Source organism: Castellaniella defragrans 65Phen, from assembly GCF_000612685.1.
Taxonomy (GTDB): Bacteria; Pseudomonadota; Gammaproteobacteria; order Burkholderiales; family Burkholderiaceae_B; genus Castellaniella; species Castellaniella defragrans.
Window position 1 is genome coordinate 3,655,001 of record NZ_HG916765.1, and the last position, 54,828, is coordinate 3,709,828.

Genomic DNA, 54,828 nt, shown 5'->3' on the forward strand with positions numbered 1-54,828 from the left:
AGGATCAAACTCTTCAGTTCAATTCCTGTAATCGTATTTCCTCAACCATCGAGATGGTCGGTTCATACGTCGCTATGCTCAAAGAAAGACGAAGTCTGGTTAATTAAACCTTACTTCTTCATTTCTGTAGTATGAGCACTTGGTACATCGGTTGTGCTTCTCCGGGCCCGAAGCGGTTCGTGAGAACCTCATCGATCCGGTCAGCGCCGCTTGTCATCAAGCGCCCACACTTATCGGCTGTTAAGTTTTTAAAGAGCAATTCTGCGTTAAGCAGAGAAACGAGATTATGAAGAACTTTTTACGTCGTGTCAAGTGGCTGTGTTTCGCACATTTGTCAGATCGCTTTTGCGAACCGGCCCGAACTTCGTTCAAACCGCACTCAAAACCACCTGGCATCCACCTGACCGACAAGACCTTCACGCCTCGCTGTCGAGCCCGAAATTAAAACACATCAGCGTTTCAATGTCAAGCCTGACTGGCCCCGGCTGCGGATCGAAACCCCGCCGGTCTTCGCTGCCGACTGCCGTCTTCGGATCGGGCCAAACGCCTGCAAATCCGAACACTTCCGCCTGCGCCCGAGCCCTGCAACGCTTCGGTAAAACCGATTCATCTAGGGGTTAACCCGAGTGCCTGGCGGCGAAGAAACGAGACTATAGCACGCTTTTTAAAGCGGGTGCAAATCCCGCTTCCAATGCCCTACTGAAGTGCCGGTACCGGGCCGGCCAGGCGCCTGCAGAAACCCATCAGCGCCAGCGAACCCAGGACCAGGACGGCAGACAGCCAGGGCAGGCCCGCCAGGCTTATTGTCTGGGTCGCCATGCCACCCAGCGCCGTGCCCAGGGCGATGCCCAGCTGCATGCCCGACTGGTTGAGCCCGACCAGGACACCCCGCGCTTCCGGCACCAGGGCCGCGGCGCGGATCTGTTGCGCGGGTCCCGCTGCCCACGCCGTGGCGGACCACATCATCAGGGCAGCGGCGACTCCATACAACGAGCCGGACGGCCATAGCCAGGCAGCCAGCGGCAGGGTCAGCAGGCAGGCTGCCTGCAGGAGCTTCGATGCCACCAGCGTCGCGTGGTATCCGTGCCGGTCGGTACGGCTGCCGCCGAACCGCGAACCCACCAGGCTGGCCAGCCCGAACGCCAGGAGCAGCGGACTGATCGACGCGCCATCGAGATGCTGCACACCGATCAGGTAGGGCGTCAGGAAACTATAAGTCATGACATACCCCGCCATCCAGAGCACCGTCACCATCAGCCCGGCCAGGACGGCGGGACGACGGAGAAAGGCAAGCTGCGCGCGCAGCGGGATGGAAGCCGCAGGACTTAGGGCGGGCAGCACGAAACGGTGGCTCAGCGCCACGACCAGGCTCAGCAGCCCGACCAGGGGAAAGACGGCATGCCAGCCGAACCGCAGCGCGATTTCCCGCCCGACCGGGACGGCCACGATCAGGGATGCGGTAAATCCCATGATGACCGTGGCGATGGCCCGCCCCTGCCGTTGCGAGCCGGCCAGCGAGGCGGCCGTGGACAGGGCGGTGACCACGGCGGTCCCGCCCGAGAGCGCCTGGAGGATGCGCACCGGAACGAAGGTCCAGAAATCCTGGACCAGCAGCGTGGCGATGCTGGCCAACGCGTACAAGAGCATTGCGGTGATCATGACCTTGCGCCGGCCGATATGGCTGGTCAGCGCCACCACGATCGGCACGCACAGGCCATACACGAAAGCATAGAGCGTGATCAGCTGGCCGGCCAGTGCCACCGGGGCGCCCAGCCCGGGGGCCACCAGATCCAGGATGCCTGCCAGGATGTATTCGTTGGCGCCAGCCACGAACGTCGTCATGGCGAGCAGGAGAATCTGGTACTGAAGAGGCACTTTCATGATTTCATATCTACGATTTGGGATTTGTCGATATATAAAGGCGCCATGCGGACCCCATTGCAGCCGCCCGGCGCTAGAGTTCCCGGACGATGGCGGCAGCCACTTCGGTCACGGATTGCTCGTTTCTCTTGTAGAGCGTGTACTTTCCGACCCGCGACACGGAGACCAGGCCCGCATCGCGCAGAATCGACATATAGGTGGATGCCGTGGACTGGTTGACGCCCAGGAGATCGGCGATCTGCAGCACGCAGACCCCGTCGGCGACGGGATCGATTCCGGCCGCCGGCTTGAAATGCCGGCGCGGATCCCGCATTGCCGAAAGCACGGTGCGCCGGTGCGGGTTATCCAGCGCCTTCAGCGCCAGGTCGAGGTCCAGGTTCATGCGGCCATACTAACCGACGTATTGCAAATCGTCAAATCGTTCAGCATGCACCGGACAGCCCCCGGGGGACTGTCCGGTGCCCTGCCCTAGCCCGGAAATTTCGTCAGGCGGGTAAAAAGGAATAGGCGATTCCTGCCCGAGGGCTTATGGTTATTGGGTCTCACGCCATACAACCAAAAAGAACCGCCTATGCCAAATCGTACCACTGAAGAACTGGACTTTGGACGCCTTGGACGGCGCCATTTACAGGCCAATTTCCAAGGCGGCGATCTCAGCTCCGACGGCGGGCTGATGCTGCTGCGAAGAATTGATGCGCGCACGGGCCTGTCGCGCATGGCGGCCAAGGCCTTGACCGAGCGCCGGGCCGCTGGCCGCATTCATCACCGCCTGCGCGATCTGCTGGCCCAGCGCCTGTACGGCCTGTGCTGCGGCTACGAAGACCTGAACGACCACGATACGCTGCGCGGGGATCTGCTGATGCAAACGGCTGTTGGGCGAGATCGTGCCCTGGCCAGTTCACCCACGCTCAGCCGCCTGGAGACGGGGGCGACCCGCGCCGATGCGTGGGCGCTGCATGGGGTGCTGGTTGAACACTTCATCGCCAGCTTCGCCACCGCGCCCAGGCAACTGATTCTGGATGTGGATGCCTCGGATATCCCGCTGCACGGCGAGCAGGAGCTCAAGCAGTTCCACGCCTACTACGACCACCACTGCTATCTGCCGCTGTACGTGTTCTGCGGCCAGTCGATGCTGGCCTGCCTGCTGCGCCCCAGCCGCATTGACGGGGCCAGGCACGCGGCGGCGGTGCTGCGCCTGCTGGTGAACCGGCTGCGTCAGGCATGGCCCGAGGTCAGGATCATCATCCGTGGGGACTCGGGGTTCTGCCGTCAGCCGCTGATCCGCTGGTGCGAACGCAGCGGCGTGCAATACATCATCGGCCTGGCACGCAATAAACGGCTTCAGGCGCGCGTTGCGCAGGCCGAGGAAATCCTCAAGGACGGCTACGAGCGCACCGGGCGCAAGCAGCGCCTGGTCAGTGAGTTCACCTACGCGGCCGGGTCGTGGGATCGGCCCCGGCGCGTGCTCACCCGCCTGGAGTACGGTGCCCAGGGCGTGAACCCGCGCTTCGTGGTCACCAACATCCGGGACTGCGATGCCATGCAACTGTACGATCAGCTGTACTGCGCCCGGGGCGAAGCCGAGAACCGCATCAAGGAAGCGCAACTCGATCTGTTCGGTACGCGCGCCAGTTGCCACCGGTTCGCCGCCAACCAGTTCCGGCTGCTGCTGGCGGCCCTGGCCTATACGCTGATGCAGCGGCTGCGCGAGACGGCGCTACGAGGCACCGAACTGGAGCGCGCCAGCGCCGCCACCATCCGGGTGCGCCTGCTGAAGGTCGGTGCGGCCATCGTGCGCAATACCCGGCGGGTCCGCATCCTGCTGGCCTCGCATCATCCGCTGCGCCACGTCTACGCGCACGCCGCGCGCGCCATGGCCCCGTAGCGCCGAGAAAGTGCTGTCCCCGGCACGCGATAAAGCAACGGGGGTAGGGACCATTGCGCCTGCGGTACTGAAAAACAGCTTCCCGCGCCGCCGATCCCCTCCGCCGCGTCGCCGAGGCAGCCGGACTACCGGGAAATCACTTAAACAGGCTTGCTGACGAAATGTCCGGGCTAGCCTTCCAGTTTCCGGATGGCGGCGGCGACGCCTGCGCCGTAGGCGGGATCGGCCTGGGTGCAGTGCTCGATGTGCAGGGCCTGCACATCGGGGGTGACGCCGGCGATGGCGCGGGCGGTGTTGTCGAACAGGGCCTGCTGCTGTTCGGGCGTCATCAGGCGGAAGAGCGCGCCCGGCTGCGAGAAGTAGTCCGTGTCCTCGCGGTGGTTCCAGTGGTCGGCCGCGCCTTCCAGGCTGAGCGGCGGCTCGCGGTAGTCGGGCTGCTCGGCCCATTCGCCGGCGCGGTTGGGTTCGTTGCCCGTCAGGCCGCCGTGGTTGCCGTCCACCCGCATGGCGCCGTCGCGGTGGTAGCTGTGGAAGGGACAGCGCGGCGCGTTGACCGGGATCTGGTGATGGTTGACCCCCAGGCGGTAGCGCTGAGCGTCGCCATAGGAGAACAGGCGGGCCTGCAGCATGCGGTCCGGCGAAAAGCCGATGCCGGGGACGACGTTGGCCGGGGTGAAGGCGGCCTGCTCGACTTCGGCGAAGAAGTTTTCCGGATTGCGGTTCAGTTCCAGGACGCCGACCTCGATCATGGGATAGTCGCCGTGCGGCCAGACCTTGGTCAGGTCGAAGGGGTTCAGGTGGTAGCTGCCGGCCTCCTTTTCGGGCATGACCTGCACGTACATCGTCCAGCGCGGGAAGTCGCGCCGGGCGATGCTGTCGTACAGGTCGCGCTGCGAGCTTTCGCGGTCGCGGCCGATGAGTTCGGCGGCCTGGGCGTCGGTCAGGTTGCGGATGCCCTGCTGCGACTTGAAGTGGAATTTCACCCAGAAGCGCTCGTTGGCGGCGTTGATGAAGCTGAAGGTATGGCTGCCGAACAGGTGCATGTGGCGGAAGTCGGACGGAATGCCGCGATCGCTCATGACGATGGTGACCTGGTGCAGGGCCTCGGGCAGGCCGGTCCAGAATTCCCAGTTGTTCTGGGCGCTGCGCATGCCGGTGCCCGGGTCGCGCTTGACGGCGTGGTTCAGGTCGGGGAATTTCAGCGGATCGCGGAAGAAGAATACGGGGGTGTTGTTGCCCACCAGGTCCCAGTTGCCCTGTTCGGTGTAGAACTTCATGGCGATGCCGCGGATGTCGCGCTCGGCGTCGGCGGCACCGCGCTCGCCGGCCACCGTGGAGAAGCGGGCGAACATCGGGGTCTGCTTGCCGATCTCGGAGAACAGGGCGGCGCGCGTGTAGCGGGTGATGTCTTGGGTGACGGTGAAGGTGCCGTAGGCGCCCGCGCCCTTGGCGTGCATACGGCGCTCGGGGATCACTTCGCGGTCGAAGTGGGCCAGCTTTTCGAGCAGCCAGACGTCCTGCAGCAGGGCCGGGCCGCGCGGGCCGGCGGTGAGGATATTCTGGTTGTCGACGACGGGGGCACCGGCGGCGGTGGTCAGCTTTTTCATGAACATCTCCTGGGCAAGGGCGCCGCCGAAAGGGCCGCGCCGGGTCGGGGAACCGGGGGAGCCCGCAGCGTCGGGCTCGTCATGAAAGGCAGTCTACCGAGACCGGCAGAATAAATAAAATTGAATATTGCTCTTGGTTTGATAGGGGCCATCTATTGAACAGAAACCGCGGCCGCCCGGCGCCGAGAAGGGAGTCCGCTCAGGTCGGCAGCTCGGTCGTTTCCTTGATGGACTGCAGCGCGAAGCTGCTGCGGATATCGACGACGGCCGGATGCCGCATCAGGGTGTCCATGGCGAACCGGGAAAAGGCCGCCAGGTCATGGACCTGGACCCGCAGCAGGTAGTCCATGTCGCCCGACATGGCATAGCACTGGACGACTTCCGACCAGCTCTGGACGTCGCGGGCGAAGGCGGACATGGCGCCGTGCTCGGCGCGGTGCGACTTGTCCAGCCGGACGAAGACGTAGGCGAGCAGCCCCAGGCCGAGTTTTTCCGGATCCGCCAGGGCGACGTAGCGGCGGATGTAGCCCTGGTCCTCCAGGCGCTTGACGCGCCGCAGGCAGGGGCTGGGCGACAGGGCCACCCGCTGGGCCAGATCCTGATTGCTGATCCGGCCGTCGCGCTGCAGATGGGTCAGGATCAGGCGATCTGTCCTGTCCAGGTCGTCGATAGGCATCATATTGTCTCAACCACGGATTATTGGAAGAATGATTGCGTCATGGTAGGGAATCGTACCGCATGTTTGCAATCTTCCCCTACGCTGTTTTCCCTAGAATTTCAGAAAAGAGCATGTTCACAGGAGACACTCATGACCGAATCCTTCGCCCCCTGGGACAATCCGCTGGGCACCGCGGGCTTTGAATTCGTGGAATACACGGCGGAGGACCCGGCCGCGCTGGGCCGCGTGTTCGAGGCCCTGGGCTTCCGGGCCATCGCCCGGCACCGCAAGAAGGCCGTCACGCTGTACCGCCAGGGCGGGATCAATTTCCTGGTCAACGCGGAGCCCGATTCCTTCGCGCAGCGCTTCGCGCGCCAGCATGGTCCGTCGATCTGCGCCATCGGCCTGCGCGTGCAGGACGCGGCCCGCGCCTACAAGCTGGCCCTGGAGCGCGGCGCCTGGGGCTTCGATTCGCACAGCGGCCCGATGGAACTGAACATTCCCGCCATCAAGGGCATCGGCGATTCCCTCATCTACTTGGTGGACCGCTGGCGCGGCAAGTACGGCCACGGCGGGATCGGCGACATCGGCATCTACGACGTGGATTTCGAGCCGCTGGACCACGCCACCGCGCGGGACGACCTGCGCCACGAGGGCGCGGGCCTGCTCGCCATCGACCACCTGACCCACAACGTGCACCGCGGCCGGATGGGGGAATGGGCCGAATTCTACGAGCGCATCTTCAATTTCCGCGAGATCCGCTATTTCGACATCGAGGGCCAGCTCACCGGGGTGAAGTCCAAGGCCATGACCTCGCCCTGCGGGCTGATCCGCATCCCCATCAACGAGGAAGGCGGCGAGACTCCCGGCCAGATCCAGGAATACCTGGACCAGTACCGGGGCGAAGGCATCCAGCACATCGCCCTGTCCACCGGCGACATCTACCGCACGGTGGAACGGCTGAGCGGCCAGGTGAAGTTCCTGGACACTCCGGACACCTACTACGAGCTGCTGGACGGGCGCCTGCCGGGCCACGGCGAGGACGTGGAGCGCCTGCGCCGCAACCGCATCCTGCTGGACGGCGCCCCGGGCGGCGGCCTGCTGCTGCAGATCTTCACCGCCAACCAGATCGGGCCGATCTTCTTCGAGATCATCCAGCGCAAGGGCAACGAGGGCTTCGGGGAAGGCAATTTCAAGGCGCTGTTCGAGTCCATCGAGCTGGACCAGATCCGCCGCGGCGTATTGCGGGCCTGAGCGATCGGACTCGAATGTTGAATACGGGGCCTGAACCGCGTGGCCTGAGCGACCGGGTCTGATCTGTCCGGCCGGGGCCGCGGATCCGGCTCGCCGCGCGCCTCGGGGCCGAACCGCGGAGGCGCGCCCCGGACATCGGCCACCCCCTACAATGCCGGGATGCGGCCTGCCCGACGGCGCCGCGACCCTGCCCGGAACCGCTCCCATGCTCCACTACCTGAACACCATCCGGCTGCGCAGCACGCGCATGTTCCTGACGATCACGCGCATCATGCTGCCGGTGATGGTGATCGTCTACATCGCCGACCGCCTGGGCCTGGTGCGCCTGGCCGGCGAGGCCCTGACGCCGGCGATGGCGCTGCTGGGACTGCCGCCCGAGGCCGGGATCATCTGGGCCACCACCGCGCTGACCAACATCTACGGCGGCATGGCCTCGATGGCCGCCCTGTCCGAAAGCATGCACATGACGACGGCCCAGGTCAGCGCGCTGGGGGCGATGATGCTGTTCGCCCACAACATCCCGACCGAGCAGTCCGTGGTGCGGCGCGCCGGCGCCAGCGCGCTGGTCACGGGGGCGCTGCGCATCGCCGTCGCGCTCGTCTACGGCGCCGCCGTCTGCTGGATCTGCCGGGCGCTGGACGTGCTGCAGGAGCCGGTGTCCCTGGCCTGGATGCGCCAGGACGCGGGGCTGACCCAGGGGCCGCCGGACTTCTGGCCCTGGGTGCTGTCCACGCTGCAATCGCTGGCGCTGGTGCTGGCCGTCATCGTCGGACTGGTCGTGCTGCTGGACGTGCTCGAACGCCTGGGGATCACGCGGCTCGTGACCCGGCTGCTGACGCCCGTGCTGCGCCTGTCCGGCCTGGAGGAGCGCGCCGCGCCCCTGACCACGGTGGGCGTGCTGCTGGGGCTGGCCTACGGCGGCGCGCTGATCATCGAAGCCGCCGAACGCGAGAACTACAGCCCGCGCACGCGGCTGCTGGCGCTGTCGTGGCTGTCGCTGTGCCACGCCCTGATCGAGGACACGCTGCTGATCATGGCGCTGGGCGCCAATGTCTGGGTGATCCTGGTGCTGCGCGGGCTGGCGACCCTGGGCGTGCTGGCGGCGCTGGCGGCGCTGACGCGGCCGGGCACCGCCTGGGGCCGCAGGCTGGAGGCCCCGGCACGGCAGGCCCCGGCGCCCTGACTCCGGCTCCGACCCTGACTCCGGCTCCGACCCTGACCCTGGAGCCAGCCCCGGGCCGGCAGGCCAGGCTCACATACAGCGACGCCTTGCTCGCGGCCGGGTGCGGCGAACCTCAGCGCAGCAGGTGCGCGTAGCGCTGGCGGAATTTCGCCAGCTTGGGCGCGATGACGAACCGGCAATAGCCCTGGCCGGGATTGCGCCGGTAGTATTCGCGGTGCAGTTCCTCGGCCGGCCAGAAGGGACCCGCCGGCTCGATCCGGGTGACGATCGGCTCGTCGAAGGCCGCCTGCGCCTCGGCGCGCACGGCCTCGGCCAGGGCCCGCTGGGCCTCGTCCCGGTAAAAGACGACCGAGGCGTACTGCGGCCCGACGTCGTTGCCCTGGCGGTCGGGGGTGGTGGGATCATGCGTGCCGAAGAAGACTTCCAGCAGGGTGCGGTAGCCGACCCGCGCCGGATCGAAGGCGACCTGCACGACCTCGACGTGGCCGGTGTCCTGATGGCAGACCTGCTCGTAGGTGGGATGGTCCACGTGGCCGCCGCAGTAGCCCGGCTGCACGTCCAGCACGCCGTCCAGCGCGCGGAACACGGGCTCCAGGCACCAGAAGCAGCCGCCGCCGAAGATCGCGGTGTCGACCGCGGCGTTCCCTGGGTTTTCCATGCGATTCTCCTCGTTTCGTGCGTGCGGCGGGCTGGCCAACGGCAGGCCGGTCAATCCGCCGCGGGGGCTTCCCGCAGCGACAGGATCCACAGCGCCAGGCGCTGCGCATCGACGTCGGACAGGCGGGGCTGGGCCGGCATGGGGATCGCGCCCCACTGGCCGCGGCTGCCTTCCCGCATGACGCGTGCCAGATGGCCGGACGCCTCGGGTCGGCCCTGGAAGCGCTCGGCGATGGCGCGGAACGGCGGCCCCACACGGCGGGCGTCCACCTGATGGCAGCCCAGGCACTGGCGCTGGCCGGCCAGCGCCAGGCCGTCGGCCGCCGTGCCGCCGGCCGCCCGGGCGCCCGGGGCGCACAGCGCCAGCATGCCCGCCAGTGCGAGCCCGAGCGCCTTGCCACGCCTTCCGGCCCGTTGCTTCGTCCCGCCATCCACCGGCCGCATTCCCATCATCCTCCGATCGCATCCGTTTCCAGGGGCGCCCGCCGCCTTCGATCACGGTATTATCCATGATTGTTTTCCTTCCGGCCGCTTCCATGCCCTACCCCCACATCGACCCCATCGCCCTGCAGATCGGCCCCGTCTCGATCCATTGGTACGGCCTCATGTACCTGGCCGGATTCGGCCTGGCCTGGCTGCTGGGGCGCTGGCGCATCCAGCACCACCCCAGCCCGGCCGGGCTGACGCTGCGCGACCTGGAGGACATCATCTTCTACGGGGTGCTGGGCGTGGTGTTGGGCGGGCGCCTGGGCTACGTGCTGTTCTACAAGTTCGACGACTACCTGGCGCACCCGCTGTCGGTCTTCGAGGTGTGGCAGGGCGGCATGTCCTTCCACGGCGGCCTGATCGGCGTGACGCTGGCGATGCTGTTCTTCGCCCGCCGGCGCGGCCAGCCGCTGCTGGCGATCGGGGATTTCATCGCTCCGCTGATCCCCCTGGGCCTGGCGGCCGGACGGCTGGGCAACTTCATCAACGGCGAGCTGTGGGGCCGCCCCACGGATCTGCCCTGGGGCATGGTCTTTCCGGGGGCGCGGGACGGCGCGCCGCGCCATCCCTCGCAACTGTACGAAATGGGACTGGAGGGCTTCGCCCTGTTCGCCCTGGTGTGGTGGTTCGCCCGCAAGCCCCGCCCGGCGGGCCAGGTGAGCGCCGTGTTCCTGATGGGCTACGGGCTGTTCCGGTTCCTGGTGGAATTCACCCGCGAGCCGGACGATTTCCTGGGACTGCTGGCGGGCGGATTATCCATGGGCCAGCTGCTGTCGCTGCCCATGATCCTGATCGGGCTGGCCCTGTTCATCTGGGCAGCAGGACGATCGTCCCCCGCACCGACACGCTGACCCGTTCGCGTCCGCCTTCGACCGGCGCGGCGGCCTTGTCGGCGGCCATGGCGCTCATCATCATGCGGGGCATGGGCACGGGCGGCATGGCGCCCGCGCCGCCCAGCTCGACGGTGCGGAAGCGGTAGTCGGCGAAACCCAGGGCCTGGGTGAGCGCCTGGGCGCGGGCCTTGAATGCGTCGACGGCCTGGCCCAGGAGCTTCTGTTCTTCGGCCGCGCGCCGTTCGCGCGAGACCGAGAACGCCAGGCCGGCGATCGGCATGCGGTCGCCCAGGCTGGCGGCCAGCTTCGAGACGGCGGGAAAGTCGCGCGATTCCAGCAGGATTTCGGCCTGGCCCCGCCATTCGGCGATCTTGCCGTCGCGCCCGGTCGTGGGCCAGATCCGGTAGGACCCGCTGCGGGCCTCGATGCCCTGGTGTCCCTTGGCCTGCTTCATGACCGAATCCAGGCGCTGATTGAGGGCTTCGGCGACCTCGGTCTGGGACGCGCCGGCCAGTTCCGCCGACAGGGTGATTTCCACGGTGTCCTGGCCGACTTCGGAGGAGGCCTCGGCCGACAGGGTGGCGCGGGGCTCGGCGGGTTCGGCCTCGCGGGCCAGGACGGGCAGGGCCGCCACCGACCCAGCCAGCAGAAGACTCGCCAGAAGATGCTTGCGATTGAGCACGCCTCGATACATTTATCACTCCAAAAAAGACGAAAGCCCGTCGCGGTTCCACGACGAGCTTTCTGGTAATGCCCCGCCTGTGCCGTCTAGGCCGGCATCCCGGAACCGAGGGTTCACGGTGGTCGCCATCAGTCAGACTTCGGGCCGTCCAGTGAAGGCAGCGCTCCCATCTGTCAATCCAGCAACCTATGCCTATAGCATTGGTTCAAGGAATGTATGGCCAGGTCACGAACACGGCAGGGACTTAAACGACCGGATGACCTGGCGCATCCGGAAAGTGACTGATCAAACGGCGGTGCCCAGTACATCGTCGAGCATGCCGTTCATGGATTCGATTTTACCCTTGAAATCCCCCAAGGCAACATTTCCGAGCGGGCCGTCGGGCGCGCGCAGGCTGAGCAGCTCGTTGGCGATCTGGATGGCGGCCATCACGGCGATGCGCTCGCTGCTGGCGACCCGGCCGGCGCCCTTGATGGCCAGCATGCGCTGGTCGACCAGCCGCACGGCGGCCAGCAGGGCGTCCTTTTCTTCGGGGGGGCAGGCCAGCGAATAATCGCGGCCGAGGATGGCGACGTCGACGCGTTCCATGATTCGCGGCTCCTTGGGGGATGGGGACAGGCCCTAGGCCTGCGCGCCGGGCAGGCGCTCGAGGATGAGTTCGATCTGCTGCTGGGCGCCGGTGGCGGCCTCGCGCAGGCGATCGCGCTCGGATTCGACCTGGACCAGGCGGCGCTGCAGGGAATCGGACCGGATCTGGTGGTCGCGCACCTCGGCTTCCAGAGCCGCGCGATGCTGGCCGGATTCCTCGCGCGCGGCCTGCAGCTCGCGGTCGTGGCGCGCGAGCCGTTCGGACATGCGGGCGAATTCCTCGCCTTCGCGCAGCTGCTGGTCTTTCAGGGCCTGGCATTCCTGTTCGAGCTGCCGCACCCTGGCCTGCAGGGCGGTGCGCTCGGATTGCAGGTTCCGCGTCAGCTGGACGACTTGGCGGATGCGCTGGGACAATGCGTCGAGGTCTTGGAGCATGCGGTCAAACCTTCGGGAGTGCCGGCGCGATGCGCCACGAAAAGGATGGGATCATACCTGTTCAGGCCGTGGAGTTTTCGGGGCCGGCGCATCCGCCGGGCGGTCGGCGGAATCGCCGTGCGAGCCGGCGCCCCGGGGCCCCCGGTGGCGCAGGTAGCGGTTTTCGCGGCCGCGGCGAAACAGCAGGCCCGACAGCTCGTTGAGGGCCAGGGAATAGACCTCGCGCTTGAATTCGATGACGGCGTCCAGCGGCACCCAGTAGGCGTTCCAGCGCCAGGCATCGAATTCGGGCGTGTCGGTGGCGCGCAGGCTGACGTCGCTGTCGCGTCCCACCATGCGCAGCAGGAACCAGATCTGTTTCTGGCCCTTGTAGTGGCCGCGCAGTTCGCGGCGCACGTAATGATCGGGCACGGTATATCGCAACCAGTCCCGGGTCCGTCCCAGAATGCGCACATGTTCGGCGCGCAGGCCGGTCTCCTCGTGGAGTTCGCGGTACATCGCCTGCACGGGGGTCTCGCCGTGCTTGATGCCTCCCTGGGGGAACTGCCACGCGTGTTCCCTGATGCGCTTGCCCCAGAAAACCTCGTTTTTCTGGTTCACGAGAATGATGCCGACATTCGGACGGTAGCCTTCGCGATCCAACATGGGGCCACCTCGGTTGTGAATTCAATACAATTACCGTCGATTATACGTACCAACCGGAATCCCTACCATGCGCGCCAGCCAGTACCACCTGAACACCCTGAAGGAAGCCCCCGCGGAGGCCGAGGTCGTCAGCCACCAGTTGATGACCCGGGCGGGCATGATCCGGAAAATCGCCGGCGGCATCTACACCTACATGCCGATGGGGCTGAAGGTGCTGCGCAAGATCGAGGCCATCGTGCGCGAGGAAATGAACCGCGCCGGCGCCATCGAGCTGCTGATGCCGGTGGTGCAGCCGGCGGAACTGTGGCAGGAATCGGGCCGTTGGGAACAATATGGCGCCGAACTGCTGCGCATCAAGGACCGCCACCAGCGCGACTTCGTGCTGCAGCCGACCTCCGAGGAGGTCATCACCGACATCGCCCGCAACGAGATCCACAGCTGGCGCCAGCTGCCGGTGAACTTCTACCACATCCAGACGAAGTTCCGCGACGAGCGCCGGCCGCGCTTCGGCCTGATGCGCGGGCGCGAATTCACCATGAAGGACGCCTATTCCTTCGACCGCGACGAGGCCTCCGCCCAGGCCAGCTACGACGCCATGTACGCCGCCTACCAGCGCATCTTCACGCGCCTGGGCCTGACGTTCCGCGCCGTGGCGGCCGACACCGGCTCGATCGGCGGCACGCGCAGCCACGAATTCCAGGTGATCGCCGACACGGGCGAGGACCTGATCGTCTACAACCCGGATTCGGACTACGCCGCCAACATCGAGCTGGCCGAGGCGCCCTGCCTGCTGGCCGAGCGCGAGCCGGCGCGCGAGGCCCTGGAAAAGCGCGCCACGCCCGAGGCCCCCAAGTGCGAGATCGTGGCCGAACAGCTGGGCCTGCCCCTGTCGCGCACGGTCAAGTCGGTGGTGCTGGCCACCGATCCCGCCGAAGGCCCCGTCCGCCTGTGGCTGCTGCTGATCCGGGGCGACCACGAAACCAACGAGGTCAAGGTCGGCAAGCTCCCCGGCCTGGGCGACGGCTACCGCCTGGCGACCGAGGCCGAGATCGACTCGGTGTTCCACTGCGCCCCCGGCTACCTGGGCCCCGTCGGGGTGGACCGGCAGGCCGTCACCGTGATCGCCGACCGCACGGTCGCCCACATGGGCGATTTCGTCTGCGGCGCCAACGAGGCCGGCTACCACCTGAGCGGCGTGAACTGGGGCCGCGACCTGCCCGAGCCGGATCTGGTCGCCGACCTGCGCAACGTGGTGGCGGGCGATCCCGACCCGCGCGGCGGCACCCTGGCGATCCAGCGCGGCATCGAGGTCGGCCACGTGTTCTTCCTGGGAGACAAGTATTCGCGCGCCCTGAACGCGACCTTCCTGGAAACGGACGGCAAGCCGGCGGTGCTGCAGATGGGCTGCTACGGGATCGGCGTCAGCCGCATCTCGGCCGCCGCCATCGAGCAGAACCACGACGAGCGCGGCATGATCTGGCCGCGCGCCATCGCGCCGTTCGAGGTCGTGCTGTGCCCCATCGGCATCGGCAAGAGCGTGGCCGTGCGCGAGGCCGCCGAATCCCTGTACCAGGCGCTGCTGGCGCAGGGCGTGGACGTGATCCTGGACGACCGCGACGCCCGGCCGGGCATCATGTTCGCCGACTGGGAGCTGATCGGCGTGCCGCTGCGCGTGACGCTGGGCGAGCGCGGCCTGAAGGACGGCATCGTCGAGATCCAGGCGCGCCGCGACGCGCAGGCGCAGCGCATCGCCCCGGCCGACGCCCTGGCGCACGTCCTGGAGCGGCTAAAATCCCTCTAAACCGAGTCGAGCGAAAAACGGGCGCTGTGGATCGGGATGGAATGCAAGGCGCGAACCTCACCGCTTGCAAGCGGTGAGGTGGACAGGCAACGCAGCAGACCGCCCGAATCCGCAGATGCACGCGGCGCCCGTGTCACAAGGCCTCACTAAAAAATGCCTCCGGATCGAACCAATCCCCCCGGCGAGCTGTCCATTCGCGTATATTACGAAGACACCGACGCCGGTGGCGTCGTGTATTACGCCAACTACCTCAAATTCTTCGAACGCGGTCGCACAGAATGGCTGCGCGCGCTCGGAATGGATCAACACACTCTCGCAACACAGGAACGGATGATGTTTGTGGTCAAGCATGCGGACATTGCCTACCGGCAACCGGCCCGCCTGGATGACCGCATCCTGGTCCGGACCTCCGTGACCGGGCTGGGCGCCTCGACCATCCGGTTCGGCCAGCAGGCCCTGCGCGACGACACCCTGCTCGCCAGCGCGGACATCCAGGTCTGCACGGTGCACGCCCTCAGCTTCAAACCCATCCGTCTCTCCCCCTCCATCAGGGATCTACTGGAAAAGGCCCTTCATTAACCATGCAAGCCTCTAGCGATTTGTCGCTGCTGTCCCTCATCGGCAACGCCAGCCTGCCCGTGCAGATCGTGATGCTGATCCTGCTCGGCGCCTCGGTCCTGTCCTGGACCTACATCTTCAGCAAGCGCGCGGCCCTGCGGCGCGCCCACGAGCAGACGCGCCGCTTCGAGGACGACTTCTGGGCCGGCGGCGACCTGACGGTGCTGCAGCAGGCCATCGCCAGCCGGCGCAACGAGCACGGCGCCCTGGCGCGCATCTTCGACGCCGGCATGACCGAATTCATCAAGGCGCGGCGGTCCTCCAGCCGGGGCGACACCCTGCTGGACGCCCCCCGCCGAGCCATGAAGGCCGCCTTCCAGCGCGAGATGGACAGCCTGGAATCGCACCTGAACTTCCTCGCGTCCACCGGCTCGGTCAGCCCGTACATCGGGCTGCTGGGCACGGTCTGGGGGATCATGCACGCCTTCATGGGCCTGTCCACCATGCAGCAGGCCACCCTGGCCGCCGTGGCGCCGGGGATCGCCGAAGCCCTGATCGCGACCGCCATCGGCCTGTTCGCCGCCATCCCGGCCGTGCTGGCGTACAACCGCTACACCAGCCAGATCGACCGGCTGTCGATCCGCTTCGAGAGCTTCGTCGACGAATTCCTGAACATCCTCCAGCGCCAGGTGCACTGAAATGAGCACATTTGGCAGCCGCCGCTCGCGCCGCATGAAGAACGACATCAACGTCGTGCCCTACATCGACGTCATGCTGGTCCTGCTGGTGATCTTCATGGTCACCGCGCCCATGATCACGCCGGGCCAGATCGAGCTGCCCTCGGTCGGCACGGCCTCCGACGTGCCCGTCCAGCCCATCGAGGTCCAGATCGACGCCCAGGGCGCGCTCGCCCTGCGGGTGCGCGAGGGCGGCGCCTCGTTCCGGCCCATCGACAAGGCCAACCTGCTGGCCGAGATCCGCGCCGTCGCCACCGCCGACACGCCGGTGGTGATTTCCGCCGACGGCAAGGTGCCCTACGAATCCGTCATGCAGGTCATGGACCAGCTGCGCAACGGCGGCATCGGCAAGCTGGGACTGCTGGTCAACCAGAACGCCCCGGCCGCGCGCTGACGCCCGCCCCATGAATCTGTTCGACCGTTTCTTCGACACCGGCTCCGGCGACGGCGATGCGCCCACCGGCGCGCGCGACGACCGGCGCGGCCTGATCGTCTCGCTGGTCGCCCATGGGCTGCTGATCCTGCTGATGGTGGTGGGCTTCTCCACCGCGCCCGACAATCCCGGTCCCGTCCAGGTCGAACTCTGGGCCCAGGGCACGGTGGCCGACGCCGCCGCGCCGCAGGAGCAGCCCGAGGAGCCGCAACCCGAGGAACAGCCGCCCGAGCCCCAGCCGCAACCCGAACCGGAGCCCGAACCCGAGCCCCAGCCCGACGACAGCGCGCGCCAGGCGGCCGAGCAGGCCGCTCAGGCCGAGGCCGCGCGGCAGGCGCAGCTGGCGGCCGAGGCCCAGGCGCGCGCCGCCGCGGCCGCCCAGGCGAAGGCCGACGCCGAGATCGCCCTGGCCAAGGAACGCCAGGCGCGCGAGGACCTGGAGCGCCGCCTGGCCGAACAGGCCGCCAAGGAAAAGGCCGAAAAGGAAGCCGCCGAACAGGCGGCCCGCGACAAGGCCGTGCGCGAAAAGGCGGAAAAGGAAAAGGCCGAGAAGGCCGCGGCGGAAAAGGCGGCCGCCGAGAAGGCGGCGGCTGAGAAGGCGGCGGCTGAGAAGGCCGCCCGCGAACAGGCCGCCCGGGACAAGGCCGAGAAGGAAGCCGCCGAGAAGGCCGCGCGCGAAAAAGCCGAGAAGGCCGAAAAGGAAAAGGCCGCCAAGGCCGCGGCGGAAAAAGCCGCCGCTGAAAAGGCCGCTGCCGAAAAGGCCGCTGCCGAAAAGGCGGCCGCGGAAAAAGCCGCCGCCGAGAAGGCGGCCAAGGAAAAAGCCGCGAAGGAAAAGGCCGCCAAGGAAGCCGAGGCCAAGCGCCAGGCCCTGCGGGCGGCCATGCGCGGCGACGCCCTGGAAGCCGCCGGCATCGCCAACGGCAATGCCGACCGCAACCAGCGGGGCGGCGGCGGCAACGACGGCTACGCGGCCAAGGTGCGCGCCTGCGTCCAGCCGGGCGTGGTCTACAACGTACCCCCGCGCAGCGGCTCCGCCAACCCCACGGCCAGCTTCCGCACTCGGCTGGCGTCCAATGGACAAGTCCAGGGCGTCGACCTGACCCGATCCTCGGGCAATCCCCGTTTCGACGATGCCGTCCAGAAGGGGATCCTGGCCTGCTCGCCCTTCCCGAAACCGCCTGGCGGCAAGTATCCGTCGTATATTGACGTGGACTACCGCATGTACGACTAAGGAGATCGTTACCATGACCGTATTCACAGCCTCCGGCTTCATCGGACGCCTCTGGCGCCGCGCCGCATCGGCCGGCCTGGGCCTCGCGCTGGCCGCCGCGGGCGCCTCGGCGGCCCACGCCCAGTTGCGCGTGGACATTTCCGGCGTCGGCGCCACCCAGTACCCGATCGCCATCGCCGATTTCGCGGGCGCGGCCAGCGCCACCTCGGCGCCCGAGGTCATCCGCGCCGACCTGACCCGCTCCGGCCAGTTCCGCCTGATCGGCGCCTCCGGCGCCGGGCTGGACGTCCAGAGCAAGATCGACTACGCCACCTGGCAGGCGCGCGGCGCGGACTACCTGGCCTACGGCACCGTCGCGCAGAATGGCGGCCAGTACACGGTCAGCTACCGGCTGGTGGACAACGTGCGCAAGACCGAGCTGGACCAGGCGTCCTACAGCGGCACCGAAGCCGAGATGCGCCGCATCTCCCACCGCATCGCCGACCGGATCTACGAAAAGATCACGGGGGTGCGCGGCGTTTTCTCCACCCGGATCGCTTACGTGTTGCAAACAAGCAACGGTTATGAGTTACAAATTGCTGACGCCGACGGGCAGAATCCGCAGGTGATGCTGCGCTCGAAGCAGTCCATCATCTCCCCCGCGTGGTCGCCGGACGGCTCGCGGCTGGCCTACGTCAGCTTTGAATCGGGCAAATCCGTGATCTACGTGCAGACGCTGGCGACCGGCCAGCGCCAGCCCATCTCCAATTACAAGGGCAACAACAGCGCGCCCGCCTGGGCGCCCAACGGCCAGCGCATGGCGATCGTGCTCTCAAGAGACGGCATTTCGCAGATTTACACCATCAACACGGATGGATCGGACCTGCGCCGGGTGATGCGCTCGCCGCTCATCGACACCGAGCCGCACTTCACCCCCGACGGCCAGTCCCTGGTATTCACCAGCGACCGGGGCGGCAGCCCGCAGATCTACAAGGTGCCGGCCGGGGGCGGCGACGCCCAGCGACTGACCTTCTCCGGTAGTTACAATATTTCACCTAGGGTATCGCCGGATGGACAACAACTGGTGTACGTTACTCGCAGAAACGGTGCCTTCAGGATTGCAAGCCTCGCCTTGAACTCGGGTTCCGAACAGATTCTGACGGACGGCCCGGACGACCAATCCCCCAGCTACGCGCCCAATGGAATGCAGGTGCTCTACAGCGCCATCCAGAACGGTCGCAGCGTGCTGGCGGTGACCTCGATCGACGGGCGTGTGCGCCAGACCCTGTCGGTGCTCAACGGCAAGGTCCGCGAGCCCGCCTGGGGCCCTTTCACTGACTGATTTTTTCGTGTGACTCTTCTTTCTTAATAAAGGACATTAAATGAGCTCGCGCATCACCAGGACCCTGACCATCGCCGCCATCGCAGCTTCGCTGGCCGCCTGCAGCTCCGTGCCGCTGGACCAGAACGGCGCAGGCAACGGCTCCGATTCGGCGTCCGCTGGGCAGATCATGGATCCCTTCAATCCGCAAAGCCCGCTCGCGCAACAACGCTCGGTCTACTTCGACTTCGACAGCTACACGGTGCCGGAACAATACCGCAGCGTCGTCGAAATGCATGCCACCTACCTGGCTGGCCACCAAGGCCAGAAGGTCCGCGTGGAAGGCAACACCGACGCCCGCGGCAGCACCGAATATAATCTGGCCCTGGGCCAGCGCCGTTCGGACGCCGTGGCGCGCATGATGACCCTGCTGGGCGTCAACGCCAACCAGATCGAAGCGATCAGCTTCGGCAAGGAACGTCCCAAGGCCCTGGGTAACACCGAAGCCGATTACGCCGAGAACCGCCGCGCCGACATCAACTACCAGCGTTGATCGCCAGACACGCAGCGACAGCGCCGTAGCGGCCCCCGCTACGGCGTTTTTCATTGAAGAGACGGAAGATCCATGACCGCAACGACCCATCGCCTGCACGCCCTTCCCGCCGCCATCCTGCTGGCCCTGACGCTGGCGGCGCCCGCCGCCCAGGCCTTTTCCGACGACGAGGCGCGCCGCGCCATCCTGGAACTGCGCACCCAGATCAAGCAGTTGAACGAGCAGAACCAGCAGGCCCGGCTGCAGCTGGCCGACCAGATGGATCTGCTGCACCAGGAGATCGCCTCGCTGCGCGGCCGCATCGAAGAACTGAGCCAGCGCGCGCCCTCGGCCGACGCCAACCCCAACGCGCCCCAGACCCCGCAGGCCGGCGACCCGCAGGAGCAGGCCGCCTACGAGGCCGCCGCCGACCTGTACCGCAACGGCCGCTACAAGGAAGCCGCGTCCGGCTTCGCCACCTTCATCCAGTCCTACCCCGACAGCGCCCTGGCGGGCGACGCGCTGTTCTACCTGGGCAGCAGCCAGTACGCCTCCAAGGACTTCAAGAACTCCATCCAGACCATGCAGACGCTGGTGAAGAACCACCCCGACGATCCGCGGGCGCCCGACGCCCTGCTGGTGGTGGCGGCCGACCAGATCGAACTCAACGACATGAAGGGCGCCAAGGCCAGCCTGCAGCGCATCATCAAGGACTACCCCGGCAGCGCGTCGGCCGAGACGGCCAAGAGCCGCCTGAAGCTGCTGTAATCCATCCCGCGATGCCGGCCCCGCGCACCGACCTGCCGCACCACGTCCTCCCCCTGCCCGACGGCCGCCTGCACTACACGCAGGCCGGCGCGGGCATGGGCGTGGATGCGGGCGCGGGCGCGCCGATCCTGCTGATCCACGGCTCGCTGTGCGACTACCGCTACTGGCGCTGGCAGGTCCCGGCCTTCGCCGAAACGCGCCGCGTCATCGCCCCCAGCCTGCGCGGCTGCTGGCCCGAGGCCCAGCCCCACCCGCAGGCGCAATACGCCGTCGAGCGCCACGCCGGCGACCTGGCGCAGCTGCTGCGTGCGCTGGGCGCGCACGGCGGCGCGCACGTGGTGGGCCATTCGCGGGGCGCCCAGGTGGCGCTGGCCCTGGCGCTCCAGGCGCCGCAGCTGTGCCGCTCGCTGACGCTGGCCGACCCCGGATTCCGCTACGCGGACGAGCCCGAGACGCCGGTCTTCTACGCCGACGCCGTCCGGCGGCTGCGGGACGGCGACACCGAAGGCGCGATCGAGCAGTTCATCGACACGGTGAACGGCGCCGACACCTGGCGCAGGATGGTCGGCTGGTTCAAGGACATGGTGCGGGACAACGCCGCGACGCTGCTGTCGCAGGTCCGCGAGGCCAACCTGCCGGTGGATCCGCGGGATGCCGCCGCCCTGTCCTGCCCCGTGCTGCTGGTCGGAGGCGCGCAGAGTCCCGCCAAATACGGCACCCGCCAGGACCGGCTGCAGCAGTTGCTGCCGCAGGCCCGGCGCGCGCGCATCGCCCTGGCCGCCCACGGCATGAACCTGGCCAACCCTCGGGCCTTCAACCGCACGGTCCTGGAGTTCATCGCGCAGGCCTGAGCCGGCCGCGGGCCGATCAGCGGATCAGTGCTTCATCTGGCCGGCCGCGCCATGCCCGCCCGCGCCCGACATGGCCTTGGGGGACTTGACCTCGCAGGTCGTGGAAAAGCCTTCGCCGTTGGCCAGCGTGAAATCCACCCGCACGGAATCGCCGACCTTCAGCCCTTCGCGGGGCTGCTCCAGCATGAGGTGGTAGCTGCCGGGCTTGAACACCAGGCCCTTGCCCGCCGGGATGTTGACCTGGTGGACCATGGCCATCTTGCTCATGCCGCCGGATTCGGTGGTTTCGTGCAGCATCACCATGCCGTAGTCGGGCGAATGGGCGCCCGTCAGCACGGCGTCTTCCGCGCCCGTGTTGTGCGCCACGAAGAAGCCGCCCGAAGGCGCCGGGGCCGGGATCAGGCGGATCCAGCAATCGGACGCCGTCACCGTGGCGGAGGTCTTGGCCGGCGTGGCGGCGGGGGCGCCGTGCGCGGGCTGCTGGCCATGCCCCCAGGCCGAGGCCGCCAGCAGCAGGCCGGCCGAAATTCCCAGTGTGCGCGTCAAAGTTTTCTTCATTTCACTACCCAATGATGTGGCTCGCAGTCCGCCTGGGCGGCCCTGCGGCGGGACCGGCCGGACCGCCGGCCGGAGCGGCCGGGCGGCACCTGCCTGACCCGGCCGGGCCAGTGTACTATGGGCTTTTCGACTCTTCTTTGCGCCATGTCCAAGCCGCTTGAAATCGTCGCCGAAACCGAAACCCCCGATGCCGGGGCTGCGCAGGCCCGCATCGGCCTCGATGAATTCCGCGAACTGCTGGACCGGCTGCATCCCTTCGCCGCCGTGCTGGGCATCGAGATCCTGGACATCGGCTACGGCCGGGCCACCCTGCGCCTGCCCCCCAGCCCGGCCAATCAGCGGCTGGGCGGCATCGTGGCCGGGCCGATGCTGATGGGCCTGGCCGACCTGGCCCTGTACGCGGCCGTGGTCGGCGCCACCGGGGTCGCCGAGTCGGTCACCGCCAGCCTGACGATCAATTTCCTGCGGGGCGCGCCGGCCGGCGGGATCATCGCCCGGGCCCGGATCCTGAAAACCGGCCGCATGACGGCCGGCGAAGCCCTGCTGCTGCCCGAAGGCGGCGGCGACCCGGTGGCCCAGGTCGTCAGCACCTGGTCGGTGCCTCGAAAGTCGGGCTAAGAACCCTTTTTGCCGCCGGGCCGCCCCAAGGCAAAAAGCGCCCCCTCGGGAGGATGAACCCGGACGCGGGGCAGTCCCTGCGGACTGGCCTGCGCCTGGTGAATCCGAGCGGCATGCAGGCCGCGAGGTGGATGCAAGCGGCCGCAGGCTGCGCAGCGTGGGGGCTCTAATTCTTCGTCAATTTCCCGACGACGCCTTCGACGTAGTAGTCCATCGCGTTCAGGCCCTTGTCGTCGAGCGCGCCTTCGGTCAGCACCACCTTGCCTTCGTTGGTCCTGATCGGCGCGGCGAAGACGTTCAGGGAGCCGTCGGCGATGGCGTCTTCCTTGGCCTTGAGATCGGCCTTCAGGGCGTCGTCCACGGCCGGGCCGAAGCCTTCGAGGGCGACCATGTCTTCCTTGAAGCCGCCCCAGACCTGATCGGACTTCCAGGTGCCGTCCAGCATGGCCTGGGCTTCGCGGGTGAAGTACGGCCCCCAATGGTGGGTGACGGCGGCCAGCTGGGCCTTCGGGCCGAACTTCAGCATGTCGGAGTGGTAGGCGATGGCCCACTTGCCGCGTTCCTCGGCCGCCTGCACGGCGGCGGTGGAATCGGTGTGGTGGGTGACGATGTCGGCGCCCTGGTCCAGCAGGGCCAGCGCGGCGTCGCGCTCCTTGCCCGGATCGAACCAGCTGTTGACCATGATGACGCGCACCGTGGCGTCGGGCTTGACGCTGCGCAGGCCGCGCGTGAAGGCGTTGATGCCCTGCAGGACCTCGGGGATCGGGTAGGCGCCGACGTAGCCGACCACGCCGGTCTGGGTCTTGTGCCCGGCCAGGATGCCGGCGACGTAGCGCGCCTGGTAGAAGCGGGCGTTGGTGGTGGCGACGTTGGGCGCGGTCTTGTAGCCGGTGGAGTGGACGAACTTCACGTCCGGGAACTGCTTGGCGACCTTGATGGTCGGGTTCATGTAGCCGAATGAGGTGGTGAAGATCAGCTTGTTGCCCTGCTGGGCCAGGTCGCGGATGACGCGCTCGGCGTCGGCGCCTTCGGGCACGTCCTCGACGTACTGGGTCTTGACCTTGTCGCCCAGCTGCTGCTCCATGTACTTGCGGCCCAGGTCCTGTTGCCAGGACCAGCCGGCCTCGCCCACCGGGCTGACGTAGACGAAACCGATCTTCAGGGGCTCGGCGGCGGCGGGGCCGGCGGCCCAGAGGCAGGCCGCGGCGGTGGCGGCGGCCAGGGTTTGACGAAACAGGCGGGTTTTCATGGGAAGGGTCTCCGTGGACGACGATCAATGATTCGGGTTGAACACGCGCCCGAGCGACGCGGGCATGTTGATGCGGATCCAGTTCACGTTGCGAGAGATCAGGACCAGCACCAGGATGGTGGCCAGGTAGGGCAGCATCGACAGCAGCTGCGAGGCGATCGGCACCCCCAGCGCCTGCATGTGGAAGGTCAGGATGGTGATGCCGCCGAACAGGTAGGCCCCGGCCAGCACCCGCAGCGGGCGCCAGGTGGCGAACGGCGTCAGCGCCAGGGCGATCCAGCCGCGGCCGGCGACCATGTTCTCGACCCACATCGGCGTGTAGACCAGCGACATGAAGGCGCCGGCCAGGCCGCAGCAGGCGCCGCCGAACAGCAGCGCCACCAGGCGGATGCGGCGCACCGGGTAGCCCAGGGCGTGGGCGGATTCGGGGGACTCGCCCACCGCGCGCAGGACCAGGCCGGCGCGCGTGCGGTAGAGGAACCAGCTCAGCCCGACGGCCAGGGCGAGCGCGCCGTAGACCAGCGGATGATGCTGGAACAGGGCCGGCCCGACGAAGGGCAGGCCGGCCAGGCCCGGCACCGCCCAGGACGCGGCCTGGATCGTGGCGCCGACGTAGGGCAGGCCGATGGAGGCGGACAGGCCCACGCCGAACAGGGACAGGGCCAGGCCGCAGGCGATCTGGTTGGCCCCCAGCCAGACCACCAGCCAGGCGAACAGGCCGGCCAGCAGGGCGCCGGCCCCGGCGCCCGCGAGAAAGCCCAGCCCCGTGCTGCCCGACTGCACGGTCACGGCGAAGCCCAGGGCCGCCGCCACCAGCATCATGCCTTCCGAACCGAGGTTGATGACGCCGGAGCGCTCGTTGACGAGCAGGCCCAGGGCCGCCAGCATCAGGGGGGTGCCGGCGTTCATGGCGGCCGCGATCAGGGGAGCCAGTACGTCCATGGTGTCAGCGCCTCCAGCGCAGGCGTTGGTGGATCAGCACGTCGCAGGCCAGCAGCGAGAACAGCAAGATGCCCTGGAAGATGCCGGTGATGGCGCTGGGCATGCCCAGCCGCGTCTGGGACAGCTCGCCGCCGATGTAGAACAGGGCCATGACGAAGCTGGCGAAGATCACGCCCACGGGATGCAGCCGCCCCACGAAGGCGACGATGATGGCGGCGAAGCCGTAGCCCGGCGAGACCGAGGGCGTGAGCTGGCCGATCGGCCCCATGATTTCACAGGCGCCGGCCACCCCGGCCAGCGCGCCGGAGCCCAGCATGCAGCCCCACAGCGCGCGGCGCGAGGAAAATCCGGCGTAGCGCGCGGCCAGCGGCGCCAGGCCGCCCACCGTCAGGCGGTAGCCGGCGAACAGGCGGGCCAGCAGCAGCCAGGCCGCCAGCGCCGCCGCCAGCGCCAGCCCGAGCCCCAGGTGCAGGCGCGTGCCCGGCCACACCGGCAGCAGGAAGCCGTCGTCGAACAGCCGCGACTGCGGGAAGCCGAAGCCGTCCGGATCGCGCATCACGCCGTGCACCAGGTAGCTGAGCAGGAGCTGCGCGACGTACACCAACATCAGCGACACGAGGATCTCGTTGGCGTGATAGCGGTCGCGCAGCCAGGCCACCAGCGCCGCCCAGACCGCGCCTCCCAGGGCGCCGGCCAGCAGCGCCAGCGCGATCATCAGCGGCCCGCCCCCGCCGCCCGTCCCGTCGTCGAAGCGCAGGATGAAGGCGCCGGCCACGATCGCGCCGACGACCAGCTGGCCTTCCGCCCCGATGTTGAAGATGTTGGCGCGGAAGCACAGCGCCAGGCCGACCGCGCACAGCAGCAGCGGCGCCATCTTGACGCCGATCTCGGCCCAGCCGTGGCCGCTGGCGAGCGGCTCCACGAAGAAGACGGCCAGGCCCTCCAGGGGCGGCCTGCCCACGGCCAGGAACATGAAGACGCCGCACAGCGCCGTCAGCGCGACCGCCATCAGGGGCGACAGCCACACCATCCGGCGCGACGGCTCGGCGCGGGAGACGAGCTCAAGCATGGGCGGCCTCCGCGGCGGCGTGGCCGGCGTCCGGCCCGGCGGCCGCATCGGCCCCGGGCCACAGGCCGCTCATCCACTGGCCGATCCGTTCGCGCGTGGCCTCGGCGCGGGCGATGGGGGGCGACAGCCGCCCCTTGGCCAGGACGACCAGGCGGTCGGACAGCTCGAACAATTCGTCCAGTTCCTCGGAAATCAGCAGGATGGCGCAGCCGGCGTCGCGCAGCGCCAGGAGTTCGCCCCGGATCTGCGCCGCCGCGCCCACGTCCACCCCCCAGGTGGGCTGGGCGACGATCAGCAGGCGGGGCTGGCGCACGACCTCGCGGCCGACGATGTATTTCTGCAGGTTGCCTCCCGACAGGCTGCCGGCCAGCGCCTGCGGGCCGGCAGCCTTGACGTGGAAGCGCTCGATGATGCCGGCCGTGATGCGGCGCACGGCCCCGTCGCGGATCCAGCCGCGCCGCACGGTGTCCGGCCCCTGGTGCGAGAGCAGCAGGTTGCGCGCCAGGGACAGTTCCGGCACGGCGCCGCGCCCCAGGCGTTCCTCGGGCACGAAGGCCATGCCGCGCATGCGCCGCCAGGCCGACGAGCGGTGGCCGACGGGCTGGCCGTCGAACAGGATGCTGTCGCGCGCCGCGCGCCTGTCCTCGCCCGAGAGCGCGCCCATCAATTCCTGCTGGCCGTTGCCGGACACGCCCGCCACGCCCAGGATCTCGCCCGCGTGCAGGTCCAGGTCGATGCCCGCCAGCGGCGTGGCGAAGGGATGCGCGCGCGGCAGGTCCAGGCCGCGCAGCCGCAGCAGCACCGGCCCGGCCGCCCGCACCCGGTGCTCGTGCACCGGCAGGTCGGCGCCGATCATCAGGCGCGACAGGCTGGCCTCGGTTTCCTGGCGCGGGTCGCAGACCCCGGTCACCCGGCCGGCGCGCATCACCGTGCAGCGATGGCACAGGGCGCGGATCTCGTCGAGCTTGTGGCTGATGTACAGGATGCTGCAGCCTTCGGCCGCCAGCTGGCGCAGGACCTCGAACAGGCGCAGCACGGCCTGCGGCGTGAGCACCGAGGTCGGCTCGTCCAGGATCAGCAGGCGCGGCTTGCCCAGCAGGGCGCGCACGATCTCCACGCGCTGGCGCTCGCCCACCGACAGGGTGTGGACGTGGCGGCGCGGCTCGACGTCCAGGCCGTATTGCGCCGCCGTGGCGGCGATGCGGGTTTCGAGGGCCCGCATGTCGGTGTCCGGCGGCAGGCCCAGGGCGATGTTCTCGGCCACCGTCAGGGTGTCGAACAGGGAGAAATGCTGGAACACCATGCCCAGGCCCAGGGCCCGCGCCGCCGCCGGATTGGCGATCCGCACTTCCTGGCCGTCCCAGTGGACCGTGCCCTCGTCCGGGCGGACCACGCCGTAGATGATCTTCATCAGGGTCGATTTGCCGGCGCCGTTCTCGCCCAGGATGGCGTGGATCTCGCCGGGCTCGACGGTGAGGTCGACCGCGTCGTTGGCCCGGACGGCCGGGTAGGCTTTGCTGATGTTTCGTAAGGCCAGTCGCGGTGGCATGCAGGCATCCTGTTTGAATCGTTCGTGAAACACCCGGGATGCGAAAAATTCTACTCAGGATGCGCAAGCCCACCTAAAGGGGATAAACCCCTAGCCTGAGAGGGCAAGCGCGATCCGCCACCGCAACGCCAGAGGGGCGACGGGCGGATGACACCGGTACATCACTCGATATGAATGATCGGTATTATTGCACGATGATGAGGCCCCGTGCCGAAGGCGGCGCCGGGATGTTTCAGGCGTCGAAGGCCATGCGTCCGGCGAACCACAGGAACAGCAGGCCGACCATTCCGCTGCCCGCGCGCGCCAGGCCCTGGCGGCGCCGGAACGCCGCCGCCAGGCGCGCGCCGCCGAAGATCAGGACGGACAGGTACAGCAGGCTGCAGGTCTGCAGGATCGCGGCCAGGATGAGGAAGGACAGGGCCGGATGCGGATAGGCCGGATCCACGAACTGCACGAAGAACGACAGCAGGAACAGGATCGCCTTGGGATTGAGCAGGCTGAGCAGCAGGGCCTTGCGGAAAGGGCTGCCCGGACCGCCGGAAATCGTGTGCGCCTGGGCCGGGCCCGGGCGCCAGGCCGACATCAGCAGCCGGATCCCCAGGTACGTCAGGTAGACCGCCCCGGCGGCCTTCAGGGCGAAGAACACCATGGGCAGCAGCCGCAGCACCGAGGCCGCGCCGGCGGCCGTCAGGGCCATCAGGATGGAATCGCCGACGAACACGCCCAGGGCCGCCTGGTAGCCGGCCCGCACGCCGCGCCCGGCGCCGGTCGCCAGGACGAACAGGGAATTGGGCCCCGGCAGCAGCACGATGAAAATGGTGCCGGCCAGATAGGTCCAGACATTCAGGACGCCGTATTGAGACAGCATGATGGGGTTCGCCCGGGCCTGCGGCACCCGGCCTTTTCGGTTCAGACAGGCGTCATTGTATCGGCACGGACGGGGTCCCAGGCGGCCGCATCCTGCCGGCGCCGCCAGAAGGGCGCGTCGCGCCAGCGCGGCTGGCTCGCATAGTAGAAGCCGAGCTGCGCCCGATAGGTTTCCCAGGCGCGCGCCTGCCGCTGCGCATACTGGCGCAGCTGGCGGGCGCGCTCGTCCGCCGCGCGGCCGCCGTCCTGCGTGTCTTCCTGGAGCAGGTCATGCGCCGCGTGCCCGGCCTGGCTGCCGGTGTCCAGCGCCTTCCAGATGCCCTGCGAAGACAGGGGATCGTACGCCTGCGCCGCATCGCCGGCGGCCAGCCAGCCCTCGCCGCAGAACGCGTCCAGGCGCTGGCTGTGCGCGGGCGCCCCGCGCACGGGGCCGCGGGCGGCGTAGGCGCGGTCGCGCAGCAGGGGCCTCAGCAGCACGGAGTCCCGCAGCAGGCGGTCGAAGCCCGCGGCGCTGGCGGCATCCCTGGCCGCCGGGGTGTCGCGGTCGCCATGGAACACCACCAGGCGCCTGGATCCGGCGCCGGCGGCGTGCAGGCGGTTGCTGTACCACCAGCCCTGCGGCCCGGCCTCGATGCGCGTGAGGCGGTCCTCGTCGGCGAGCGGGCTGTCGTACCAGCGGGCATAGGCGAACAGCCGGTCCAGCCTGGCATGGCCCACGCCCAGGGCGCGGCCCACGGCGGCCTGCCGGCCCGAGCAATCCAGCAGGAAGCGCGCCCGGCAGCGGCGCTGCCCGCCAGCCACCGCCACGGTCGCCAGCCAGTCCGCCGATCCGTCCGCCGCGCGCGCGCACGAGACGAAGCGCGCGCCCGTCAGCAGGGTGGCGCCCATGCGCGCCGCGCGCCGCCGCAGGGCCTCGTCGAAGGCGACGCGATCCACGCACAGGCCGTGGCCGACCGGCGTGAAGAAGAAATCCGTCGTCTGCGGCGCGGCATCGGCCCAGACCGAGAGATTGCCGGCCGTCCGGAAGAACGCCAGGTCGTCGGGAAAGGACTCGGGCTCGCCGAGGAAATGCCGCACCAGCCCCAGCGCCCCCGGCGCGATCGACTCGCCCAGCTTGAAGCCGTGCGCCACGCTGCGATCCAGCAGCAGGACGCGCCGGCCGAAGCCGGACAGCACCATGGCGGCGGCGCTGCCGGCCGGCCCCGCGCCAACGATGACGACGTCCCAGGCGGCCTCGGAACCGGCGCCGCCATCGCTTTCGGGCCCGGGCAGGCCGGCCGGCATCAGCCGCCCTGCTTGGCGGGCGGACGATCCAGGGCGGGGTCGCGCTGCTGTTCGACGAATACGATCTCGCCGTTGTCGTGCACGACGCCGCCGTCGGGGCCCTTCAGCGGCAGCACCATGCCGAGCTTGGGCCAGGCATACACCATCTGGTCGTAGCCGTCCTCGGAGGACAGGGGCTCGCCCTGCTCGTCGTAGCCGCGGAACCATTCCCGGTGGGTGCGGGACTGGTCCTTGGGATCGTACTGGAAGACGACGTCCGGCCTTTGCGTCGGCCACCAGGCCGTGTTGCACGACCAGAAGTCCCCGTGCCAGGGGCTGGACATGTAGGCGCTGAGCTCGCCGGGCTCGATATCGCCGGCCACCCGGAACGGCGCCGCGAATTTTTCCCGGTAGATCACCAGATAGGGGAATTCGATGCCGGGGTGGAAGCCCCCGCCGATGGTGGGCTCCACCGCGGCGGCATCCAGGGCATGCGGCTGCTCCTGCAGCGGCAGGCGGTCGAGGGGCACGGGCTCCTGCGGCGTGCCGGTCTCGAAATCGCCGTCCGCCCACGCTTTCAGGTGGCGCAGCTGCCAGTCGGTCAGGCTGAGGAACTGGTTGGGGAAGTGGTCGCCCAGCTGCTGGTTCTGCAGCGGCTTGCCCCCGGTGCCCCAGAGCTTCGGCATCTTACGGTCGTCGACCTCGACGGCGAATTTCGGATCCTTCCAGCTGGTGGGGCGCTGCGGCGGCGCCGGCAGCAGGGAATCCACCAGGCGGCCGTTGGGGCCGGAGGCGTGGCGCATGAAGCCATAGATGCGCTGGCGCAGCGGCTTCATCGTTTCGCCGGGATCGGCCAGCGCGGCGACGTAGCCCGGGCTCAGGAGATTGCCCGGCTGCCTGGGGCCGTGCGCCAGGTCCTTGGTGTGCGCCTCGACTCCCGCCGCTTCCGCGCTGACCCAGCCGTAATTGACGGCCTTGGCGAAGAGCGGATGGATGTCGCGGTAGAAGACGGTCTTTTTTCCCCGGTGCGGATAGGCTTCGGGGAACGCCTCGTAGATGCGGTCCAGGATGGACACCACGTGGAGCATGTGCGGTGCGTACTTGGGCGGCGCGGTGATGATCCAGGCGCCCTGCGCCGGATTGCGCCGGCCCTCGTCCTCGGCCTTGCTCACGCCGTCGCGCGTGCTGAGGACGGTGCCGTCCTTCAGGGTGACGGTGACGTCGATTTCGCCCCCGCAGGTGTCGTCCCACCAGCCGGGAATGTTGAAGTAGGCGAACTGGTTCGTCAGCGGGTCCGTGCCGCCCCGGGGACCGTTGGGCGCGTCGTGGAATTCGCTGGGGTTGGACAGGGCCACGCGGGGCGTGGTGACGCATCCGCCCTTGCCGGGCGAGGCCACGAACAGCAGGCGGCCCGCCTCGTCCAGCCGCAGCTGGCCGAGCTCGATGTCGTGCGCCGCCTGGTAGGTGACCTCGACTTCCTTGGAGATGTCTTTCGGCACGAAGCCTTCGTAGCGCAGTTCGCCGGGCAGCGTGCCCTTTTCGACGCCCGTGAACACGCTGCCCTTCAGGACGACCGGCTGCGCCTGGCCCGTCGAGAGGGTCTGCACGCCCGGATCGATGATGAGCTGGGTGCGTTCGCGCGGCTTGAGGCCGGGCTGGATGCCCGGGTTGCGCAGCTTGTCGGGGTCGAACAGGTAGGCGCCCTGGAAGGCGTAGTTGGCCGCCTTCATGTTGCGCACATGCACCCGCCAGCGCATGGACCGGACCTCGCCCGAACCGGCGGAGAGCTCGCCGATCACGGCGCCCGCCTCGTCGTAGGCATACACGCGGTAGCGTTGCGCCTGGCGCTTCAGGCGCTGGGCGCCGTCGCGATACGCGCCGCCTTCCGGGCCGGGGCCGCCCTGCCCGCCCGGATCGGGCACGATGCCGGGCGCCTCGGGACCGATGAAGAATTCGTCGCTGTCGCCCATGCGGGCCAGGCCGATGCCTGGATGAATGCGGATGCTCTTGATGGCTGCTGTCACGCGGCGTCTCCGATCTTGTTGGATGAAATCAGGGGCAATGGCAAGACCGCGGCCCGCTCAGGCGCGCGTCGTCGCCACGACGTGCCAGTCGAACAGATCCTGCGAGACGACCCGGTAACAGGTGCCGGCATGCTGGATGTCGGCATGGACGAGGCGGCCGTCGCAGCGGTGGCTGCGCACGGAAAAGCCGCCGCCGAAGCCGGCCTTGATGGATTTTTCGATTTGCGCGGGGCTCGGCCCGGCGGAGGAATGGGCGTCCGGTCCCGGGAGCCGCGACGCGCCCGCGAGTCCGGGGAGCATCATCGCGCTCGCGGCGCCGCATGCCTGCATGAAACGTCTGCGCTGGCTGTTCATATCACCTCAGGTTCAGGGAATCCACGATGGATCGACAACGGGAGGGAAAAACGGTCTGGCCTGCGGCAGCAGGCTTCGAGCTTTAAGGCAGATCAATTCTAGAGGGTGCCACCGGAACTGTCGAGGCACGCGGCGCCCCCGACAGGCACGCGGCGCGCCCCCGCCCCATGCCGGAGGGGGCCGCCCGGGACCGGTGCGCCGGTCCCGGCCGCGTTCAGGCACAGGCCATCTGCTCGCTGCGCATCGATCCGGTGCGGGCATGGCGTTCGTGCCAGGACAGGGCCTCGCCGACGAGGTGCGGGGTGTGGCCTCCCTGCGCGCGGGCGCGCTGGAAGTAGTCCATCAGTTCCTCCCGGTAGTCCGGGTGCGCGCAGCATTCGATGACGCGGGGCGCGCGCTCGCGCGGCGCCAGGTTGCGCAGGTCGGCCAGGCCCCATTCGGTCACCAGGATGTCCACGTCGTGCTCGGTGTGGTCCACGTGGGCCACCATCGGCACCACGCTGGAGATGTCGCCGCCCTTGGCCACCGACTTGCTCACGAAGATCGACAGGTGGGCATGGCGGGCGAAGTCGCCCGAACCGCCGATGCCGTTCATCATGCGCGTGCCGCCGACGTGCGTGGAATTCACGTTGCCGTAGAGGTCGAATTCCAGCGCCGTGTTGATGGCGATGATGCCCAGGCGGCGCACGATCTCGCAGTGGTTGCTGATTTCCTGGGGACGCAGCACGATGCGCCGGGCGTATTCGTCCAGGCGCTCCATGAAGCGCCGGTACACCGGTTCGGACAGGGTGATCGACGAGGCCGAGGCGAACGACACCCGGCCCGCGTCGATCAGGGCGATGGCGCTGTCCTGGAGGACTTCGGAATACATCCGCAGGTCGCGGAACGGCGCGTCCACCAGCCCGTGCATGACCGCGTTGGCGATGGTGCCGATGCCCACCTGCAGCGGCAGCAGCGTATCGGACAGGCGGCCGGCGGCCACCTCGCCTTCCAGGAAGCCGATGATGTGGCGGGCGATCGCGCGGGTGTCCGCGTCGGGCGGCTGGACGCTGGAGGGACTGTCGGGGTGGTGGGTGACGACGATGGCGGCGATGCGCGCCGGGTCGACGGGAATCGCCGGCGTGCCGATGCGCTGGTCCGGCTCGGTCAGGGGAATGGGCTGGCGCCCGGGATAGGCCTCGGGCACGTAGATGTCATGCATGCCCATCAGGCCCGTGGGCATGCGGGTGTTCAGCTCGACGATCACGCGCTCGGCCTGGGCGACGAAACTGGCGGAATTGCCGACGGACATGGTGGGCACGATGCCGCCGTCGGGCAGGATGGCGGCCGCCTCGACCACGGCGATGTCGATCTTCGGAATGTGGCCCGCGCGCAGCTGCTCCACGGTCTCGGACAGGTGCTGGTCGATGAACATGACCTGCCCCTCGTTGATCCTGCGGCGCAGCCGGGCGTCGGACTGGAACGGCAGGCGGCGCGCCAGCAGCCCGGCCTCCGCCATGAGACCGTCGCTGTCGTTGCCCAGCGAGGCCCCCGTGATCAGGTTCAGCCGCAGCGTCTCATGCCGCGCCCGCTCCGCGAGGGCGGCGGGCAGGGCCTTGCAGTCCCCGGCGCGGGTGAAGCCGCTCATCCCGACCGTCATGCCGTCCCTGAACAGGGCGGCGGCTTGCGTCACCGTTATGATCCTGGATCTCAACTCGGCGCATTGCAGGCGTTCCATCATCATGGTCTCCTCGTCTATTGGTGCGATGATGAGCCGAGAATATCATCGCCAATATTCATGAAATCCATGGGTACAATTCCATTCATTCATGATCAGGAGAGCCAGCCACGATGGACCTGCGCGCGCTCAGCTACTTCATCGAGACCGCCCGGCGGCAGAACTTCACCCACGCCGCCACGGCCCTGGGCGTCACGCAATCGACGATCAGCAAGATGATCCGCCAGCTCGAGGACGAGATCGGCGCCCCGCTGCTGGACCGGGAGCGGCGCCCGGCGCGGCTCACCGACATGGGCCGCGTGGTCCTGGCGCGCGGCCAGGACGTGCTCGCGGCGCACCGGGCCCTGCTGCGCGACATCGCCCGCACCCAGGCCCTGGAACTGGGCCGGCTGGACCTCGGCCTGCCGCCGATGATCAACCGCCTGTTCACCGCGCCCCTGAAGGAATACCGCCAGCGCTATCCGAAGATCGAGGTCGCGCTGCACGAGGACACGGGGCGCGCCATCGAGCGCCAGGTGGCCGAAGGCCGGCTGGACCTGGGCTTCAGCCTGATGCCGGTGGCGCCGGAGCTGGGCCTGCGCCCGCGGGTCGTCGCCCGGCACCGGATCCTGGCCGTCGGCCAGCCCGGCCTGATGCGGCCGCTGCCGCCCGCGCCCCAGGTCCGTGACCTGCGCGGCCAGCCCCTGGTCCTGCTGGACGACGACTTCGCGCTGGCCCGCCTGCTGGACCGGCAATTCCAGGCCGCCGGCTTCGAGCCGCTGATCGCCGCCCGCAGCGGCCAGTGGGACTGGACCCTGTCCATGGCGCAGGCGGGGATGGGCATCGCGCTGCTGCCCGAGCCCTTCATCCGCACCCCAGAGGATCTGGGACTCGACGCCCGCCCCCTGGGGCCCGACACGCTGAGCTGGGACATCGCCCTGCTGGCGGCGGCCTGGCCGATGCTCGGCCACGCCGCCCAGGCCTGGGTGGACCTGTGCAGCAAGCACATCGACGGCCCCTGGCCGCGGATGGAGGACGGCGTGCCGGACTGAAGCGCGTCGCGGACGGGGCCGCGCACCCGGGAAAACGGCGGGCCGGATCGCTCCGGCCCGCCGTGCGGGAGGCGCGCCCCGGGGATCAGGCGACGGCCTTTTCCTCGGCCGCGACCGAGCTGCGGATCAGGTGGTCGAAGGCGGCCAGGGCGGCCTTGGCGCCTTCGCCGGCGGCGATGATGATCTGCTTGTACGGCACCGTCGTCGCGTCGCCCGCGGCGAACACGCCGGGCACCGAGGTCTGGCCGCGGGCATCGACCACGATCTCGCCGTGCTTGCTGAGCTCGACCGTGCCCTTGAGCCATTCGGTGTTGGGCACCAGGCCGATCTGGATGAACACGCCTTCCAGCTCGACGCGATGCGCGGCGCCGCTGGCGCGGTCGGTGTAGCTCAGGCCGGTCACGCGCTTGCCGTCGCCGTGGATCTCGGTGGTCTGGGCCGAGGTGATGACGGTCACGTTGGACAGGCTGCGCAGCTTGCGCTGCAGCACGTCGTCGGCCCGCAGGGCGTCGCCGAACTCGATCAGCGTGACGTGGCCCACGATGCCGGCCAGGTCGATCGCCGCCTCGACGCCGGAGTTGCCGCCGCCGATCACCGCCACGCGCTTGCCCTTGAACAGCGGGCCGTCGCAGTGCGGGCAGTAGGCCACGCCGCGGTTGCGGTATTCGTTTTCCCCGGGCACGTTGATCTGGCGCCAGCGCGCGCCAGTGGACAGGATGACGGTCTTGGCCTTCAGCACGGCGCCGCTGGCCAGTTCGACCTGGATCGACTTGCCCGGCACCAGGCGGCTGGCCCGCTGCAGGTTCATGATGTCCACTTCGTAGGCCTTGACGTGCTGCTCCAGCGCGACGCCGAACTTGGGCCCTTCGGTCTCGAGCACGGAGATGTAGTTCTCGATCGCCATGGTGTCGAGCACCTGGCCGCCGAAGCGTTCGGCCACCACGCCGGTGCAGATGCCCTTGCGCGCCGCGTACACGGCCGCCGCGGCGCCCGCGGGGCCGCCGCCGACCACCAGCACGTCGAACTCGTCGCGGGCGTTCAGGGCATCGACCTTGGCGCTCGTGTCGCCGGCGTCCAGCTTGGCCAGCAGTTCCTCGACGCCGGCGCGGCCCTGGTGGAACAGCTCGCCGTTCAGGAACACCGCGGGCACGGACAGGATCTCGCGCTGCTGGACTTCGTCCTGGAACAGGGCGCCGTCGATCGCCACGTGGCGGATGCGCGGGTTGAGGACCGACATCGCGTTCAGCGCCTGCACCACGTCCGGGCAGTTCTGGCACGACAGCGAGAAATAGGTTTCAAACGTATAGTCGCCCGGCAGCTTGCGGACCTGCTCGGCCACGGCCTCGTCCAGCTTGGGCGGATGGCCGCCGACCTGCAGCAGGGCCAGCACCAGCGAGGTGAATTCATGGCCCAGCGGGATGCCGGCGAAGCGCACGGCCACGTCGGTGCCGGCGCGGGCGATTGCGAACGACGGCACGCGCGCCCCGGGGGCGTCGTCCGTCACGGTGATCTTGTCGGACAGGCTGGCGATGTCTTCCAGAAAGGCCCGCAGTTCCTGCGACTGGGCGCCATCGTCCAGCGACGCGCGCAATTCGACGGGCAGCGTCACCCGCTCGAGGTAGGTTCCCAATTGCCCTTTGAGGTTTGCATCCAGCATATTCGTACCTTTTTGGAAAAAAGCGTCCCCCGGACGACACCCACATGGTATCGCCCGCTCAGAAAGCGCGGAGGAGAAAAATCGGCGGCCCGCGGGCGGACCGCCGAGGCATCACGGGGCGCGCATCCCGATGGCGCGCGCCGATCCGGTGATGGAAAGGATCAGATCTTGCCGACCAGGTCCAGCGAGGGGGTCAGCGTCTTGGCGCCTTCTTCCCACTTGGCCGGGCAGACTTCGCCCGGGTGGCTGGCGACGTACTGGGCGGCCTTGACCTTGCGCAGCAGTTCGGACGCGTCGCGGCCGATGCCGTTGTCATGGATTTCCAGGACCTTGATTTCGCCGGCCGGGTTCACCACGAAGGTGCCGCGCAGGGCCACGCCTTCTTCTTCGATCAGCACGTCGAAGTTGCGCGCCAGCAGGTGGGTGGGGTCGCCGATCATCGGGTAGTTGACCTTCTTGATGGCGTCGGAGGTGTCGTGCCAGGCCTTGTGGGCGAAATGGGTGTCGGTGGACACGGAATAGACTTCCACGCCCAGCTTCTGGAATTCGGCGTAGTGGTCGGCCAGGTCTTCGAGCTCGGTCGGGCACACGAAGGTGAAGTCGGCCGGGTAGAACACGAACACGGACCACTTGCCGGCGACGGTCTGGTCGCTGACCTCGACGAACTTGCCATTGTGGTAGGCGGTGGCTTTGAAGGGCTTGATGGTGGTGTTGATCAGGGACATGAAAACTCCTTGTTCAGAGGTTCAGTGAAAGGGCCACGAGGGCGACGGAAACCAGTGTAGGCGAGCCCTAATGATAAGTAAAATTGATTGTTTAAATAGAGCCGATTGTCGATGACTATCAAGCGAGGGTTCTGCGTGCTGAAACGTAATGGAGGCGTGTTGTTTTATGCCGATTTCGCATCATGAAACATGAAAAAAAAATATGCACCCCGGGTATGATGCTCGTTCGTTGGAATATTTGTCGTAAGTCATTGATACGAAAGATATTTTATACCTTAACGATCCTGGGGATCACCATGCGCAAGAACCTGCCCGTCACGCAACAGGAATACGATTTTCCAGAGGGTGAGACGCTGCTGTCCGCCACCGACCTCAAGGGCCGCATCACGTATGCCAACGCGGCGTTCGTGCGTGTGAGCGGCTTCGACTACAACGAGCTGCTGGGCAAGGCCCACAACATCGTGCGCCACCCCGACGTCCCCCCCGAGGCTTACCAGGATCTGTGGGACACCCTGAAGGAGGGCCGCTCGTGGACGGCCCTGGTGAAAAACCGGCGCAAGGACGGCGACCACTACTGGGTGCGCGCCAACGTCGCACCCGTCTACCACCAGGGCACGCTCAGCGGCTACCTGTCGGTGCGCACCAAGCCCAGCCGCGCGGAAATCGCCGCGGCCGAGCACGTCTACGCCTCCTTCCAGGCTGGCCGGCCCGTCGCGCGCTTCCATCGCGGCCTGCTGCTGGACACGGGCTGGCGGCGCTGGCGCAACGGGCTGCGCACGCTGTCGCTGCGCCAGCGGCTGGTGCTGATCCTGGGCAGCCTGATTCCGCTCTGGGCCGGCCTCGCCTGGCTGGCCGGACTGCGCGGCACGGCGTGGCTGGGCGCCGCGGGCGGCGGCGCCGCGCTGGTGCTGCTGGCCGGCCTGCTCCTGGACCACCGGCTGGTGCGGCCGCTGCGCGCCATCCAGCGCCAGGCCGTCCAGGCCGCCACGGGCCAGCCCGTGGACGACTGGCGCCTGCCCCGCCTGGACGAGATCGCCTCGATCCAGAAAGCCATCACGCAATCCAGCCTGAACCTGCGCTCCTTCATCGACGACGTGCACGCCCAGCTCGGCGGCCTGCGCCACGCCTCCGGCGAGATCGCCCAGGGCAGCCAGCACCTGAGCACCGAAACCGAACAGGCGGCCAATCGGCTGGCCGAGACGGCCAACGCCATGGAGCAGCTCGCGGACCTGATCGACAGCAACGCCGACCGCGCCCGGCAGGCCGTCGCCCTGGCCAAGGACTCGGGCAATTCGGCCGTCCACGCGGCCAGCACCGTGGAACAGGCCGCGCACCAGATCGAGCACATGGACGCGGCCAGCCAGAAGATCGGCGAGATCGTGGGGGTGATCGACAGCATCGCCTTCCAGACCAACATCCTGGCGCTCAATGCCGCGGTCGAGGCCGCGCGCGCCGGCGAACAGGGCCGCGGCTTTGCCGTGGTGGCCGGGGAAGTGCGCGCGCTGGCCCAGCGCTCGGCCAGCGCCGCCAAGGAAATCGGCGGCCTGATCCACGAAACCGTGCAGATCGCCCAGGGCGGCGTGGCCCGCACGCGCGAGGCCACCGAAGCAATGGGCCACATCCTGGAACAGAACCGCCAGGTGGGCGCGCTGATCGACCACATCCATCAGGCGGGGCGGGAGCAGGCCGACGGCCTGGCGCGCATCCGCGAAACCTTCGTCCAGCTCGGCGACCTGACCCGGGGCAACGCCGCCATGGCCGAGGAGTCGTTCACGGCCGTGCAGACCCTGGACGGCCAGACCCTGAACCTGGCCAGCGCGGCCGGGGTGTTCCGGCGGGACACGGAGGATGGCGCGCCGGCGCCGGCCCGGCCCGCGCCGCGGCGGCAGCTGGCGATCGCCTCGTAGGAGGAGGCACGACGCGGCTCATGCGGTGCGGTTCGTGCGCTCAGGCATCCAGCAGCGTCTGGTAATGCTTGCGCGCCCGCAGGTACAGGTCCAGGGGAAAGCGCACCGGCACGTTCTCCAGGGCCGCGGCCAGCATGGCCAGGTGGCCGTCGAATCCCGCGCAGGCCTTGGCGGCGTCCTCGTCGCCGGGCAGGCGCACGATCAGCGTCAGCCGCGTGCCGTCCGCCTCCTCGGCCAGTTCCCAGCGGATGGGCCGTGCGGGCTGCGAGCCGCTGCTCCAGGAATATTCCAGCACGCGCTGCGGTTCCAGCGCCGTGACGGTGCTGTCGATCACGATGCCGCTGTCGGCGAAATCGATGCGCACGGCCCCGCCCTGCCGCAGCTCGATGGTGCCGGGCGCCAGCCACTGGGCCAGATGCGGAGGCTGCGTCAGCATGGCCCAGACGGCCGCCGGATCGTGGCCGTAGCGCCGCTCCAGCCGGCCCTCGAACCCCTGTTCCAGCCGCCGGATCGTGCCGGCCTGGAAATCGTCATCGCTCATCTCGAAACCTCTCTGGATTGCACGGGCCGGAAGCGCGGCGCCCCGGCCGGGACACCGGCCCGCGGCCGAAACCCGCATCATCGCCCAGAAGGGGTGCCGGATTTCCCCATATCCCTGTCCGCTGCGGGGTCGTATGCTGGGGGCAGACGGCGCGCCGGGCCGCGGAGGCGGCCGCGCCGGACCGCAGCGCGGCGGCCGCGCCGCGCCCCGTTTCCCGGAGGACCGTTGCCGTGTCACCGACATGCTCTGCCCGCAGGCGCCTGGCGCGCGCCCTGCTTCCCTTCCGGGCCCCCGGTCTGCCGGCCCGCGTTTTGCCGGCTCCGGTCCTGCTGGCTTCCGTTTTGCTGACCCTCGGCCTGCTGGCCCCGGGCGGCGCCGCCCCCGCGCGCGCCGCGCACGTCCTGGTGGACGCGGGCCACGGGCCGGAACATCCGGGCGCGGCGGGCGCCAGCGGCCGCCCCGAGTACCTGTACAACCGGGATCTGGCCGCCGCCCTCGCCCGCGCGCTGGCGGCGCTGGGCGAGCGGACGACGCGGGTCGAAGGCATCGGCGCGGACATCCCCCCGGACCAGCGCGCGGCGGCTGCGCCGGATGCCGACGTCCTCGTCTCGATCCACCACGACTCGATCCTGGCGCGGTATCTCCAGGCCGGCCGCCAGGGCGAGTTCGCGGGCTATTCGATTTTCGTGTCGCGGCGCAATCCCCATCCCGCGCGCAGCCTGCGCTGCGCCCGGCGCATCGGCGAGCGGCTGCGGGCGGCGGGCGAACGGCCCTCGAACTATCACGCCGAGCCGGTCGAAGGCGAAAACCATCCGTTCGTCGACCGCCGCCTGGGCATCCACCGCTACGACGGCCTGGCGGTGCTGCGCACCGCGCCCATGCCCGCCGTTCTGGTCGAGGCGGGGGTGATCGTCAATCCGGCGGAAGAAGCCCGCCTCGGCGAGCCGGAGACGGTCGCGCGCCTGGCCCGCGCCATCGCACGGGGAGTGCACGCCTGCCTGGCGGAGCGGTGAGCCGACGGCATCAGGCTGGACCTGGAACGCCCGGGCGGGCGCAGGAGTTCAGGATCGCCCGGTGCGGCGATTTCAAGAAAATGCATGCAGTGGCTTGCTGACACGTACAAGAGGCAATATATGCCACCATTTGCAACTCAAGCGACGCATGCGCGCCATCGTGCCCTGCCCTCGAATGGGCCGGCGGAAGGATGGCGAAGCAGCCGATTGGGCCGGCCTTGAACACCAGTGATGCGCCAATGTCCGTGGATCCGGATCTTTCCTGTCCGCCTCCGAGAAAACGCTTGGTGCAGTTCCATACATACTGAACATGCAAGGCGGGGTCCACCATGGAGCATGTACAGGATTGAAGTCGATGAGCCTCAGTGTTCCCTGCAGGCCCCGCGATACCCGTGCCAATGCCCGGGAGCGTGCTGCACCAACGCACGGCTTTCCGTCCACGCCCTCCGCCGCGCGCTTCGATCCCCGCATCGCCCCTTCAATTTCCCGCTCGAAACCACCGTCGAAGATCTGTCTTGATTTTTTGGCGCAACCGGAACCTCGGATTTTCGATCCATGCTCCTGTCCAACGTTCTCCGCAAAGAAAACAACAATCTGGATATCTTCCGGCTGATTGCCGCGGCCATGGTGATATATGGCCACGCCTACGCCGTGCTTCCCACCGAAGGGAAGCTGGATTTCTTGAAAAGGCTGCTGGTTTTCGATTACTCGGGCTCGCTTGCGATCAAGACATTCTTCTTTCTGAGCGGCCTGGTCGTGACCAACAGCCTGGTCGAGAAAAAGGACGCCTGCCAATTCCTGATGTCGCGGTTTTTCAGGATCTGGCCCGCGCTGGCGGTCGTGCTGGCAGCCATGGCTTTCGTGTTCGGGCCGCTCCTTTCGGCCCATCCACCCCACGAGTATTTTTCAAATCCCGCCATCTACGAATACTTCCTGCACGGACTGATCATGGACATGCAATATGATCTTCCGGGGGTGTTCCAGGACAATGCGCTCAGCTCCGTCAATGGATCGTTGTGGTCGATCCCGTACGAGATCTATGCCTATGTCGCACTGCTTGCGGCATTCCTGCTGGGCTCGACCCGATCCCGCCCTCTGTCGATCGGGCTGTTTCTCGTCATCCTGGTGGATTCGGCCACCGGAAACACACTGCTCTTCACCTGGCTGCCGCAGAACACCGAGATCACCATGCTCGCACCCTGTTTCGCCGCGGGGTCGCTTTTCACCCTGTTCAAGGACAGGATCCAAGTGCATTTCCAGGGGACCATTGGCGCATGGGCCCTGTACTTTCTATTCATGAAGTCGTCGTACAATTTTTATTTCTTCTATCTCGCCGTTTTTTACTCCATCCTGTTTTTTTCCAGCCGGAAGGCCCTGCTGAAATTCAAGCCGGCCATCGACATCTCTTACGGGATGTATTTATGGGGCTGGCCGGTCCAGCAGGTGATGGCGCAATATTTTCCCGAACAGGGGATCAGCTTCAACCAGCTCGCATCGGTGGCGATTGCGGCATTGCTCGGCTATGTTTCCTGGCATTTCATCGAGCGGCATTTCATCCGGATGGGATCGAATTTCAGCCGGTGGGCGCCATCGGGGGCGGGCAGCCTTCCCTCCTGAAGCGCCGCCCGCGCGATCCATGGCCTCGGCGCCGGGCGGCCGCCTCGGGCGCCCGCCTGCAGTCCAGCATCGGCCTCGCGCACGCCTCAGCGCCTTCAGTCCCGTGGCCGGCAGGCCGCCGGACCCCTCGAAGGTCTCATCGGCGCCCCCTTACTTGTAACAAGCCCGGCTCCCCTCTTGAAACGCGGAGAATCGTCCTTATAATTAGCACTCGACGGGGTTGAGTGCTAACAATCCTCCGCCCCAGCACCCATTCACACTTTCTACGTACAGGAGTTCCTCCATGGCACTGCGTCCTTTGCACGATCGCGTGATCGTCAAGCGTCTGGACAACGAGCGCACCACCGCCTCGGGTATCGTCATCCCTGACAGCGCGGCTGAAAAGCCCGACCAGGGCGAAGTCCTGGCCGTCGGTCCCGGCAAGAAGACCGACGACGGCAAAGTGATCCCGGTCGACCTGAAGGTCGGCGACAAGGTCCTGTTCGGCAAGTACGCCGGCCAGTCCGTCAAGGTCGATGGCGAGGAAGTGCTCGTCATCCGCGAGGAAGAAGTCCTCGCCGTGATCCTGTAAGCCCCCCTCATACCAAGGAATTTCGACATGGCTGCAAAGCAAGTTTATTTCGGTGACGATGCCCGCACCCGCATCGTCCGCGGCGTCAACATCCTCGCCAACGCCGTCAAGACCACCATGGGCCCCAAGGGCCGCAACGTGGTGCTGGACCGCTCCTTCGGCGCCCCCACCGTCACCAAGGACGGCGTCTCCGTCGCCAAGGAAATCGAACTGAAGGACAAGTTCGAGAACATCGGCGCCCAGCTGGTCAAGGAAGTCGCTTCCAAGACCTCCGACAACGCCGGCGACGGCACCACCACCGCCACCGTGCTGGCCCAGGCCATCGTCGAGGAAGGCCTGAAGTACGTGGCCGCCGGCATCAGCCCCATGGACCTGAAGCGCGGCATCGACAAGGCCGTGATCGCCGCCGTCAACGAGCTGCACGCCCTGTCCAAGCCCTGCACCACCAGCAAGGCCATCGCCCAGGTCGGCTCGATCTCGGCCAACAGCGACACCTCCGTCGGTGAAATCATCGCCAACGCGATGGACAAGGTCGGCAAGGAAGGCGTCATCACCGTCGAGGACGGCAAGTCCCTGGAAAACGAACTCGACGTCGTCGAAGGCATGCAGTTCGACCGCGGCTACCTGTCGCCCTACTTCATCAACAACCCCGACAAGCAAGTCGCCGTGCTGGACGATCCGTTCGTCCTGATCTTCGACAAGAAGATCAGCAACATCCGCGACCTGCTGCCGGTGCTGGAACAAGTCGCCAAGTCCAGCCGTCCGCTGCTGATCGTGGCCGAGGACGTCGAGGGCGAAGCCCTGGCCACCCTGGTGGTGAACAACATCCGCGGCATCCTGAAGACCACCGCCGTCAAGGCCCCGGGCTTCGGCGACCGCCGCAAGGCCATGCTGGAAGACATCGCCATCCTGACGGGCGGCACGGTGATCTCCGAGGAAACCGGCCTGTCGCTGGAAAAGGCGACCCTGGAGCTGCTGGGCCAGGCCAAGCGCATCGAAGTGGCCAAGGAAAACACCACCATCATCGACGGCGCCGGCCAGGCCGCCAACATCGAAGCGCGCGTCAAGCAGATCCGCGCCCAGATCGAGGAAGCCACGTCCGACTACGACCGTGAAAAGCTGCAGGAACGCGTCGCCAAGCTGGCCGGCGGCGTCGCGGTGATCCGCGTGGGCGCGGCCACCGAAGTCGAAATGAAGGAAAAGAAGGCCCGTGTCGAAGACGCGCTGCACGCCACGCGTGCCGCCGTCGAGGAAGGCATCGTCCCGGGCGGCGGCGTCGCGCTGATCCGCGCCAAGGCCGCCGTGGCCAAGGTCAAGGGCGACAACGCCGACCAGGACGCCGGCATCAAGCTGGTCCTGCGCGCCATCGAATCCCCGCTGCGCACCATCGTCAGCAACGCCGGCGACGAAGCCAGCGTGATCGTCAACGCGGTCGAGAAGGGCGAAGGCAACTACGGCTACAACGCCGCCACCGGCGAATACGGCGACCTGGTCGAGCAGGGCGTGATCGACCCGACCAAGGTCACCCGCACCGCGCTGCAGAACGCCGCCTCGGTCGCCAGCCTGCTGCTGACCACCGAAGCCGCCGTGGCCGAGATCGTGGAAGACAAGGCCGCGCCGGCCATGCCCGACATGGGCGGCATGGGTGGCATGGGCGGCATGGGCGGCTTCTAAGCTCCCGTCCGTCTCCAGCCGGCGCTCCGGCGCCGGCCGGACCCCGGCCCCTCCTTGCAGCTTGCACGCTGCCCGGATTCGGCAGGCACGAGATAGTCCGCAGGGGCTATCTCGTGTTCTGCATCATCCCCGTCACGGTTCGCCGCGGCGGGGATTTTTTATCGGCCGGGCTGCGCTGCCCCTACGGCAGCATCCACATCGACATGCGGATGGAAGCGACCGCTTCCCGACACCCATCCATTACAATGCCCGCACCATCCGGACCCGTCGCCCCATGACCCAGCCCTCCCCTTACAAGAGCACCGGCGGACTGCTGCGCATCGCGCGCGCCTTCGGCTATTCGCTGCAGGGGCTGGGCGCGGCGTGGCGCCACGAGGCCGCCTTCCGCCAGGAAACGGTGCTGGCCGCGATCCTGATCCCGCTGGGCCTGTGGCTGGGCGACAGCGCCGTCGAACGGCTGCTGCTGGCGGGCGCGCCGGTGCTGGTGCTGGCGGTGGAACTGCTCAATTCCGCGATCGAGACGCTGGCCGACGCGATCGGCACCGACTATCATCCCCTGCTGGGACGCGCCAAGGACATCGGCAGCGCGGCGGTGCTGCTGACGCTGCTGCTGGCGGCCGCCGCCTGGGCGGCGGTGCTGGCGCCGCGCTGGTGGCCGTCCTGAGCTCCTGAGCCCATGAAGACGCACGCGGCGCGCGACCGCGAGCGCACCGCACTCCCCCGAACCCATACCCATACGAGACAGAGGCCGACCCCATGACCTTCATCGACAAGCTGAACCGCGCCTGGGCCGCCCAGGATTCCCTGCTGATGGTGGGCCTGGATCCGGACCCGCGGCGCTTTCCCAAGGAACTGGAAGGCCGGCCGGACGCGATCACCGAATTCTGCCTGCGCATCGTCGAGGCCACCGCGCCCTACGTCTGTGGCTTCAAGCCGCAGATCGCGTATTTCTCGGCGCTGGGCGCCGAGGACCAGCTGCAGGACATCTGCCGGACGATCCGCGAGCGGCATCCGGACCTGCCCATCGTGCTGGACGCCAAGCGCGGCGACATCGGCAGCACCGCCGAGCAGTACGCCCGCGAGGCCTTCGAGCGCTACGGCGCCGACGCGGTCACGGTCAATCCCTACATGGGGCGCGATTCCGTGCAGCCCTACATCGACTACGGCGAGCGCGGCGTCATCATCCTGTGCCGCACCTCCAACGTCGGCGGCGCCGATTTCCAGGACATGCGCCTGGCCAACGGCACGCCGCTGTACCTGCACGTCGCCGACCAGGTGGCCCGCGTCTGGAACACCAGCGGGCAATGCGCCCTGGTGGTGGGCGCCACCTTCCCGGAAGAAATCGCCCAGGTGCGCCGCCGGGTGGGGGACATGCCCCTGCTGGTTCCCGGCATCGGCGTCCAGGGCGGCGACATCCGGGCCACGGTGCAGGCGGGCCGCACGCCCGCCGGCCGCGGCATGATGATCAATTCGTCGCGCGCCATCCTGTACGCCAGCGCCCAGGAAGGCTGGGAACAGGCCGCCGCCAAGACCGCGCGCGCCACGCGCAGCGCCATCCGCGCGGCGCTGCAAGGCTGATCCCCGCCCGGCGGCCGCCCGCCCGCGACGTCAGGCGAGCCGGCTCGCAGGAAGACGGGCGCCGGGAAGATGCCCCCCAGGAGGACAGCCTCCGGGCAGACGGCTCATAGGAAGACACTCATGACCCTCGACTATCGCCAGCTCTACGACACGGTCCGCGCGCGCTTTGAATCCGACGAGGCCCTGGAAGCCTTTCTGCCCCGGGCGCTGACGCCCCGGGCCTTGAAGGACCAGGGCGACGACCGCTATCTTTCCGCCATGACCCGGCGGGTCTTCCACGCGGGCGTGCAGCACACGATGGTCGACGCCAAGTGGCCCGAATTCGAGCAGGCCTTCCAGGGCTTCGTCCCCGAGGCCATGGCGCAGCTCAGCCCTTCGCTGATCGAAGCGCACATGCAGAACGACCGGATCATCCGCGACCGCGCCAAGATCAAGAGCATTCCGGCAAACGCCCGCTTCATCCTGGACATCCGCCGGGAACGGGGCACCGGCTTCGGCGCGTTCCTGGCCGACTGGCCGGACACCGACACGATCGGCCTGTGGCGCCTGCTGGCCAAGCGGGGCGCGCGCCTGGGCGGACGCTCGGCCGCCGGGTTCCTGCGCCTGGCCGGCAAGGACACGTTCCTGCTGACCAGCGACGTGGTCGCGCGCCTGGCGGCCGCGGGCGTCATCGAGCGCGAGCCCACCGCCCAGCGCGACCTGCAGGCCGTACAGGAGGCTTTCAACGCTTTGCGGCGGGATTCGGGCCGGCCGCTGTGCCAGCTCTCGGCCCTGATGGCCCTGAGCATCAATCCGGCGTTCTGAGGCCGGCGCGGTCATCCGCCCGGCCTTCCCTAGATATCAAGCACCAGCGTGGGGCCCGCGCAATCCGCAACACAGACGCAGACCTCGCGCTCGCGCTCCCGTGGCGTCAGCACCCGATCGTGGTGGATGGGCGGCCCTTCGCTCCAAGGAGTGCGGCATGCGCCACAAATGCCGCCCCCGCACGACACAATGATGTCGGCATCCATGGATTCCAGGGTGGCCAGCAGGCCGATTTCGGGCAATACGTCCTTTTCACGGCCACTTTTGGCCAAGACGACACGATACGGCTTGACGCTCGGATCCGGCGTATGGGCAGGCGCAACAAAGCGCTCGATGTGCTTGCGATCTTCGGGCCAATCAGCGACCAGCGCCTCGACGGCATCCAGCATGCCGCCGGGCCCGCAGCAGAAGACTTTGGCAGTATCGCCATATTGTCTGATAAGGGTTCCCAGGTCAGGAGGAGCCACCCGTCGCGTATCGTACAGATGCACACGCCCCGCAGAGAGCGCCGGCTGGAGCATGTCGCCCAGGCTGGGCGGCCCCATGCTGGCCCAATGCAGCACGTAGTCATTCCTGCCCTGGCGTTCCAGCGTGCGGATGGCCGAGACAAAAGGCGTAATGCCAATGCCGCCGGCAATAAAGACATTCATCGCTGAATCGGCGAATTCCAGCCCGCCCCTGGGTACCGAGACACCAATGGTCTGGCCCGGTCGCAGGGTTTCATGAATATAGTGGGACCCACCCCGGCCATTCGCTTCTTTTTTCACGGCAACGATATACCGCCGATTGTCTTCGGGTTCATTGCACAGCGAATAGGTGCGCACCAGGCCCCCGTCCAAGTGCAGATCGATATGCGCTCCAGGTCGGAAAGCGGGCAATCGCCAACCATCCTGATCAGCCAACAGCAGCCGTTTCACACCGGGAACCGGCTCGTCAAGCGCCTGAACGAGCAACTGGAGATGTTTGATGGGAGACGCCATTTCACGCCTCCCGCACAATGTCGCCCACGCGGATCGTGCCGCCTTGCAGGATTCTGCAATTGAGCCCAGCCCGATTGATCATGGGATCAAACACGGCCTTGTCCAGGATTTCCTCGATATGCCGGCACGGCGTGGACAGGCGCGTAGCCTCCAGCAACGCCCCACCCAGCCAGAATCGCCGTCCGACCAGATGATTCAGAGGGACACCCTGAACGGTGACATTACGGCGATGTTCTTGCGGCAGCATTTCAATGCCGGCATCCCGCTGCAACGCCTCAAGCGTTTCAATCTCGAACAACGTGATCTGGCGTCCCTCCTCTGGTTTATGCGAATAAAATCCCTGCTCGTGGCCGAGGAGGTAGCGGTCGCCGACAATACCCTTGCCGGCCACCAGGGTGAGCTCCTGGAACGATTCCATGGGCAAAAAGGCACGCGGCGTGATGTGCAGATGCCGGATGACCCCCGTCCAGGCAGGAACGACCCTATGCTCCTGCGCGGGCTGACTGACAACGGTACTCATGTGAATATCCTTGATGTTGAGACGCTTGCCACAAGGCGGGTGCTTGGTTTCACCCCGCCAAGGCTCGATCCAGAAAGTCCAATCGGTCCTGGCCCCAGAAGACCTCCCCTGCCAGCACATAGCTGGGCGAGCCAAACACGCCAGCCGATACCGCTTCATCGGTGTAACGCCGATACTGTCGCTCCGCCTCAGGCTGTGCCGCACGCTGCATCATGGCTGGCCCAGGCAGCCCCAGCCGGGCGGCCACGCCCAACAGCACATCGGCCTGAGCAATATCCTGTTCGTGACACCATTGCGCAGCCAAGATTTCCTTGTGCAGCTGGGCCACGGGATACCCCAGCAGCTCAGCTGCGATCAGGAACCTTGAGGCCAGCGAGGCATCCGGACACATATACCGAGGCGTCACGTTAATCTGCATGCCCAGTAACGGCATCCAGCGCCGCAATTCCTGCTCGCGGTAATCCTGACGCTGCACTGAACGCCGGGACAAGGGGATGCCTCCGGTGCGCGCATAGACATCCAGCAAATCCACAGGCTTGTAGTTCACCTGGACATCCTGGCGCTGGGCCAGCAGCGCCAGTCGATCCGCTCCCAGCAAGGCCCAGTCGGAATTCAACCAGAAGTAATAATCAAGCTGCTTCATACTGACGCCCTTCGAGGACGGGGGCCTGCGAACGCATCCGCCAGGCACACACGCCAGCAATCGCACCCAGGCTGAGCAGGTACCACACCACATAGCGCGGACTGCCGTCGCCCAGGGCCAACAACCAGGTGGCCACCAGGGGAGCCAGCCCGCCGCCAATCGCCCCGGAGATCTGTACAGCAAGGGAAATGCCGCTATAGCGGACCTCGGGCGGGAACTGACTTGAAAACAGGCTGCCTTCGGGGCCGTAGAGCATGGCATAAACGCAGCCAATGGCCAGCACCATGCCCAGGGTGATCATGCCGAATTCACGCGTCGCCAGCAGATCGAAAAACACATTGCCGACGATCAGCACGCCGATGGCGCCGAGCATAAAAACGTATTTGTGTCCGATGCGATCACCCAGCATGCCGCACAAAGGCATGGTAAAGAACGAGACTGCGGCCCCCCACATGATGCCATCGAGCACTGTGATTTTCGGAATCCCCAATGTCCCGGTGGCATAGGCCAGGGCAAATGTCACGACGGTATAAAACCAGGTGACTTCACCCAGACGGGCACCGATCACCAGCAAAACGCTGCGAGGATGCTTGGTGAGCACCGTGCGCAAGGGCACTTCGATTTTCTTGCCGGCGGATTGCATGGCTTCAAAATCGGGCGATTCAGCCACGCGAATGCGAATGAACCAGCCCACCAGCAGCAGCACCACACTGGCCAGAAACGGCAGCCGCCAACCCCAACTGAGCATCTGTTCTTCGGGCAATGCCGCAACGGCGGCCATGGCAAAAGACGATAGCAGCAGACCCGGCGCCACCCCGGCCTGGGGCAGACTGCCGAAAAAGCCTTTCTTGCCCTCGGGAGCGTGTTCAACCGCCATCAGCACGGCGCCCCCCCACTCGCCACCGACCGCCACACCCTGCAGGAAACGCAGGATGACCAACAGAATGGCAGCCCAATAACCAATGCTGTCGTAGGATGGAATCAGCCCGATCAGAATGGTGGGCACCCCCATCATCACCAGGGTGATGAGCAACATGGACTTGCGTCCGACACGATCTCCGAAATGTCCGAACACGATCCCGCCCAGCGGGCGGGCGAAAAAGCCCACCGAATAGGTGGCAAACGCCGCCAGTGTGCCCATCAGGGGGTCAAACGCCGGAAAAAATATCTTATTGAAGATCAGGGCGGCGGCTGTCCCATACAGAAAAAAGTCATACCACTCGATGGTGGTCCCGAGCATGCTGGCTACACCAGCAGTCACATAGTGCTTCGATGACCCAGACTTGTGCGGCCTACCCGGGGATTGTTGGTTTTTCATGCGCATGTCTCCCTGCCGGCATTGGCCAGCATGTGTTTTGATCATTTTTTATGCCGGGGCGTCAGGCCCCGTTCAGATGGATACTTCCAGTCAGGCGGCGGACCGGTCGATCTGGCGGCACCAGTAGTCGAACGTGCCCTTGACGATCGAAGGCTTGAGCAGATAGTCGTGAGCCTCCTGCGCCAGATGGTCCGGCACGGGGGTCAGCTCACCGTAGACGCGGGCACGGGTCTGCATGCGGGCCGCGCGCTCCAGGTAGACCGACAGGTAGGTGGCTTCGGCCATGGTGCCGCCCGTCGTCAGATAGCCATGATGCGCCAGGATGATGGAACGCTTGCCGCCGAGCGCCTCGGAAATCAGCACGCCCTCCTGGTCGGCGATGGGCACCCCGGGCCAGTCAGCCAAAAACGCGCAGTCATTGTGAAAAGGCGTCATGTCCATTTGCGCCACCACCAGGGGCTGGCGTGCGGCCACCAGCGCGCTGACCCACGGAGAATGCGTATGGATGATGGCATTGACATCCGGCCGGCTCTTGTAGATCCATAGGTGAAAGCGGGTCGCCGGATTGGCCATGCCCTGCCCCGACAGGGTTTCCAGGTCAGCGCCGACCTCGATAAAGTCATTGGGCGTGGCCTCGTCAAACCCTAACCCGAAGCGCAAAGTCCAGTAGGCCCCCGGGGTGTCGGAGCGCGCACTGATCTGCCCAGCCAGCCCGGCCTCCTGGCCGGTTGCGGCCAGGATCCGACAGGCATAGGCCAAGTCTTCCTGGAGGGTTCGCTGAACGGGGTGAAGATGTTCGCGCATTTCTTGTGTAGCGCGTTGATCAAAATACGATTTTTCCCTAAGCACTGCCGTCATGATTCGTCCCCGTGGTGTGATTAATTGACATGAATCATTCTAGGGACGGGGCCGTTCCAAGACCATGAACCTCAAGTCATACCAGCTATGCCAATACTTGCTATGCCATTGTGGAAATAGCCTTGGCCATGTTCAGCAACTGACGCGCCAAGCTGCCGGCGGCGATATCGTGGCGCACGATGGCGACCACCAGGCGTTGCAGTCCAGGCGCCTGCAAAGGAACCTTGACCAGGCCATAGTCTCGCAACAGTGGCGCCGGAATATTGGCCGGCAGCACACAAGCGCCGATACCCGTGGCGCTGAGCTGCAGCATGGCATCCACCGTTTCCGCCACCACGGTCACGCGCTCATCCAGTCCAGCGCTTTTCAACATGCGCCGCAAGGCATAGTTCTCTGGAAAGCCCACCAGCATCAACGACGAACGAGCGAGGTCCACAGACACCTGATCAGGCAGATCCTGCGCGCGTGCAATGAGACACATCTCGTCCATGAGCAGCGGGGTCGATTCCAGCCTGTCGCTGGCCACGGCCGAGTCATAGACCAGGCCGATGTCAGCCTTGCCCTTTTCCACCAGTTCAACGACTTCGGGGGAACTGCGCGCCAGAACCGTCAGGTTGACCTGGGAATGCTTGCCGACAAAGCGCGACAGCAGGTCAGACACAAAGTAATAGCCGACGGTATGGATAATGGCGATGCTCAAGTTGCCTTGCGTCAGGCCTTCCCTGTCGCGCAGTTGCACCAGCATGTCATCGATCGCCGTATAGGCCGGCAAGGCGGCCTCGGCCAGCTTACGGCCGGCCTCGGTCAGCTCCATGCCCCTGCCAGTGCGCAGAAACAGCGGTTTTCCCAGATGGGCTTCCAGGGATGCCAGCTTGCGGCTCAGGCCCGATTGGCTCAAGCCCAGGTCTTCGGCTGCACGCGACAGCGAAGATAATTCCGCGATCTTCAGAAAATACCGGATGGGCCGGTCCAGACAATCCATGGCATGAGCCTTCTTATGACGACCTGTACACTGCGCGGCCCGCACCCGCGCCAGAAACAATCACAATCCAACGAAGCCCCCGAGCTTACTGCGAAACGGGTCAACCAGCCCCCTATTCTTCCCGCCCGGCTGGCTTGAAGAATCCCGATCACGATTCGCTGACGGGGATTCTTGTGGTGTCCAACCACATTTTCCCTCATGGACATTTCCATGCCGCGACGCACCGGCATGGGCCTGCCCTGACTATCCTGTCCATCGGGAGCCCGTGTCAGCCGCTCATCAAAAATACATGTCACGCGATGAGACTGGAAGGGTGATCACTGTTGTAAAAACAAACAGCACTTGATACGATTGACGCCATGGAACGACATGACAGCCAAACTCATCGTCAACCAGAAATCCTTTGATGAAACCGGCGGCATCATCCAAATGACCGTCTGGTCCGTCCCAGAACCTGTCCCGCCTTCGACGCACGGATTCAAGTACCGGCTGGTCTATGCACGGAACGGCCGCCGCCTGGTTGGATTCGACAACGAACGCGGCAAGGGTGACCACATGCATCTGGGGCAAGCGGAACTGCACTATCCATTCACGACAATCGACCAGCTCATCAAGGACTTCATCACGGAAGTAGAAATCATCAGAGGTCCCCCATGACGACACCCAGAACACTGACGATTACCATCGACCCGGACTGGAAGACCGTGCTGCGGACCGCTGGGCACAAAGCGGCCATCGGCCTTGCGACGGGCCAACCGCAAGGCGAAACCTTGAACTTCGAGACCCCTGCCGTCTTTTTTGCGTACCTGAACGGGCGGCGCTGGCTGCTGCTGCGCGATCTGCTGGGCCAGGGAACCGTCGGGGTTCGGGAACTGGCGCGCAAAGTAGGCCGCGACGTAAAAGGCGTCCATACCGACACCCAGATCCTGGTCGATATCGGCCTGCTGGAAAAGGACGCCAAGGGTGCGCTGCGCTGCCCCTACGACCGCATCCATATCGACATGGTCATGCAGGCCGCAGCCTGACCCAGGCTCAGGTCTTCCCCAGTTCCACCAGCGCCGCCTGCAGGGCGCGGCGCACCGCCGCGGCGCGCACGGCCTCGCGGTCGCCCTCGAAGACCTGGGTGAGGGCGCGGGTGACGATCCCGGCGCCGGTGCGGCGCGCGATGCCGAAGCACACCATGCCGACCGGCTTGCCGGGGGTGGCGCCGCCCGGCCCGGCGATGCCGGTGGTGGACAGGGCCAGGTGGGCCTGGGGCACCGCCGCCAGCACGCCGCCGGCCATTTCCATGGCGGTTTCCTCGCTGACGGCGCCGAAGCGTTCCAGGGTGTCGGACGACACCCGCAGCTGCTCGATCTTGGCGGCATTGCTGTAGGTGACGAAGCCGCGCTCGAACCACAGGCTGGAGCCGGGGCAGGACGTGATGGCGCCCGCCAGCAGCCCGCCGGTGCAGGATTCCGCCGTGGCGCACAGCCAGCCGGCGGCGCGCAGGGCGGCGCCCACTTCGCCCGCCAGGACGCGCGTCTCGCGTTCGTTCATGACAACACTCCCAGGCGGACGAGCAGCGCCCCCGCCAGCAAGGCATACAGGGCCGCGACGATGTCGTCGATCATGACCCCGAAGCCGTTCTTGAAGCGCCGGTCGAGCAGGCCGACCGGCGGCGGTTTGACGATGTCGAAGAAGCGGAACAGCGCCACCGAGACGGCCTGGGCCCAGAAGCCGTGCGGCATCAGCCACAGCACCAGCCAGATGGCGACGATCTCGTCCCAGTTGATGCCGCCATGGTCCGGCACGCCCAGGGCATCGCCGCAGCGCTGGGCCGCCCAGCAGCCGATCCCGAAGGACAGCAGCAGGATCAGGATCATCCAGCCGTCGGACAGGCCGCGCAGCAGGACCGCCCACAGCAGCCAGCCCATCAGCGTGCCCCAGGTGCCCGGCGCCGGATGGATCAGGCCCGAGCCCAGGCCGAAGCCCAGGATCCGCTCGGGCCGGGCGAAGACCCAGGCGGCGGAGGGGCGCAGGATGGGCCGCTCGGGGCCCGCATGCCGGCCCGCATCCCGGCCCGTGTGCTTCGGATCGTCGGGGTCTGTCATGCGAGGTCTCCGCACGGCTCGGCAAAATGGTCGAAGCCCCGGCGCGCCACCGGCACGGCCTGGCCGGCGCCGTCCAGCACGCGCACGCCCTCGCCGCGCACCAGCCTGCCCACCCGGGTCACCGGCACGTTCAGCTGGCGCCCCAGGACCTCGATCTGCTCGCGCCACAGGGGCCGGGCGGTGAAGCACAGTTCGTAGGCGTCGCCGCCGGCCAGCAGGGCCTCGCGGCGCAGGGTCTCGTCCAGCCCGGCCAGCGCCGGATGCGCCGGCAAGGCGTCGAGCCACAGTTCGCCGCCGCAATGGCTGGCCTGCAGGATATGGCCGAAATCCTGCAGCAGGCCGTCGGACACGTCGATGGCGGCATGGGCCACGCCGGCCAGGTAGCGGCCCAGTTTCAGGCGCGGCATGGGGCGGTCCAGGGCGGGCCGGACGGCCCGCAGGCGCTCGGGATCGGGGGGCAAGCGGCCCAGCAGCAGGCGCAGGGCCAGGTCGGCCGCGCCCAGCGTGCCGGACACCCAGACGTCGTCGCCGACGCGGGCCGCGTCGCGGCGCAGGGCGTGCGAGCGGCGGACTTCGCCCAGCACCGTGATGCTGAGCACCACCGCGTCGCCGCGGGTGGTGTCGCCGCCCACCAGCGGACAATGGGATTCGCGGGCCAGGGCGTGGAAGCCTTCGGAGAAGGCCGCCAGCCAGGCGTGGTCGACGGCGGGCAGCGACAGCGCCAGCGTGCAGGCCAGCGGCCGGGCGCCCATGGCGGCCAGGTCGGACAGGTTGACCGCCAGGGCCTTGTGGCCCAGGGAGGCCGGGTCCGCGTCGGGCAGGAAATGCCGGCCCTCGACCAGCATGTCGGTGCTGACGGCCAGTTCGCAGCCCGACGAGAGCGGCATGAGGGCGCAGTCGTCGCCCACGCCCAGCATCCGGTCCGGCGCGGGCCGCTTGAAATAGCGTGCGATCAGGTCGAATTCGCCATCCGCCTGCATAAGCCCGCCCCGTGCCGCATCAGCGGCGCGCCGTCGCCTGGACCTCGGGAGCGCGGACTTCGGCCGCGAGCTTGTCGAGCACGCCGTTGACGAAGCGGTAGCCGTCCGTGCCGCCGAAGGA

58 protein-coding genes, 1 rRNA gene and 1 other RNA gene (2 of these 60 only partly in view) are annotated in these 54,828 nt (G+C 67.5%); 25 read left to right on the plus strand and 35 right to left on the minus strand.

Going from position 1 to position 54,828, the window contains the following annotated elements; genetic code table 11:
• The 3 genes from BN940_RS16270 to BN940_RS16280 form a co-directional block, all read right to left on the minus strand.
• Nucleotides 1-20 (minus strand): 16S ribosomal RNA (locus tag BN940_RS16270) (it extends 1,519 nt beyond the left edge of the window).
• A 676-nt stretch (nt 21-696) separates the two neighbouring features.
• Complete coding sequence (locus tag BN940_RS16275) at nt 697-1,881, minus strand: MFS transporter (protein WP_084330743.1); 1,185 nt, start codon at nt 1,879-1,881, stop codon at nt 697-699.
• A 73-nt stretch (nt 1,882-1,954) separates the two neighbouring features.
• On the minus strand, nt 1,955-2,263 hold the full coding sequence (locus BN940_RS16280) for an ArsR/SmtB family transcription factor (protein WP_043684705.1): 309 nt from the start codon (nt 2,261-2,263) through the stop codon (nt 1,955-1,957).
• A 189-nt stretch (nt 2,264-2,452) separates the two neighbouring features.
• On the opposite strand from BN940_RS16280, the gene BN940_RS16285 reads away from it, so the two are divergent.
• A complete protein-coding gene (locus BN940_RS16285; protein ID WP_043680420.1) occupies nt 2,453-3,766 on the plus strand; it encodes an IS1380 family transposase in 1,314 nt (437 codons plus the stop codon).
• Between the two features lie 170 nt (nt 3,767-3,936).
• Here the strand turns inward: BN940_RS16285 and BN940_RS16290 are convergent, their stop codons facing one another.
• Both BN940_RS16290 and BN940_RS16295 read right to left on the minus strand, forming a co-directional pair.
• Nucleotides 3,937-5,373: a catalase gene (locus BN940_RS16290; protein WP_043684708.1), complete on the minus strand. Its 1,437-nt coding sequence runs from the start codon at nt 5,371-5,373 to the stop codon at nt 3,937-3,939.
• A gap of 199 nt (nt 5,374-5,572) precedes the next feature.
• Entirely contained in the window at nt 5,573-6,049 is a 477-nt protein-coding gene (locus tag BN940_RS16295) for an Lrp/AsnC family transcriptional regulator (RefSeq protein ID WP_043687833.1), read from the minus strand.
• Nucleotides 6,050-6,181: 132 nt separating this feature from the next.
• On the opposite strand from BN940_RS16295, the gene hppD reads away from it, so the two are divergent.
• Nucleotides 6,182-7,285, plus strand: a complete 1,104-nt coding sequence (hppD, locus tag BN940_RS16300; RefSeq protein WP_043684710.1) for a 4-hydroxyphenylpyruvate dioxygenase — start codon at nt 6,182-6,184, stop codon at nt 7,283-7,285.
• A 205-nt stretch (nt 7,286-7,490) separates the two neighbouring features.
• The gene (locus BN940_RS16305; protein ID WP_043684713.1) at nt 7,491-8,468 is read left to right on the plus strand and encodes a nucleoside recognition domain-containing protein; all 978 of its coding nucleotides are present in this window, start codon (nt 7,491-7,493) and stop codon (nt 8,466-8,468) included.
• A gap of 112 nt (nt 8,469-8,580) precedes the next feature.
• Here BN940_RS16305 and msrA read toward each other — a convergent pair whose 3' ends face one another.
• Complete coding sequence (gene msrA, locus BN940_RS16310) at nt 8,581-9,126, minus strand: peptide-methionine (S)-S-oxide reductase MsrA (RefSeq protein WP_043684716.1); 546 nt, start codon at nt 9,124-9,126, stop codon at nt 8,581-8,583.
• A 50-nt stretch (nt 9,127-9,176) separates the two neighbouring features.
• Entirely contained in the window at nt 9,177-9,569 is a 393-nt protein-coding gene (locus BN940_RS16315; protein WP_242404220.1) for a c-type cytochrome, read from the minus strand.
• A 92-nt stretch (nt 9,570-9,661) separates the two neighbouring features.
• Between BN940_RS16315 and lgt the strand changes: the two genes are divergently transcribed.
• Nucleotides 9,662-10,462: a prolipoprotein diacylglyceryl transferase gene (gene lgt / locus BN940_RS16320; RefSeq protein ID WP_043684721.1), complete on the plus strand. Its 801-nt coding sequence runs from the start codon at nt 9,662-9,664 to the stop codon at nt 10,460-10,462.
• Here the strand turns inward: lgt and BN940_RS16325 are convergent.
• The 5 genes from BN940_RS16325 to BN940_RS16340 all read right to left on the minus strand — a co-directional run bounded on the left by BN940_RS16325 (nt 10,419) and on the right by BN940_RS16340 (nt 12,794).
• Nucleotides 10,419-11,138, minus strand: coding sequence for an SIMPL domain-containing protein (locus BN940_RS16325; RefSeq protein WP_043684723.1), 720 nt, complete (start codon nt 11,136-11,138; stop codon nt 10,419-10,421). The genes lgt and BN940_RS16325 overlap by 44 nt on opposite strands.
• Before the next feature lie 54 nt (nt 11,139-11,192).
• A non-coding RNA gene (ssrS, locus tag BN940_RS18700) (6S RNA) lies at nt 11,193-11,372 on the minus strand.
• 39 nt (nt 11,373-11,411) lie between these two features.
• Complete coding sequence (locus tag BN940_RS16330; protein ID WP_043684726.1) at nt 11,412-11,714, minus strand: cell division protein ZapA; 303 nt, start codon at nt 11,712-11,714, stop codon at nt 11,412-11,414.
• Nucleotides 11,715-11,747: 33 nt separating this feature from the next.
• A complete protein-coding gene (locus tag BN940_RS16335) occupies nt 11,748-12,149 on the minus strand; it encodes a hypothetical protein (protein WP_043684729.1) in 402 nt (133 codons plus the stop codon).
• Between the two features lie 51 nt (nt 12,150-12,200).
• Nucleotides 12,201-12,794 carry an RNA pyrophosphohydrolase gene (locus tag BN940_RS16340; protein WP_043684732.1) on the minus strand — a complete coding sequence of 198 codons (594 nt, stop codon included), beginning with the start codon at nt 12,792-12,794 and terminating at the stop codon, nt 12,201-12,203.
• Between the two features lie 67 nt (nt 12,795-12,861).
• Between BN940_RS16340 and BN940_RS16345 the strand changes: the two genes are divergently transcribed.
• From BN940_RS16345 to BN940_RS16385, 9 genes are all read left to right on the plus strand, one after another.
• Nucleotides 12,862-14,595 (plus strand): proline--tRNA ligase, encoded by a 1,734-nt coding sequence (locus tag BN940_RS16345; protein WP_043684735.1) that lies wholly within the window; start codon nt 12,862-12,864, stop codon nt 14,593-14,595.
• A 153-nt stretch (nt 14,596-14,748) separates the two neighbouring features.
• Nucleotides 14,749-15,174, plus strand: coding sequence for a tol-pal system-associated acyl-CoA thioesterase (gene ybgC, locus BN940_RS16350; protein ID WP_043684738.1), 426 nt, complete (start codon nt 14,749-14,751; stop codon nt 15,172-15,174).
• A gap of 2 nt (nt 15,175-15,176) precedes the next feature.
• Nucleotides 15,177-15,851: a protein TolQ gene (gene tolQ, locus BN940_RS16355; protein WP_043684741.1), complete on the plus strand. Its 675-nt coding sequence runs from the start codon at nt 15,177-15,179 to the stop codon at nt 15,849-15,851.
• 1 nt (nt 15,852) lies between these two features.
• Complete coding sequence (locus tag BN940_RS16360; RefSeq protein WP_043684744.1) at nt 15,853-16,284, plus strand: ExbD/TolR family protein; 432 nt, start codon at nt 15,853-15,855, stop codon at nt 16,282-16,284.
• 10 nt (nt 16,285-16,294) lie between these two features.
• Nucleotides 16,295-17,554, plus strand: coding sequence for a cell envelope integrity protein TolA (gene tolA / locus BN940_RS16365; RefSeq protein ID WP_148304997.1), 1,260 nt, complete (start codon nt 16,295-16,297; stop codon nt 17,552-17,554).
• 13 nt (nt 17,555-17,567) lie between these two features.
• Complete coding sequence (tolB, locus tag BN940_RS16370) at nt 17,568-18,875, plus strand: Tol-Pal system beta propeller repeat protein TolB (protein ID WP_043684747.1); 1,308 nt, start codon at nt 17,568-17,570, stop codon at nt 18,873-18,875.
• Between the two features lie 40 nt (nt 18,876-18,915).
• Entirely contained in the window at nt 18,916-19,407 is a 492-nt protein-coding gene (gene pal / locus BN940_RS16375; protein ID WP_043684750.1) for a peptidoglycan-associated lipoprotein Pal, read from the plus strand.
• Between the two features lie 72 nt (nt 19,408-19,479).
• A complete protein-coding gene (gene ybgF / locus BN940_RS16380) occupies nt 19,480-20,154 on the plus strand; it encodes a tol-pal system protein YbgF (protein ID WP_043684753.1) in 675 nt (224 codons plus the stop codon).
• 11 nt (nt 20,155-20,165) lie between these two features.
• Nucleotides 20,166-21,005 carry an alpha/beta fold hydrolase gene (locus tag BN940_RS16385; RefSeq protein ID WP_242404221.1) on the plus strand — a complete coding sequence of 280 codons (840 nt, stop codon included), beginning with the start codon at nt 20,166-20,168 and terminating at the stop codon, nt 21,003-21,005.
• Nucleotides 21,006-21,029: 24 nt separating this feature from the next.
• On the opposite strand, the gene BN940_RS16390 is transcribed toward BN940_RS16385, so the two are convergent.
• Entirely contained in the window at nt 21,030-21,563 is a 534-nt protein-coding gene (locus BN940_RS16390; protein WP_084330744.1) for a copper chaperone PCu(A)C, read from the minus strand.
• 144 nt (nt 21,564-21,707) lie between these two features.
• Here BN940_RS16390 and BN940_RS16395 point away from each other — a divergent pair, with 144 nt between their 5' ends.
• Nucleotides 21,708-22,181: a PaaI family thioesterase gene (locus BN940_RS16395; protein WP_052355969.1), complete on the plus strand. Its 474-nt coding sequence runs from the start codon at nt 21,708-21,710 to the stop codon at nt 22,179-22,181.
• Between the two features lie 166 nt (nt 22,182-22,347).
• Here BN940_RS16395 and BN940_RS16400 read toward each other — a convergent pair whose 3' ends face one another.
• From BN940_RS16400 to BN940_RS16440, 9 genes are all read right to left on the minus strand, one after another.
• Nucleotides 22,348-23,430: a BMP family ABC transporter substrate-binding protein gene (locus BN940_RS16400; RefSeq protein WP_043684756.1), complete on the minus strand. Its 1,083-nt coding sequence runs from the start codon at nt 23,428-23,430 to the stop codon at nt 22,348-22,350.
• Between the two features lie 24 nt (nt 23,431-23,454).
• Nucleotides 23,455-24,372: an ABC transporter permease gene (locus tag BN940_RS16405; RefSeq protein WP_043684759.1), complete on the minus strand. Its 918-nt coding sequence runs from the start codon at nt 24,370-24,372 to the stop codon at nt 23,455-23,457.
• A 4-nt stretch (nt 24,373-24,376) separates the two neighbouring features.
• A complete protein-coding gene (locus tag BN940_RS16410) occupies nt 24,377-25,441 on the minus strand; it encodes an ABC transporter permease (protein WP_043687849.1) in 1,065 nt (354 codons plus the stop codon).
• Entirely contained in the window at nt 25,434-26,990 is a 1,557-nt protein-coding gene (locus BN940_RS16415) for an ABC transporter ATP-binding protein (RefSeq protein WP_043684762.1), read from the minus strand. Before BN940_RS16415 ends, BN940_RS16410 begins: the two co-directional genes overlap by 8 nt.
• 232 nt (nt 26,991-27,222) lie before the next feature.
• Nucleotides 27,223-27,858, minus strand: coding sequence for a leucine efflux protein LeuE (gene leuE, locus BN940_RS16420; protein WP_043687852.1), 636 nt, complete (start codon nt 27,856-27,858; stop codon nt 27,223-27,225).
• Between the two features lie 41 nt (nt 27,859-27,899).
• Nucleotides 27,900-29,141, minus strand: a complete 1,242-nt coding sequence (locus BN940_RS16425) for an NAD(P)/FAD-dependent oxidoreductase (protein WP_052355970.1) — start codon at nt 29,139-29,141, stop codon at nt 27,900-27,902.
• The gene (locus BN940_RS16430) at nt 29,141-31,144 is read right to left on the minus strand and encodes a LodA/GoxA family CTQ-dependent oxidase (RefSeq protein WP_043684765.1); all 2,004 of its coding nucleotides are present in this window, start codon (nt 31,142-31,144) and stop codon (nt 29,141-29,143) included. The genes BN940_RS16425 and BN940_RS16430 overlap by 1 nt, the downstream gene beginning before the upstream one ends.
• 57 nt (nt 31,145-31,201) lie before the next feature.
• Entirely contained in the window at nt 31,202-31,498 is a 297-nt protein-coding gene (locus BN940_RS16435) for a twin-arginine translocation signal domain-containing protein (protein ID WP_043684768.1), read from the minus strand.
• Nucleotides 31,499-31,712: 214 nt separating this feature from the next.
• Nucleotides 31,713-33,221, minus strand: coding sequence for an acetyl-CoA hydrolase/transferase family protein (locus BN940_RS16440; RefSeq protein WP_043684771.1), 1,509 nt, complete (start codon nt 33,219-33,221; stop codon nt 31,713-31,715).
• A gap of 107 nt (nt 33,222-33,328) precedes the next feature.
• Here BN940_RS16440 and BN940_RS16445 point away from each other — a divergent pair, with 107 nt between their 5' ends.
• Nucleotides 33,329-34,246, plus strand: coding sequence for a LysR substrate-binding domain-containing protein (locus tag BN940_RS16445; RefSeq protein WP_043684774.1), 918 nt, complete (start codon nt 33,329-33,331; stop codon nt 34,244-34,246).
• Nucleotides 34,247-34,331: 85 nt separating this feature from the next.
• Here the strand turns inward: BN940_RS16445 and ahpF are convergent, their stop codons facing one another.
• Both ahpF and ahpC read right to left on the minus strand, forming a co-directional pair.
• The gene (gene ahpF, locus BN940_RS16450) at nt 34,332-35,903 is read right to left on the minus strand and encodes an alkyl hydroperoxide reductase subunit F (protein ID WP_043684777.1); all 1,572 of its coding nucleotides are present in this window, start codon (nt 35,901-35,903) and stop codon (nt 34,332-34,334) included.
• Nucleotides 35,904-36,064: 161 nt separating this feature from the next.
• Nucleotides 36,065-36,628, minus strand: a complete 564-nt coding sequence (ahpC, locus tag BN940_RS16455; RefSeq protein ID WP_043684780.1) for an alkyl hydroperoxide reductase subunit C — start codon at nt 36,626-36,628, stop codon at nt 36,065-36,067.
• A gap of 296 nt (nt 36,629-36,924) precedes the next feature.
• Between ahpC and BN940_RS16460 the strand changes: the two genes are divergently transcribed.
• Entirely contained in the window at nt 36,925-38,535 is a 1,611-nt protein-coding gene (locus BN940_RS16460; RefSeq protein WP_052355971.1) for a methyl-accepting chemotaxis protein, read from the plus strand.
• Nucleotides 38,536-38,575: 40 nt separating this feature from the next.
• On the opposite strand, the gene BN940_RS19125 is transcribed toward BN940_RS16460, so the two are convergent.
• Nucleotides 38,576-39,076 carry an SRPBCC family protein gene (locus BN940_RS19125; RefSeq protein ID WP_043684783.1) on the minus strand — a complete coding sequence of 167 codons (501 nt, stop codon included), beginning with the start codon at nt 39,074-39,076 and terminating at the stop codon, nt 38,576-38,578.
• 260 nt (nt 39,077-39,336) lie between these two features.
• Between BN940_RS19125 and BN940_RS16470 the strand changes: the two genes are divergently transcribed.
• The 7 genes from BN940_RS16470 (at nt 39,337) to BN940_RS16500 (ending at nt 46,333) form a co-directional block, all read left to right on the plus strand.
• Nucleotides 39,337-40,089: an N-acetylmuramoyl-L-alanine amidase family protein gene (locus BN940_RS16470; protein WP_052356117.1), complete on the plus strand. Its 753-nt coding sequence runs from the start codon at nt 39,337-39,339 to the stop codon at nt 40,087-40,089.
• Nucleotides 40,090-40,644: 555 nt separating this feature from the next.
• Entirely contained in the window at nt 40,645-41,706 is a 1,062-nt protein-coding gene (locus BN940_RS16475; protein WP_052355972.1) for an acyltransferase family protein, read from the plus strand.
• 283 nt (nt 41,707-41,989) lie between these two features.
• Complete coding sequence (locus tag BN940_RS16480; protein WP_043684786.1) at nt 41,990-42,277, plus strand: co-chaperone GroES; 288 nt, start codon at nt 41,990-41,992, stop codon at nt 42,275-42,277.
• Nucleotides 42,278-42,304: 27 nt separating this feature from the next.
• A complete protein-coding gene (gene groL, locus BN940_RS16485) occupies nt 42,305-43,951 on the plus strand; it encodes a chaperonin GroEL (protein WP_043684789.1) in 1,647 nt (548 codons plus the stop codon).
• A gap of 274 nt (nt 43,952-44,225) precedes the next feature.
• Nucleotides 44,226-44,615: a diacylglycerol kinase gene (locus tag BN940_RS16490; protein WP_043684792.1), complete on the plus strand. Its 390-nt coding sequence runs from the start codon at nt 44,226-44,228 to the stop codon at nt 44,613-44,615.
• 92 nt (nt 44,616-44,707) lie between these two features.
• Entirely contained in the window at nt 44,708-45,529 is an 822-nt protein-coding gene (gene pyrF / locus BN940_RS16495; protein WP_043684794.1) for an orotidine-5'-phosphate decarboxylase, read from the plus strand.
• 120 nt (nt 45,530-45,649) lie between these two features.
• On the plus strand, nt 45,650-46,333 hold the full coding sequence (locus tag BN940_RS16500) for a DNA-3-methyladenine glycosylase I (protein WP_043684796.1): 684 nt from the start codon (nt 45,650-45,652) through the stop codon (nt 46,331-46,333).
• Nucleotides 46,334-46,362: 29 nt separating this feature from the next.
• On the opposite strand, the gene BN940_RS16505 is transcribed toward BN940_RS16500, so the two are convergent.
• The 6 genes from BN940_RS16505 to BN940_RS16530 form a co-directional block, all read right to left on the minus strand.
• Nucleotides 46,363-47,313, minus strand: coding sequence for a PDR/VanB family oxidoreductase (locus BN940_RS16505; RefSeq protein ID WP_043684798.1), 951 nt, complete (start codon nt 47,311-47,313; stop codon nt 46,363-46,365).
• A 1-nt stretch (nt 47,314) separates the two neighbouring features.
• On the minus strand, nt 47,315-47,833 hold the full coding sequence (locus BN940_RS16510) for an MOSC domain-containing protein (protein WP_043684802.1): 519 nt from the start codon (nt 47,831-47,833) through the stop codon (nt 47,315-47,317).
• Nucleotides 47,834-47,882: 49 nt separating this feature from the next.
• Nucleotides 47,883-48,476 carry a 2-hydroxychromene-2-carboxylate isomerase gene (locus BN940_RS16515; protein WP_043684805.1) on the minus strand — a complete coding sequence of 198 codons (594 nt, stop codon included), beginning with the start codon at nt 48,474-48,476 and terminating at the stop codon, nt 47,883-47,885.
• Complete coding sequence (locus tag BN940_RS16520; RefSeq protein ID WP_043687876.1) at nt 48,463-49,794, minus strand: MFS transporter; 1,332 nt, start codon at nt 49,792-49,794, stop codon at nt 48,463-48,465. Before BN940_RS16520 ends, BN940_RS16515 begins: the two co-directional genes overlap by 14 nt.
• 90 nt (nt 49,795-49,884) lie before the next feature.
• Nucleotides 49,885-50,652, minus strand: a complete 768-nt coding sequence (locus BN940_RS16525) for an aldolase (RefSeq protein WP_043684808.1) — start codon at nt 50,650-50,652, stop codon at nt 49,885-49,887.
• Between the two features lie 100 nt (nt 50,653-50,752).
• The gene (locus BN940_RS16530) at nt 50,753-51,634 is read right to left on the minus strand and encodes a LysR family transcriptional regulator (RefSeq protein ID WP_043684811.1); all 882 of its coding nucleotides are present in this window, start codon (nt 51,632-51,634) and stop codon (nt 50,753-50,755) included.
• 369 nt (nt 51,635-52,003) lie between these two features.
• Between BN940_RS16530 and BN940_RS16535 the strand changes: the two genes are divergently transcribed.
• Together BN940_RS16535 and BN940_RS16540 are read left to right on the plus strand one after the other, a co-directional pair.
• Nucleotides 52,004-52,291 carry a toxin-antitoxin system TumE family protein gene (locus BN940_RS16535; RefSeq protein WP_052355973.1) on the plus strand — a complete coding sequence of 96 codons (288 nt, stop codon included), beginning with the start codon at nt 52,004-52,006 and terminating at the stop codon, nt 52,289-52,291.
• Nucleotides 52,288-52,659: an HVO_A0114 family putative DNA-binding protein gene (locus BN940_RS16540; protein ID WP_043684814.1), complete on the plus strand. Its 372-nt coding sequence runs from the start codon at nt 52,288-52,290 to the stop codon at nt 52,657-52,659. Before BN940_RS16535 ends, BN940_RS16540 begins: the two co-directional genes overlap by 4 nt.
• 7 nt (nt 52,660-52,666) lie before the next feature.
• Here BN940_RS16540 and BN940_RS16545 read toward each other — a convergent pair whose 3' ends face one another.
• The 4 genes in view from BN940_RS16545 to nusB are tightly spaced (at most 19 nt apart) and all read right to left on the minus strand, a layout consistent with a single transcriptional unit that may run on beyond the window.
• Nucleotides 52,667-53,173, minus strand: coding sequence for a CinA family protein (locus BN940_RS16545; RefSeq protein WP_043684816.1), 507 nt, complete (start codon nt 53,171-53,173; stop codon nt 52,667-52,669).
• Nucleotides 53,170-53,727, minus strand: a complete 558-nt coding sequence (locus BN940_RS16550; RefSeq protein WP_084330745.1) for a phosphatidylglycerophosphatase A family protein — start codon at nt 53,725-53,727, stop codon at nt 53,170-53,172. Before BN940_RS16550 ends, BN940_RS16545 begins: the two co-directional genes overlap by 4 nt.
• Nucleotides 53,724-54,707, minus strand: a complete 984-nt coding sequence (gene thiL / locus BN940_RS16555; protein ID WP_043684819.1) for a thiamine-phosphate kinase — start codon at nt 54,705-54,707, stop codon at nt 53,724-53,726. The genes BN940_RS16550 and thiL overlap by 4 nt, the downstream gene beginning before the upstream one ends.
• A gap of 19 nt (nt 54,708-54,726) precedes the next feature.
• On the minus strand, nt 54,727-54,828 hold the 3' portion of the coding sequence (gene nusB / locus BN940_RS16560) for a transcription antitermination factor NusB (RefSeq protein ID WP_043684822.1). It continues 387 nt past the right edge of the window; only the last 102 of its 489 coding nucleotides appear in the window; its start codon lies off the right edge, out of view — the gene reads right to left on this strand; its stop codon occupies nt 54,727-54,729.

Bases quoted from the DNA above. Each gene is read 5' to 3' on its own strand.
- BN940_RS16275 (WP_084330743.1), bottom strand. From the start codon at position 1,881: ATGAAAGTGCCTCTTCAGTACCAGATTCTCCTGCTCGCCATGACGACG.
- BN940_RS16280 (WP_043684705.1), bottom strand. From the start codon at position 2,263: ATGAACCTGGACCTCGACCTGGCGCTGAAGGCGCTGGATAACCCGCAC.
- BN940_RS16285 (WP_043680420.1), top strand. From the start codon at position 2,453: ATGCCAAATCGTACCACTGAAGAACTGGACTTTGGACGCCTTGGACGG.
- BN940_RS16290 (WP_043684708.1), bottom strand. From the start codon at position 5,373: ATGAAAAAGCTGACCACCGCCGCCGGTGCCCCCGTCGTCGACAACCAG.
- BN940_RS16295 (WP_043687833.1), bottom strand. From the start codon at position 6,049: ATGCCTATCGACGACCTGGACAGGACAGATCGCCTGATCCTGACCCAT.
- hppD (WP_043684710.1), top strand. From the start codon at position 6,182: ATGACCGAATCCTTCGCCCCCTGGGACAATCCGCTGGGCACCGCGGGC.
- BN940_RS16305 (WP_043684713.1), top strand. From the start codon at position 7,491: ATGCTCCACTACCTGAACACCATCCGGCTGCGCAGCACGCGCATGTTC.
- msrA (WP_043684716.1), bottom strand. From the start codon at position 9,126: ATGGAAAACCCAGGGAACGCCGCGGTCGACACCGCGATCTTCGGCGGC.
- BN940_RS16315 (WP_242404220.1), bottom strand. From the start codon at position 9,569: ATGCGGCCGGTGGATGGCGGGACGAAGCAACGGGCCGGAAGGCGTGGC.
- lgt (WP_043684721.1), top strand. From the start codon at position 9,662: ATGCCCTACCCCCACATCGACCCCATCGCCCTGCAGATCGGCCCCGTC.
- BN940_RS16325 (WP_043684723.1), bottom strand. From the start codon at position 11,138: ATGTATCGAGGCGTGCTCAATCGCAAGCATCTTCTGGCGAGTCTTCTG.
- BN940_RS16330 (WP_043684726.1), bottom strand. From the start codon at position 11,714: ATGGAACGCGTCGACGTCGCCATCCTCGGCCGCGATTATTCGCTGGCC.
- BN940_RS16335 (WP_043684729.1), bottom strand. From the start codon at position 12,149: ATGCTCCAAGACCTCGACGCATTGTCCCAGCGCATCCGCCAAGTCGTC.
- BN940_RS16340 (WP_043684732.1), bottom strand. From the start codon at position 12,794: ATGTTGGATCGCGAAGGCTACCGTCCGAATGTCGGCATCATTCTCGTG.
- BN940_RS16345 (WP_043684735.1), top strand. From the start codon at position 12,862: ATGCGCGCCAGCCAGTACCACCTGAACACCCTGAAGGAAGCCCCCGCG.
- ybgC (WP_043684738.1), top strand. From the start codon at position 14,749: ATGCCTCCGGATCGAACCAATCCCCCCGGCGAGCTGTCCATTCGCGTA.
- tolQ (WP_043684741.1), top strand. From the start codon at position 15,177: ATGCAAGCCTCTAGCGATTTGTCGCTGCTGTCCCTCATCGGCAACGCC.
- BN940_RS16360 (WP_043684744.1), top strand. From the start codon at position 15,853: ATGAGCACATTTGGCAGCCGCCGCTCGCGCCGCATGAAGAACGACATC.
- tolA (WP_148304997.1), top strand. From the start codon at position 16,295: ATGAATCTGTTCGACCGTTTCTTCGACACCGGCTCCGGCGACGGCGAT.
- tolB (WP_043684747.1), top strand. From the start codon at position 17,568: ATGACCGTATTCACAGCCTCCGGCTTCATCGGACGCCTCTGGCGCCGC.
- pal (WP_043684750.1), top strand. From the start codon at position 18,916: ATGAGCTCGCGCATCACCAGGACCCTGACCATCGCCGCCATCGCAGCT.
- ybgF (WP_043684753.1), top strand. From the start codon at position 19,480: ATGACCGCAACGACCCATCGCCTGCACGCCCTTCCCGCCGCCATCCTG.
- BN940_RS16385 (WP_242404221.1), top strand. From the start codon at position 20,166: ATGCCGGCCCCGCGCACCGACCTGCCGCACCACGTCCTCCCCCTGCCC.
- BN940_RS16390 (WP_084330744.1), bottom strand. From the start codon at position 21,563: ATGAAGAAAACTTTGACGCGCACACTGGGAATTTCGGCCGGCCTGCTG.
- BN940_RS16395 (WP_052355969.1), top strand. From the start codon at position 21,708: ATGTCCAAGCCGCTTGAAATCGTCGCCGAAACCGAAACCCCCGATGCC.
- BN940_RS16400 (WP_043684756.1), bottom strand. From the start codon at position 23,430: ATGAAAACCCGCCTGTTTCGTCAAACCCTGGCCGCCGCCACCGCCGCG.
- BN940_RS16405 (WP_043684759.1), bottom strand. From the start codon at position 24,372: ATGGACGTACTGGCTCCCCTGATCGCGGCCGCCATGAACGCCGGCACC.
- BN940_RS16410 (WP_043687849.1), bottom strand. From the start codon at position 25,441: ATGCTTGAGCTCGTCTCCCGCGCCGAGCCGTCGCGCCGGATGGTGTGG.
- BN940_RS16415 (WP_043684762.1), bottom strand. From the start codon at position 26,990: ATGCCACCGCGACTGGCCTTACGAAACATCAGCAAAGCCTACCCGGCC.
- leuE (WP_043687852.1), bottom strand. From the start codon at position 27,858: ATGCTGTCTCAATACGGCGTCCTGAATGTCTGGACCTATCTGGCCGGC.
- BN940_RS16425 (WP_052355970.1), bottom strand. From the start codon at position 29,141: ATGCCGGCCGGCCTGCCCGGGCCCGAAAGCGATGGCGGCGCCGGTTCC.
- BN940_RS16435 (WP_043684768.1), bottom strand. From the start codon at position 31,498: ATGAACAGCCAGCGCAGACGTTTCATGCAGGCATGCGGCGCCGCGAGC.
- BN940_RS16440 (WP_043684771.1), bottom strand. From the start codon at position 33,221: ATGATGATGGAACGCCTGCAATGCGCCGAGTTGAGATCCAGGATCATA.
- BN940_RS16445 (WP_043684774.1), top strand. From the start codon at position 33,329: ATGGACCTGCGCGCGCTCAGCTACTTCATCGAGACCGCCCGGCGGCAG.
- ahpF (WP_043684777.1), bottom strand. From the start codon at position 35,903: ATGCTGGATGCAAACCTCAAAGGGCAATTGGGAACCTACCTCGAGCGG.
- ahpC (WP_043684780.1), bottom strand. From the start codon at position 36,628: ATGTCCCTGATCAACACCACCATCAAGCCCTTCAAAGCCACCGCCTAC.
- BN940_RS16460 (WP_052355971.1), top strand. From the start codon at position 36,925: ATGCGCAAGAACCTGCCCGTCACGCAACAGGAATACGATTTTCCAGAG.
- BN940_RS19125 (WP_043684783.1), bottom strand. From the start codon at position 39,076: ATGAGCGATGACGATTTCCAGGCCGGCACGATCCGGCGGCTGGAACAG.
- BN940_RS16475 (WP_052355972.1), top strand. From the start codon at position 40,645: ATGCTCCTGTCCAACGTTCTCCGCAAAGAAAACAACAATCTGGATATC.
- BN940_RS16480 (WP_043684786.1), top strand. From the start codon at position 41,990: ATGGCACTGCGTCCTTTGCACGATCGCGTGATCGTCAAGCGTCTGGAC.
- groL (WP_043684789.1), top strand. From the start codon at position 42,305: ATGGCTGCAAAGCAAGTTTATTTCGGTGACGATGCCCGCACCCGCATC.
- BN940_RS16490 (WP_043684792.1), top strand. From the start codon at position 44,226: ATGACCCAGCCCTCCCCTTACAAGAGCACCGGCGGACTGCTGCGCATC.
- pyrF (WP_043684794.1), top strand. From the start codon at position 44,708: ATGACCTTCATCGACAAGCTGAACCGCGCCTGGGCCGCCCAGGATTCC.
- BN940_RS16500 (WP_043684796.1), top strand. From the start codon at position 45,650: ATGACCCTCGACTATCGCCAGCTCTACGACACGGTCCGCGCGCGCTTT.
- BN940_RS16505 (WP_043684798.1), bottom strand. From the start codon at position 47,313: ATGGCGTCTCCCATCAAACATCTCCAGTTGCTCGTTCAGGCGCTTGAC.
- BN940_RS16510 (WP_043684802.1), bottom strand. From the start codon at position 47,833: ATGAGTACCGTTGTCAGTCAGCCCGCGCAGGAGCATAGGGTCGTTCCT.
- BN940_RS16515 (WP_043684805.1), bottom strand. From the start codon at position 48,476: ATGAAGCAGCTTGATTATTACTTCTGGTTGAATTCCGACTGGGCCTTG.
- BN940_RS16520 (WP_043687876.1), bottom strand. From the start codon at position 49,794: ATGAAAAACCAACAATCCCCGGGTAGGCCGCACAAGTCTGGGTCATCG.
- BN940_RS16525 (WP_043684808.1), bottom strand. From the start codon at position 50,652: ATGACGGCAGTGCTTAGGGAAAAATCGTATTTTGATCAACGCGCTACA.
- BN940_RS16530 (WP_043684811.1), bottom strand. From the start codon at position 51,634: ATGGATTGTCTGGACCGGCCCATCCGGTATTTTCTGAAGATCGCGGAA.
- BN940_RS16535 (WP_052355973.1), top strand. From the start codon at position 52,004: ATGACAGCCAAACTCATCGTCAACCAGAAATCCTTTGATGAAACCGGC.
- BN940_RS16540 (WP_043684814.1), top strand. From the start codon at position 52,288: ATGACGACACCCAGAACACTGACGATTACCATCGACCCGGACTGGAAG.
- BN940_RS16545 (WP_043684816.1), bottom strand. From the start codon at position 53,173: ATGAACGAACGCGAGACGCGCGTCCTGGCGGGCGAAGTGGGCGCCGCC.
- BN940_RS16550 (WP_084330745.1), bottom strand. From the start codon at position 53,727: ATGACAGACCCCGACGATCCGAAGCACACGGGCCGGGATGCGGGCCGG.
- thiL (WP_043684819.1), bottom strand. From the start codon at position 54,707: ATGCAGGCGGATGGCGAATTCGACCTGATCGCACGCTATTTCAAGCGG.